The 57,671-nt window shown below is 43.6% G+C and carries 58 protein-coding genes and 3 pseudogenes (2 of these 61 running past the window's edge); 26 read left to right on the plus strand and 35 right to left on the minus strand.

Annotated elements, in window-relative coordinates:
- From dksA to panD, 7 genes are all read left to right on the plus strand, one after another.
- Positions 1–4 carry the final stretch of an RNA polymerase-binding protein DksA gene (dksA, locus tag ACGF49_RS03720; protein ID WP_011145244.1) on the plus strand. 452 nt of this gene lie to the left of the window's left edge, so only the last 4 of its 456 coding nucleotides appear in the window; its start codon lies off the left edge, out of view; the stop codon is at positions 2–4.
- A 63-nt stretch (positions 5–67) separates the two neighbouring features.
- Entirely contained in the window at positions 68–1,018 is a 951-nt protein-coding gene (gene gluQRS / locus ACGF49_RS03725; protein ID WP_113042294.1) for a tRNA glutamyl-Q(34) synthetase GluQRS, read from the plus strand.
- Between the two features lie 90 nt (positions 1,019–1,108).
- Positions 1,109–2,611, plus strand: coding sequence for a polynucleotide adenylyltransferase PcnB (pcnB, locus tag ACGF49_RS03730; protein ID WP_262405145.1), 1,503 nt, complete (start codon positions 1,109–1,111; stop codon positions 2,609–2,611).
- A 6-nt stretch (positions 2,612–2,617) separates the two neighbouring features.
- A complete protein-coding gene (gene folK, locus ACGF49_RS03735) occupies positions 2,618–3,133 on the plus strand; it encodes a 2-amino-4-hydroxy-6-hydroxymethyldihydropteridine diphosphokinase (RefSeq protein WP_262977745.1) in 516 nt (171 codons plus the stop codon).
- A gap of 70 nt (positions 3,134–3,203) precedes the next feature.
- Positions 3,204–3,995 carry a 3-methyl-2-oxobutanoate hydroxymethyltransferase gene (gene panB / locus ACGF49_RS03740; protein WP_113042298.1) on the plus strand — a complete coding sequence of 264 codons (792 nt, stop codon included), beginning with the start codon at positions 3,204–3,206 and terminating at the stop codon, positions 3,993–3,995.
- 53 nt (positions 3,996–4,048) lie between these two features.
- Positions 4,049–4,903, plus strand: coding sequence for a pantoate--beta-alanine ligase (gene panC, locus ACGF49_RS03745; RefSeq protein ID WP_113042299.1), 855 nt, complete (start codon positions 4,049–4,051; stop codon positions 4,901–4,903).
- Between the two features lie 67 nt (positions 4,904–4,970).
- Positions 4,971–5,351, plus strand: coding sequence for an aspartate 1-decarboxylase (gene panD, locus ACGF49_RS03750; protein WP_262977747.1), 381 nt, complete (start codon positions 4,971–4,973; stop codon positions 5,349–5,351).
- Positions 5,352–5,450: 99 nt separating this feature from the next.
- Here panD and ACGF49_RS03755 read toward each other — a convergent pair whose 3' ends face one another.
- Both ACGF49_RS03755 and ACGF49_RS03760 read right to left on the minus strand, forming a co-directional pair.
- The gene (locus ACGF49_RS03755; protein ID WP_011145237.1) at positions 5,451–6,221 is read right to left on the minus strand and encodes an ABC transporter permease; all 771 of its coding nucleotides are present in this window, start codon (positions 6,219–6,221) and stop codon (positions 5,451–5,453) included.
- 11 nt (positions 6,222–6,232) lie between these two features.
- Positions 6,233–7,144, minus strand: a complete 912-nt coding sequence (locus tag ACGF49_RS03760; RefSeq protein ID WP_011145236.1) for an ABC transporter ATP-binding protein — start codon at positions 7,142–7,144, stop codon at positions 6,233–6,235.
- A gap of 187 nt (positions 7,145–7,331) precedes the next feature.
- On the opposite strand from ACGF49_RS03760, the gene can reads away from it, so the two are divergent.
- Complete coding sequence (can, locus tag ACGF49_RS03765) at positions 7,332–7,985, plus strand: carbonate dehydratase (protein ID WP_011145235.1); 654 nt, start codon at positions 7,332–7,334, stop codon at positions 7,983–7,985.
- A 450-nt stretch (positions 7,986–8,435) separates the two neighbouring features.
- Here can and ACGF49_RS03770 read toward each other — a convergent pair whose 3' ends face one another.
- Positions 8,436–8,714 (minus strand): DUF1778 domain-containing protein, encoded by a 279-nt coding sequence (locus ACGF49_RS03770; RefSeq protein ID WP_113042301.1) that lies wholly within the window; start codon positions 8,712–8,714, stop codon positions 8,436–8,438.
- 489 nt (positions 8,715–9,203) lie between these two features.
- Between ACGF49_RS03770 and ACGF49_RS03775 the strand changes: the two genes are divergently transcribed.
- Both ACGF49_RS03775 and ACGF49_RS03780 read left to right on the plus strand, forming a co-directional pair.
- Positions 9,204–9,458, plus strand: coding sequence for an AbrB/MazE/SpoVT family DNA-binding domain-containing protein (locus tag ACGF49_RS03775; protein ID WP_036782605.1), 255 nt, complete (start codon positions 9,204–9,206; stop codon positions 9,456–9,458).
- Positions 9,458–9,799 (plus strand): type II toxin-antitoxin system ChpB family toxin, encoded by a 342-nt coding sequence (locus tag ACGF49_RS03780; RefSeq protein ID WP_036782608.1) that lies wholly within the window; start codon positions 9,458–9,460, stop codon positions 9,797–9,799. Before ACGF49_RS03775 ends, ACGF49_RS03780 begins: the two co-directional genes overlap by 1 nt.
- Before the next feature lie 145 nt (positions 9,800–9,944).
- Here ACGF49_RS03780 and hpt (ACGF49_RS03785) read toward each other — a convergent pair whose 3' ends face one another.
- The 6 genes from hpt (ACGF49_RS03785) to ACGF49_RS03810 form a co-directional block, all read right to left on the minus strand.
- Positions 9,945–10,481, minus strand: coding sequence for a hypoxanthine phosphoribosyltransferase (hpt, locus tag ACGF49_RS03785; protein WP_011145232.1), 537 nt, complete (start codon positions 10,479–10,481; stop codon positions 9,945–9,947).
- Between the two features lie 334 nt (positions 10,482–10,815).
- The gene (locus ACGF49_RS03790) at positions 10,816–11,355 is read right to left on the minus strand and encodes a Panacea domain-containing protein (protein ID WP_229015775.1); all 540 of its coding nucleotides are present in this window, start codon (positions 11,353–11,355) and stop codon (positions 10,816–10,818) included.
- Positions 11,356–11,509: 154 nt separating this feature from the next.
- Entirely contained in the window at positions 11,510–12,010 is a 501-nt protein-coding gene (locus tag ACGF49_RS03795; RefSeq protein WP_011145230.1) for a GNAT family N-acetyltransferase, read from the minus strand.
- 4 nt (positions 12,011–12,014) lie between these two features.
- Positions 12,015–12,293, minus strand: coding sequence for a DUF1778 domain-containing protein (locus ACGF49_RS03800; RefSeq protein ID WP_011145229.1), 279 nt, complete (start codon positions 12,291–12,293; stop codon positions 12,015–12,017).
- 221 nt (positions 12,294–12,514) lie between these two features.
- The gene (gene hpt, locus ACGF49_RS03805; RefSeq protein ID WP_113042305.1) at positions 12,515–13,060 is read right to left on the minus strand and encodes a hypoxanthine phosphoribosyltransferase; all 546 of its coding nucleotides are present in this window, start codon (positions 13,058–13,060) and stop codon (positions 12,515–12,517) included.
- Between the two features lie 369 nt (positions 13,061–13,429).
- On the minus strand, positions 13,430–13,693 hold the full coding sequence (locus tag ACGF49_RS03810) for a helix-turn-helix transcriptional regulator (RefSeq protein WP_058588659.1): 264 nt from the start codon (positions 13,691–13,693) through the stop codon (positions 13,430–13,432).
- A gap of 1,582 nt (positions 13,694–15,275) precedes the next feature.
- Between ACGF49_RS03810 and ACGF49_RS03815 the strand changes: the two genes are divergently transcribed.
- Both ACGF49_RS03815 and ACGF49_RS03820 read left to right on the plus strand, forming a co-directional pair.
- Positions 15,276–15,650, plus strand: coding sequence for a hypothetical protein (locus ACGF49_RS03815; RefSeq protein WP_011145225.1), 375 nt, complete (start codon positions 15,276–15,278; stop codon positions 15,648–15,650).
- Between the two features lie 159 nt (positions 15,651–15,809).
- A complete protein-coding gene (locus ACGF49_RS03820) occupies positions 15,810–16,136 on the plus strand; it encodes a cupin domain-containing protein (protein WP_113042309.1) in 327 nt (108 codons plus the stop codon).
- Here ACGF49_RS03820 and ACGF49_RS03825 read toward each other — a convergent pair.
- The 5 genes and pseudogenes from ACGF49_RS03825 to cueO all read right to left on the minus strand — a co-directional run bounded on the left by ACGF49_RS03825 (position 16,113) and on the right by cueO (position 20,392).
- A protein-coding gene (locus tag ACGF49_RS03825; RefSeq protein WP_262977748.1) for an IS5 family transposase occupies positions 16,113–16,951 on the minus strand; the annotation gives its coding sequence in 2 pieces (ribosomal slippage) (positions 16,113–16,609 and positions 16,609–16,951; 840 coding nt in all). The genes ACGF49_RS03820 and ACGF49_RS03825 overlap by 24 nt on opposite strands.
- A gap of 440 nt (positions 16,952–17,391) precedes the next feature.
- Positions 17,392–17,529: pseudogene (locus tag ACGF49_RS03830) on the minus strand (ClpX C4-type zinc finger protein); the annotation flags it as partial.
- A gap of 285 nt (positions 17,530–17,814) precedes the next feature.
- A complete protein-coding gene (locus tag ACGF49_RS03835; protein ID WP_387489722.1) occupies positions 17,815–18,318 on the minus strand; it encodes a hypothetical protein in 504 nt (167 codons plus the stop codon).
- A 40-nt stretch (positions 18,319–18,358) separates the two neighbouring features.
- Complete coding sequence (locus ACGF49_RS03840) at positions 18,359–18,583, minus strand: hypothetical protein (protein WP_011145218.1); 225 nt, start codon at positions 18,581–18,583, stop codon at positions 18,359–18,361.
- 264 nt (positions 18,584–18,847) lie between these two features.
- Positions 18,848–20,392 carry a multicopper oxidase CueO gene (gene cueO / locus ACGF49_RS03845; protein WP_228900605.1) on the minus strand — a complete coding sequence of 515 codons (1,545 nt, stop codon included), beginning with the start codon at positions 20,390–20,392 and terminating at the stop codon, positions 18,848–18,850.
- 329 nt (positions 20,393–20,721) lie between these two features.
- Here cueO and ACGF49_RS03850 point away from each other — a divergent pair, with 329 nt between their 5' ends.
- The 3 genes from ACGF49_RS03850 to speD all read left to right on the plus strand — a co-directional run bounded on the left by ACGF49_RS03850 (position 20,722) and on the right by speD (position 22,868).
- Complete coding sequence (locus ACGF49_RS03850; protein WP_011145216.1) at positions 20,722–21,069, plus strand: YacC family pilotin-like protein; 348 nt, start codon at positions 20,722–20,724, stop codon at positions 21,067–21,069.
- A 112-nt stretch (positions 21,070–21,181) separates the two neighbouring features.
- On the plus strand, positions 21,182–22,045 hold the full coding sequence (gene speE / locus ACGF49_RS03855; protein ID WP_113042716.1) for a polyamine aminopropyltransferase: 864 nt from the start codon (positions 21,182–21,184) through the stop codon (positions 22,043–22,045).
- 28 nt (positions 22,046–22,073) lie between these two features.
- Positions 22,074–22,868 carry an adenosylmethionine decarboxylase gene (speD, locus tag ACGF49_RS03860; protein WP_113042715.1) on the plus strand — a complete coding sequence of 265 codons (795 nt, stop codon included), beginning with the start codon at positions 22,074–22,076 and terminating at the stop codon, positions 22,866–22,868.
- Between the two features lie 80 nt (positions 22,869–22,948).
- Here speD and ACGF49_RS03865 read toward each other — a convergent pair whose 3' ends face one another.
- Entirely contained in the window at positions 22,949–23,488 is a 540-nt protein-coding gene (locus tag ACGF49_RS03865) for a cysteine hydrolase family protein (RefSeq protein WP_113042713.1), read from the minus strand.
- A gap of 236 nt (positions 23,489–23,724) precedes the next feature.
- Here ACGF49_RS03865 and ACGF49_RS03870 point away from each other — a divergent pair.
- Together ACGF49_RS03870 and ACGF49_RS03875 are read left to right on the plus strand one after the other, a co-directional pair.
- Positions 23,725–23,905, plus strand: a pseudogene (locus tag ACGF49_RS03870) (type II toxin-antitoxin system HicA family toxin).
- A gap of 21 nt (positions 23,906–23,926) precedes the next feature.
- A complete protein-coding gene (locus tag ACGF49_RS03875) occupies positions 23,927–24,337 on the plus strand; it encodes a type II toxin-antitoxin system HicB family antitoxin (protein WP_113042712.1) in 411 nt (136 codons plus the stop codon).
- 130 nt (positions 24,338–24,467) lie between these two features.
- Here ACGF49_RS03875 and ACGF49_RS03880 read toward each other — a convergent pair whose 3' ends face one another.
- From ACGF49_RS03880 to ACGF49_RS03935, 12 genes are all read right to left on the minus strand, one after another.
- The gene (locus ACGF49_RS03880) at positions 24,468–26,372 is read right to left on the minus strand and encodes an enterotoxin (RefSeq protein WP_113042710.1); all 1,905 of its coding nucleotides are present in this window, start codon (positions 26,370–26,372) and stop codon (positions 24,468–24,470) included.
- A gap of 39 nt (positions 26,373–26,411) precedes the next feature.
- Positions 26,412–27,272: a tagatose bisphosphate family class II aldolase gene (locus ACGF49_RS03885; RefSeq protein WP_113042709.1), complete on the minus strand. Its 861-nt coding sequence runs from the start codon at positions 27,270–27,272 to the stop codon at positions 26,412–26,414.
- 9 nt (positions 27,273–27,281) lie between these two features.
- On the minus strand, positions 27,282–27,716 hold the full coding sequence (gene agaF / locus ACGF49_RS03890; protein WP_112877043.1) for a PTS galactosamine/N-acetylgalactosamine transporter subunit IIA: 435 nt from the start codon (positions 27,714–27,716) through the stop codon (positions 27,282–27,284).
- Positions 27,717–27,738: 22 nt separating this feature from the next.
- Positions 27,739–28,632, minus strand: coding sequence for a PTS system mannose/fructose/sorbose family transporter subunit IID (locus ACGF49_RS03895; protein ID WP_113042707.1), 894 nt, complete (start codon positions 28,630–28,632; stop codon positions 27,739–27,741).
- Positions 28,622–29,407, minus strand: coding sequence for a PTS N-acetylgalactosamine transporter subunit IIC (gene agaW / locus ACGF49_RS03900; RefSeq protein WP_113042706.1), 786 nt, complete (start codon positions 29,405–29,407; stop codon positions 28,622–28,624). The genes ACGF49_RS03895 and agaW overlap by 11 nt, the downstream gene beginning before the upstream one ends.
- Before the next feature lie 10 nt (positions 29,408–29,417).
- Complete coding sequence (gene agaV / locus ACGF49_RS03905; RefSeq protein WP_011145207.1) at positions 29,418–29,900, minus strand: PTS N-acetylgalactosamine transporter subunit IIB; 483 nt, start codon at positions 29,898–29,900, stop codon at positions 29,418–29,420.
- Positions 29,866–31,083 (minus strand): AgaS family sugar isomerase, encoded by a 1,218-nt coding sequence (locus ACGF49_RS03910; RefSeq protein ID WP_387489730.1) that lies wholly within the window; start codon positions 31,081–31,083, stop codon positions 29,866–29,868. The genes agaV and ACGF49_RS03910 overlap by 35 nt, the downstream gene beginning before the upstream one ends.
- Complete coding sequence (locus ACGF49_RS03915; protein WP_262977752.1) at positions 31,080–32,375, minus strand: D-tagatose-bisphosphate aldolase, class II, non-catalytic subunit; 1,296 nt, start codon at positions 32,373–32,375, stop codon at positions 31,080–31,082. Before ACGF49_RS03915 ends, ACGF49_RS03910 begins: the two co-directional genes overlap by 4 nt.
- 35 nt (positions 32,376–32,410) lie before the next feature.
- Positions 32,411–33,184 carry a transcriptional repressor AgaR gene (gene agaR / locus ACGF49_RS03920; RefSeq protein WP_113042701.1) on the minus strand — a complete coding sequence of 258 codons (774 nt, stop codon included), beginning with the start codon at positions 33,182–33,184 and terminating at the stop codon, positions 32,411–32,413.
- A 527-nt stretch (positions 33,185–33,711) separates the two neighbouring features.
- Positions 33,712–36,192, minus strand: a complete 2,481-nt coding sequence (locus ACGF49_RS03925; protein ID WP_387489735.1) for a T6SS phospholipase effector Tle1-like catalytic domain-containing protein — start codon at positions 36,190–36,192, stop codon at positions 33,712–33,714.
- Complete coding sequence (locus ACGF49_RS03930; RefSeq protein WP_387489738.1) at positions 36,180–36,695, minus strand: DUF3304 domain-containing protein; 516 nt, start codon at positions 36,693–36,695, stop codon at positions 36,180–36,182. The genes ACGF49_RS03925 and ACGF49_RS03930 overlap by 13 nt, the downstream gene beginning before the upstream one ends.
- A 50-nt stretch (positions 36,696–36,745) precedes the next feature.
- Positions 36,746–37,261, minus strand: a complete 516-nt coding sequence (locus ACGF49_RS03935; protein WP_387489741.1) for a DUF3304 domain-containing protein — start codon at positions 37,259–37,261, stop codon at positions 36,746–36,748.
- A gap of 794 nt (positions 37,262–38,055) precedes the next feature.
- Between ACGF49_RS03935 and ampC the strand changes: the two genes are divergently transcribed.
- A complete protein-coding gene (gene ampC / locus ACGF49_RS03940; protein ID WP_387489744.1) occupies positions 38,056–39,213 on the plus strand; it encodes a class C beta-lactamase in 1,158 nt (385 codons plus the stop codon).
- A gap of 81 nt (positions 39,214–39,294) precedes the next feature.
- On the opposite strand, the gene ACGF49_RS03945 is transcribed toward ampC, so the two are convergent.
- The 3 genes from ACGF49_RS03945 to ACGF49_RS03955 form a co-directional block, all read right to left on the minus strand.
- Complete coding sequence (locus ACGF49_RS03945) at positions 39,295–40,593, minus strand: phospholipase (RefSeq protein WP_262977756.1); 1,299 nt, start codon at positions 40,591–40,593, stop codon at positions 39,295–39,297.
- A gap of 36 nt (positions 40,594–40,629) precedes the next feature.
- Positions 40,630–41,109, minus strand: a complete 480-nt coding sequence (locus tag ACGF49_RS03950) for a CesT family type III secretion system chaperone (RefSeq protein WP_191214863.1) — start codon at positions 41,107–41,109, stop codon at positions 40,630–40,632.
- A gap of 224 nt (positions 41,110–41,333) precedes the next feature.
- Complete coding sequence (locus ACGF49_RS03955; RefSeq protein ID WP_271859525.1) at positions 41,334–42,428, minus strand: terpene synthase; 1,095 nt, start codon at positions 42,426–42,428, stop codon at positions 41,334–41,336.
- Positions 42,429–42,761: 333 nt separating this feature from the next.
- On the opposite strand from ACGF49_RS03955, the gene ACGF49_RS03960 reads away from it, so the two are divergent.
- From ACGF49_RS03960 to fbpC, 8 genes and pseudogenes are all read left to right on the plus strand, one after another.
- Positions 42,762–43,079, plus strand: a complete 318-nt coding sequence (locus ACGF49_RS03960) for a type II toxin-antitoxin system RelE/ParE family toxin (protein ID WP_113042689.1) — start codon at positions 42,762–42,764, stop codon at positions 43,077–43,079.
- 85 nt (positions 43,080–43,164) lie between these two features.
- A complete protein-coding gene (gene nadS / locus ACGF49_RS03965; protein ID WP_113042687.1) occupies positions 43,165–43,461 on the plus strand; it encodes a NadS family protein in 297 nt (98 codons plus the stop codon).
- A gap of 212 nt (positions 43,462–43,673) precedes the next feature.
- On the plus strand, positions 43,674–44,306 hold the full coding sequence (locus ACGF49_RS03970) for a response regulator transcription factor (RefSeq protein WP_228900582.1): 633 nt from the start codon (positions 43,674–43,676) through the stop codon (positions 44,304–44,306).
- Positions 44,303–45,375, plus strand: a pseudogene (locus tag ACGF49_RS03975) (MASE1 domain-containing protein). Before ACGF49_RS03970 ends, ACGF49_RS03975 begins: the two are co-directional and overlap by 4 nt.
- Before the next feature lie 73 nt (positions 45,376–45,448).
- Positions 45,449–46,795, plus strand: coding sequence for an MFS transporter family glucose-6-phosphate receptor UhpC (gene uhpC / locus ACGF49_RS03980; RefSeq protein WP_146748099.1), 1,347 nt, complete (start codon positions 45,449–45,451; stop codon positions 46,793–46,795).
- Between the two features lie 20 nt (positions 46,796–46,815).
- A complete protein-coding gene (locus ACGF49_RS03985) occupies positions 46,816–47,847 on the plus strand; it encodes an ABC transporter substrate-binding protein (protein WP_387489752.1) in 1,032 nt (343 codons plus the stop codon).
- A gap of 131 nt (positions 47,848–47,978) precedes the next feature.
- Positions 47,979–50,057, plus strand: coding sequence for an ABC transporter permease (locus tag ACGF49_RS03990; RefSeq protein ID WP_387489755.1), 2,079 nt, complete (start codon positions 47,979–47,981; stop codon positions 50,055–50,057).
- Positions 50,058–50,072: 15 nt separating this feature from the next.
- Positions 50,073–51,128 (plus strand): ferric ABC transporter ATP-binding protein, encoded by a 1,056-nt coding sequence (fbpC, locus tag ACGF49_RS03995; RefSeq protein ID WP_271867097.1) that lies wholly within the window; start codon positions 50,073–50,075, stop codon positions 51,126–51,128.
- 66 nt (positions 51,129–51,194) lie between these two features.
- Here the strand turns inward: fbpC and ACGF49_RS04000 are convergent, their stop codons facing one another.
- From ACGF49_RS04000 to ACGF49_RS04020, 5 genes are all read right to left on the minus strand, one after another.
- Positions 51,195–51,539: a type II toxin-antitoxin system HicB family antitoxin gene (locus ACGF49_RS04000; RefSeq protein ID WP_236548230.1), complete on the minus strand. Its 345-nt coding sequence runs from the start codon at positions 51,537–51,539 to the stop codon at positions 51,195–51,197.
- Positions 51,536–51,790, minus strand: coding sequence for a type II toxin-antitoxin system HicA family toxin (locus ACGF49_RS04005; protein WP_046395863.1), 255 nt, complete (start codon positions 51,788–51,790; stop codon positions 51,536–51,538). Before ACGF49_RS04005 ends, ACGF49_RS04000 begins: the two co-directional genes overlap by 4 nt.
- Positions 51,791–51,829: 39 nt before the next feature.
- The gene (locus ACGF49_RS04010; protein WP_278249242.1) at positions 51,830–51,958 is read right to left on the minus strand and encodes a hypothetical protein; all 129 of its coding nucleotides are present in this window, start codon (positions 51,956–51,958) and stop codon (positions 51,830–51,832) included.
- Between the two features lie 48 nt (positions 51,959–52,006).
- Positions 52,007–56,422: a neuraminidase-like domain-containing protein gene (locus tag ACGF49_RS04015; RefSeq protein WP_387489760.1), complete on the minus strand. Its 4,416-nt coding sequence runs from the start codon at positions 56,420–56,422 to the stop codon at positions 52,007–52,009.
- Between the two features lie 172 nt (positions 56,423–56,594).
- Positions 56,595–57,671, minus strand: the 3' portion of a protein-coding gene (locus ACGF49_RS04020) for a Tc toxin subunit A (protein ID WP_228902988.1). 1,812 nt of this gene lie beyond the right edge of the window; only the last 1,077 of its 2,889 coding nucleotides appear in the window; its start codon lies beyond the right edge, outside the window; the stop codon is at positions 56,595–56,597.

Here is a 57,671-nt window from a genome sequence, read left to right on the forward strand (position 1 = left end):
CTAATTAATGGTGTTCCGAATACGGCGTCTTTATGACGCCGTATAAACAACCCCACTGATCTCCACTATGATAAAATCTGAACGTCCCCAGGCTTATATTGGGCGTTTCGCCCCATCACCTTCTGGTGACCTGCATTTTGGTTCATTAATCACTGCCATTGGCAGCTATTTGCAAGCCCGTGCTTGTCAGGGAAAGTGGCTGATACGTATTGATGATATTGATCCGCCCAGAGAAGTTCCCGGTGCTGCCAGCCGGATTCTTCACGCACTTGAACATTACGGTTTACATTGGGATGGTGAAATTCTTTATCAATCTCAGCGCCATGAGGCTTACTGTCATGTCCTTAATCAATTGCAACAACAAGGTTTAAGTTATTACTGCACCTGTACCCGTCAACGCATTCACCAGATTAATGGTTTTTATGATAGAAACTGCCGTGAATTAAATTTGCCCATTGATCATGCAGCAATTCGATTCAAGCAGCGTCATCCGGTTTACGGTTTTGAAGATAAATTACAAGGATATCTGAACGCCGATCCGGTCATGGCTGAAGAGGATTTTATTATTCACCGTCGTGACGGTTTATTTGCCTATAATTTAGTGGTTGTTATTGATGATGATTACCAAGGGGTGACTGAGGTGGTAAGAGGGGCAGATTTGATTGAACCAACTGTCCGCCAAATTGCGCTTTATCAGCAGTTAAATCTCAAAATACCTGACTATATTCATTTACCACTCGCTCTGAATAAGGACGGCAATAAACTTTCCAAACAGAATCATGCTCAGCCGATCCCATTGGATGATCCCCGGCCATTACTGATTGAAGCATTATCTTTCCTTAATCAATCTGTTATAGAAAACTGGCAAGATCTTTCTCGTGATCAATTGTTGCAAAAAGCAACAGCACGTTGGGATCTGGATCGAATTCCACGACAAGGTAAAATGCACGTAGATAACATGAATAAAGTTACGGTTAGTCATAACAACCATTCTCAAAAAATACACAGTAGGCTATGATTAGCCGCTGTTTTTTATTTGTTTTATATGATTAGTTACTTATCGAGGTGTACCATTTTTAACCGAGTAGCAAATTTCTGCCGTAACTTATTGATCCGCGAAGGGAAAAATAACCGCGAACTACAGGCAGCCAGTGAAAGGCCAGTCACCGGATCTGACCGTTCTGCTCAGGAAGAGTACATAACTCTTCACTCTAATCGCCAAAACCCTTATCAACCCTTATCCAATGTGGAGACACCAAGGAAGGTTGAACAGGAGAATCCTCATTCGGATTTATCGATAACGATAATTCCACGGGAACAACATTGTATTTCCCGCAGAGATATCAGTGAAAATGCACTGAAAGTCCTTTACCGTTTGAATAAATCCGGTTTTGAAGCCTATCTGGTTGGCGGTGGTGTCCGTGACTTATTACTCGGTACGAAGCCGAAAGATTTTGATATTGCCACCAATGCCACTCCAGAACAGGTGCGTAAATTATTCCGCAACTGCCGTCTGGTTGGACGCCGCTTTCGCTTAGCTCATATTATGTTTGGTCAGGAAGTGATTGAAGTCGCAACATTCCGTGGTCCACATGAACAAACGGGTTCTGATGATAAAAATCAGTCACAACAAGCACAAAGCGGCATGCTACTGCGGGATAACATCTTCGGCTCAATTGAAGAAGATGCTATGCGCCGCGATTTCACCATAAACAGCCTCTATTATGGTATCAATGATTTCTCTCTGCGTGATTATGCCGGTGGCCTTCATGATCTGGAAACCGGTGTTATCCGCTTGATTGGCGATCCTGAAACCCGCTATCGGGAAGATCCAGTAAGAATGCTGCGCGCGATCCGTTTCGCTAGCAAACTGAATATGACCATCAGCGAAGGTACCGCCGAACCTATTTCTCGTTTGGCTTTTCTGCTGAGTAATATTCCACCTGCCCGTCTGTTTGAAGAATCTTTAAAACTTTTACAAACCGGTCAAGGTTACAGCACTTATAAACTTCTGCGCGAATACCGCCTATTTCAACCACTTTTCCCATTGGTTCAACGCTATTTCACCGAAAATAACGATTCGCCAATGGAACGTATACTCAATCAGGTTTTGAAGAATACCGATTACCGGTTACAAAATGATAAACGGGTTAACCCGGCGTTTTTGTTCGCCGCAATGCTCTGGTATCCACTGGTTGAACATGCGGAAAAGCTGTCTCAAGAAGGTGGCCTGGCTTACTACGATGCTTTTGCATTGGCGATGAATGACATTCTGGATGAGCAATGCCACTCCATTGCCATTCCTAAGCGCCTGACAACCATCATGCGTGATATCTGGCAATTACAGTTACGTCTGCCACGCCGTCATGGTAAGCGGGCGAATAAACTGATGGAACACCCTAAATTCCGTGCTGCCTATGACTTACTGGAACTGAGAGCCAATGTTGAAAATCGCAATGAGCTAAAAGATCTTGTCGATTGGTGGGGAGAATTTCAGCAAGTCAATGCATCACAGCAACGGAGTATGATTTCTGAACTGGGCAGTGAGATTGTTCGTCGTCGTACACGGCCTCGCCGTCACTATAAACCAAGACTGAGCAGGAACAGCTAATAAATTATGGCTCGTGTTTATATCGCTGTTGGTAGCAATCTGGCAGAACCTATGCAGCAAGTAAAAAATGCACTTGCTGCATTAAACGATTTACCGGAAACAGAATGTATTGCCTGCTCCTCACTGTATCGTACTAAACCGATGGGGCCGCAGAATCAACCTGATTTTCTGAATGCGGCAGTCGCACTGGAAACCTCGCTAACACCGGAAGAATTACTCAATCACACTCAGGCGATTGAACTGGCCCAAGGACGGGTAAGAAAAGATGAACGCTGGGGGCCAAGAACACTCGATCTGGATATCATGCTATTTGGCGATCAGGTGATTACTACCGAACGATTGACTGTTCCTCACTACGGACTAAAACAGCGCGAATTTATGCTCTACCCGTTAGCTGAAATTGCCCCTGATCTTATATTTCCTGATGGGGAAGCTTTATCTGAAAGACTGAAACACATCCCAGAAAACGGCCTGACACTCTGGCTGCAACCGCAGTCCTCTGATTCTAATCACTACATATAGGGATCTCAGTTCAGTCCGTGGCCGATTTCTGTACATAACAAGAAAAATTGCAGGAGAAGGAAGATAAATAATGAAACCAATAACCATGACTGATCTGAATCAGCTCAAAAAAGAAAAACGTAAATTCGCGACTATTACCGCTTATGACGCCAGCTTTGCTCACGTGTTTGCCGAGCAAGGTATCAATGTCATGCTGGTTGGCGACTCACTGGGTATGACTGTGCAAGGGGCTGATACCACCATTCCAGTGACGGTTGAAGATATTGTCTATCATACTCGTTGCGTCCGTGCCGGAGCACCTTATACTTTTATCATTGCCGATATGCCTTTCATGAGTTATGCCACACCAGAGCAAAGTTGTGAAAACGCAGCCAAGCTTATGCGTGCTGGCGCTAACATGGTGAAACTTGAAGGCGGTAGCTGGTTATACGATACCATTAGCATGCTTACCGAGCGTTCTGTACCTGTTTGCGCTCATTTAGGGCTAACTCCTCAATCAGTCCATATTCTTGGCGGTTATAAAGTTCAAGGACGTGATGAAGTATCAGCGAATCAATTGATAAAAGATGCAATTACCTTAGAAAAAGCAGGCATACAACTGCTGGTGCTAGAATGCGTACCCGTTGATTTAGCTAAACGTATCACCGATGAATTACAGATCCCGGTAATTGGTATTGGCGCTGGTAATGTGACTGATGGGCAAGTTTTAGTGATGCATGACGCACTAGGCATTACCGTAAGCCCCCCTAAATTTGTGAAAAACTTCCTTGAAGAAGCAGGAAATATACGTGATGCCATCCGCTTATATAAAGAACAAGTGGAAAGCGGCGCCTACCCAAGTAAAGAACACTCATTTTATTAATAAATTACCCTTGTTAGCCCGAAGGCTGTATACATTCTAAGGAGTATTAAGCAATGCTGATTGTCGAAACTGTACCGATTCTACGCCGTGAAATCCGCCGCTGGCGTCAGGAAGGAAAACGCATTGCACTGGTGCCAACAATGGGTAACTTGCACGACGGCCATATGACGTTAGTCGATACAGCCAAAGGGCAAGCAGATATTGTGATCGTCTCTATTTTCGTCAACCCGATGCAGTTTAATCGTCAGGATGATCTGGCAAGATATCCCCGCACTTTACAGGAAGATTGCGAAAAACTTCATCAACACGGTGTCGATCTGGTATTTGCTCCTGCTGATAAGGAAATATACCCTGATGGTATGGAACATCAGACTTATGTTGAAGTTCCTGGGCTTTCTACCATGCTGGAAGGGGCCAGTCGTCCCGGTCATTTCCGTGGTGTTTCAACCGTGGTGAGCAAACTATTCAATCTAGTGCAACCAGATTTAACCTACTTTGGCGAAAAAGATTTTCAACAATTACAACTTATTCGCAAAATGATCGCCGACCTGGCTTATGACATTACGCTGGTTTCAGTACCTACTGTGCGCGACAAAAATGGCCTGGCTCTCAGTTCGCGTAATAACAATTTAACAGCCGATGAACGTCGAATCGCCCCAGAACTCAGCAAGATCATGCGATCTATCGCTGAAAAAATGGCACAGGGTGAATGCCACACAGAACAATTGCTCATTCAAGCTTCCGTACAACTACACGAAATGGGTTTTGTACCTGATGAGTTGTTTATCCGTGACGCCGAAACATTGGCGCCGTTAAATACCGAAAGTAAAAAAGCCGTTATTCTAATAGCTGCCTGGTTAGGGCAAACCCGTTTGATCGATAATCAGCAAGTAGATTTAACGCAATAATCGCCGTTGTATCAGGCGTTATTGATGCAAAAAGGTTCTAAGTTGTCATCGAATCAGGAGAAAAACCATGTTGCGTACGATGCTACAGGGGAAATTGCACCGGGTGAAAGTCACTCAGGCAGATTTGCATTATGAAGGTTCTTGTGCAATTGATCAGAATTTCATGGATGCAGCTGGTATTCTGGAATATGAAGCTATTGATATCTATAACGTGGATAACGGCGAGCGTTTTTCCACTTATGCTATCGCCGCTGAACGTGGTTCTAGAATAATTTCAGTTAACGGAGCAGCAGCACGCCGTGCTGCGGTAGGTGATAAGCTAATTATTTGCTCATATGTACAAATCCCTAACGAAGATGCCCGTCATCATAAGCCTAATATCGCTTACTTCGACAGTGATAATATTATGAGCCGTATAACTAAAGCCGTGCCAGTTCAGGTAGCGTAAATATTAATTTAAGCGCCCAATAATGGGTAGGTTGTGAAGACATCGCAAATGAATTCCCCCTACCCATTCATCACCACTTAATAACAAAAAAATCTACAATTAAGTCCTCAATCCCCGCCCTGTTTCAATTAAATACCAGGCAACAAGATAAAAAGCCACAATAAATGCAGTCAAAACACTCAACGTAATTATCAAAGAAACATCAGTAATCCCCAGGAAACCATAACGGAAACCACTAATCATATAAACGATCGGATTCAACTTGGAAACCGCTTGCCAAAATGGGGGTAATAATGTCAATGAATAAAACACCCCACCAAGATAAGTCAGTGGCGTTAATACGAAAGTCGGAATAATGCTGATATCATCAAACGTTTTAGCAAAAATCGAATTCAGCAACCCCCCTAGTGAGAACAAAATGGAGGTCATCAACAACGTGACAACAATCATCCACCACGCATGAATATGAAGCGGCACAAAAAATAGAGAAACCAATGTCACCAGAATACCGACGCAGACACCACGGGCAACACCACCACCAACAAACCCCACAATAACTATGTGTGTCGGAACCGGCGCTACTAATAATTCCTCAATACTGCGCTGGAATTTCGCACCAAAGAAGGAGGAAGAAACATTGGCATAAGAGTTAGTAATCACCGACATCATAATAAGGCCAGGGACAATAAACTGCATATAATCGACACCGCCCATTTCCCCAATACGCGAACCAATCAAGCTACCGAAGATAATAAAATAGAGCGACATGGTAATAACCGGTGGTAATAAAGTCTGTACCCAGATACGACCAAAACGGGTAATTTCTTTAATCCAGATAGTTTTTAGCGCCACCCAGTACAACTGAATCATTTACTATCTCCTTACTTATTGTTCACCAAGCTGACAAATAACTCTTCCAGACGGTTCGCTTTATTACGCATACTTAAAATATGAATACCCTGAGCACTTAATTGGGTAAATACGCTATTTATTCCCTGACCACGCTGAACATCCACTTCCAAAGTAGAGGCATCCAGCAGTCGATAATCATATCCTACTAGTTCAAGAATTGGGTTTTGTGTCGCCAGATCGAAGAAGAATGTTTCAGACTCCACCCGACTGAGTAAATTTTTCATACTGGTGTTTTCCACCAATTCACCATGCTGAATAATGCCAATATTACGGCACAGCATTTCTGCTTCTTCCAGATAGTGAGTCGTTAGAATAATTGTCGTTCCTTGGGCATTCAGCTCTTGCAAAAAATTCCACATAGAGCGACGAAGTTCAATATCAACACCAGCAGTCGGTTCATCAAGGATCAATAACTTAGGCTGATGCATCAACGCTCGTACAATCATCAAGCGTCGTTTCATCCCACCAGACAGACGAATCGCCCGTTGGTTGCGTTTTTCCCACAGATCTAACTGCAACAGATAAGTTTTCGCTCTGGCTTGCGCTACTTTTCGCGGTACACCATAGTAACCGGCCTGATTGAGAACAATCTGCAACACCGTCTCAAACGGGTTAAAGTTAAATTCCTGCGGAACAAGACCTAACTGGCGTTTAGCATTGACAATATCAGTATCAATATCATAGCCAAACACCTTAACCTTACCGCTGCTTTTGTTTACCAGAGAGCTAATAATGCCGATTGTGGTGGATTTCCCTGCACCATTCGGACCTAATAATGCGTAGAAGTCTCCAACTTCCACATTCAGATCTATCCCACGCAGTGCCTTAACACCATCAGTGTAAGTCTTAGTAAGCTGCGTTAACTCCAATGCATAAGTCATAAATTACAAAACACCTTTATTATCTGGTCGCTTTTGCGTGTAATGTGGAAACATAATGCTGTTTTTCTGCCTGACTTGCTTTACAAAAACAGTAGAAAGATTAAAAACAAACAGCAATAAAATATTAAAATTTCAATTGATGTTGTATATGATTCTATCTTAAAGAAACACTACCAGGCTATGAATCATGATGAAAAAAATAGAAGAGCTGCTTGCCAATAACAAGCAGTGGTCAGAATCGGTTAACGAAGAAAATCCAATTTTTTTCAAAGAATTAGCAAAATCACAAAAACCTCATTTCTTATGGATTGGTTGTTCAGACAGCCGGGTACCAGCAGAAAAACTAATTGATGCCGCCCCCGGTGACTTATTTGTTCACAGAAACGTTGCAAACCTGGTTATTCATACTGACTTAAATTGTCTTTCAGTTATTCAATATGCAGTAGATGTACTGGAAGTTGAACATATCATTATCTGCGGACACTACGGTTGTGGTGGTATCGAAGCTGCAATTGATGGCACCGAACTGGGATTGATTAACAACTGGCTGCTACATATTCGTGATCTTTGGTATAAACACAGTTCTATGCTAGGTGAATTACCCCCTAATGAGCGTCTGAACCGTCTGTGCGAAATTAACGTTGTTGAGCAAGTATATAACCTTGGTCACTCAACCATTATGCAAGCAGCATGGAAACGAGGCCAAAAAGTGATGATCCACGGTTGGGTTTACGGTATCCATAATGGTCAATTGCAAGATCTGGAAGTCACGGCTGACAGCCGTGAAAAACTGGAGCTTGCCTATCGCCAGACAATATCCAAACTGACGCATAAGAAGTGATTTTTTAGATCATTCATAAAATACGCTGTAGAAAAGGTTATATTTAACTTTTTCTATAGTGTAATTAAACGAAGATTTTCAATTTATAGATTATAGATTATAGATTATAGATTATAGATTATAGATTATAGATTATAGATTATAGATTATAGATTATAGATTATAGATTATAGATTATAGATTATAGATTATAGATTATATTAAAAATATATTTTAATTTTTTCTCAGACTTAAAAATTATATTTTACCCTTTAAACTCATGATAATATTTTTCTCCAGAGATATTATCTAAACTAGAGTGGAAAGTTTACAACATAGGTTCGCGAAGCATTCTCTTTTTGATTTTTTAATGCTCTGTCTGTTAACCAGTTGTCCAGGGTGTCAATTCCTGAAGTAAAACTATTTAAATTGTGATCATCTGTTAACAAGGTTGGATCATTAATCATTCTATCACCACGGTTTTTTCATATTTTCCGTTTTGATAAGACGCTCATTTGGAGCAGCCGGAGCATCAAGTTTAGCAATAAAAACATTAAAAATTTCTGGATATACAACCATAAAGGAGTGTTCCAATAAAGTATTTTCAGCATCACGTTTGATTGTATCAAGGACATATTCAGTAACGGTTTTTCCCTTCACTTTTGCCGCTCTATCTATTAAATCCCGATCCTCTTGCCTAATCCTCAAGTTGAGTGTCTTATTTTTACGATTCTCACTTATTACGTTCATTTCAAATCTCCTTATGCTATAGGTGAGCTAAATAATACACAAACGTAACGCCATTATCATCACATTTCTAGAGGAGAGAATTCCCATTAGGCATAGAGGCTTACATCGGCTTTCGCTAATAAAAATGCAATATACCCGTTATCTTTCAAGTTGCCTCTTTGCTGGCTGCACCTATTCACCCCAGTCATATAGTTCGCTACGCTCCCGGGGATTTGCTCCCTTGCCGTCACGATGCATCTTGAAATCCTAGGGTATATAGCGTAATTAAACGAAAGTTTATGCAAATTTTTATTTTATTAAATCGCTACCTATTTGAATATCAACTATCTATTTTAATTTCTTTATTTTACGAATGTACGAATACGGTAATAAAAAGAAGATTTTTATGAGCGATCAAATCTCATTACCTGTAATAACAATGTTGACACTTAGGCAGAACCACTCTAAAGTGTTAACAATGTGATAACCGTTACTTGCGAGGAAAGTTCTATGCTTACTCATGTCAGAAAAATTGGAAACTCTGTTGGTACTATTATTCCAGCTCAACTATTGAAATCCCTCCACCTGAAAGAAGGTGACCAATTATCAATTGTCGAAGAACAAGGGAAAATCGTAATCTCCGCAGTAAACCATCGTCCCAAGTACAAATTAGCCGATCTACTAGCTCTATGTGACTCAGAAGCACCAATGCCTGAAATCTTAAAAGAATGGGATACCAGTAAACCTGTAGGGAATGAAGTGTAATGGCAACATTTCAACGAGGGGATATTGTTGAGGCGTGCTTAAACCCAGTCGCGGGTCAAGAACTGCAAGGTGACAAAAGGCCATGCTTAGTAATAAGTCCATACAATTTTAACAAATTAGGTTTAACAATTATTATTCCTATAACACAAGGAGGAAATTATGCCAGGTTTGCGGGTTTTGCCGTGACATTGATGGGCACTGGAACACAGACTCAAGGAGTTCTATTAGCGAATGGCATTCGTTCCATCGATCTAAATGTAAGACAAGCAAGAAAAATTGAAGAGGCCCCGACGTCTGTAGTTAATGAAATTTTAGCCGTAGTGTCCAGCATATTGGAATAAATTCTGCTGCTAAGTATGGTTCCACGACTGTAAGCCATATTAAGCACCGTGCCAAAATGTAGATAGGAGCGCAGCTCTATATATCATACCTGAATCACAAAGCAAAAACGGCAACCGAAAGTTGCCGTTTTCAAATACGAGAAAACTACTCTTCTAGCAAAACCACATGGCCGATATAAGGTAGATGACGGTAAAGTTGCGCATAATCGATACCATAACCCACCACAAATTTATCCTCAATTGAGTAACCAATCCACTCAACCGGAACATCAACTTCACGGCGGGAAGGTTTATCCAGCAAGGTACAGATTGCCAGTGATTTTGGCTCACGCAACGCCAAAATTTCACGCACTTTATTCAGGGTATTACCTGAATCAATAATATCTTCCACAATCAGTACATGCTTACCACGAATATCCTCGTCCAGATCTTTCAGGATTTTCACATCACGAGTGGAATTCATACCGCTACCGTAACTGGAAGCCGTCATAAAGTCGACTTGATGAGGGATCTGAATTTCACGGCATAAATCAGCCATAAAAATAAATGAACCTCTCAGCAACCCGACCAATACCAGCCCACTACCACTGTCACAATAGTGTTCAGTAATCTGTTTTCCCAGTTCAGCAATACGTTGTTTAACCTCCTGTTCGGAGATCATAACTTCTACAGTGTGTTTCATTATAAAGTTAACCAATTGTTTTTAATGAATAAATATATAAAAATCAATAAAAGATTATAACCAGTTGATATGCCAATTAATACGCCATTCTTCTAGCAATATTATTGAACAGTTCCTTTCCCTTAGGATATCTCAAGGCAAGTATGGCATAAGATAAGGATATTCATGGGAAACCAATCTATAGATCATACACCAAAACTATTATTCAGTAATAATAGCTCACAGCAGCAAACCAACAGATATTTTAACTTTGGCGGCGTTGTAAAAGGTCAGTGAAGATAAAAAAATCCGCCCTAAAAGATGCGGAAAATCTGTCACCAAAATTAGTCATCAGCTACTCAGTAGAAATCAGATAAGCAACTAACTTGTCACCATCCTTACAACTGGCAGCTATCACATCCAATGGAATCTCTCTATTCTGGTTAGCCGTCATCCAAACACTATCGTGGCTGATATCACGTATTTCTTTAAACGAGAGATTCCCATATTTTTCGATTGCTTCATTTATGCAATCAATATCCGAATCACTAAATACATCTTCATCGAAATCACGCAAAGCACGTATTTGATGATTTCCATGACGTCCCTCTACTGACAACAATGACCGAATGACATCAACATCACACTTATTTGGAATAAAGCGCCCGTCTCCCCTGGCTACTTTTATAATATCATAGGCATTCACTGCAACAGGGCCATCTTTCATTGCAAGATAGTTATCACCCGTAATTAACCGACCATAACGCTCCAAATGCAGCCGGTCAGCAAAATACAGAATTTTACCCACATGATAAACGTCAGAAATTGGCGCTATAGAGGCAACGTACAGAATAGCCTCTATAGCCTTTTCTGAGTCAAATCTTGCACTAATCATCTCAATTACCTTCATTTAAATATACCCGTTATCTTTCAAGTTTCCTCTTTGTTGGCTGCACTCACTCACCCCGGTCACATCGTTATCTATGCTCCCGGGGATTCGCTCCCTTGCCGTCGCGATCCATCTTGAAATCCATTGGGTATAAATAGTATTAATCTGTTATTTTAAAAACCGTTTTTAAATCCTTTAGCGTGATCATTAACGTCATTGGATTTAAAAGCGAATCACTAAAACCCACAGACTTATAAAATGCCTTAGCATTCTCCGAGATAGCATGGACAATCAACCCCCTAACACCCACCAAATCTGCCGCTTGAGCGACACGTATGGAAGCATCTCTAACTAAATAGCGACCAAACCCTCTTCCTTGATAACGCTTATCAACAGCTAAGCGACCCAAAATAATCGTCGGAATAGGATTTGGCATATTACGCTTAAACTTGCTTATCGCCTCTTCTGACATAATTGAGCCGGTCGCTAACGAATAATAAGCAATAACATCTCTGTCTTCGCTTACAACATAGGTTCGTGAAGCATTCTCTTTTTGATTTTTTAATGCTCTGTCTGTTAACCAGTTGTCTAGGGTATCAATTCCTGAAGTAAAACTATTTAAATTGTGATCATCTGTTAACAAGGTTGGATCATTAATCATTTTATCACCACGGTTTTTTCATATTTGCCGTTTTGATAAGACGCTCATTTGGAACAGCCGGAGCATCAAGTTTAGCAATAAAAGCATTAAAAATTTCTGGAGATACAATCATAAATGAATGTTCCAATAACGTGTTTTCAGCATCACGTTTGATTGTATCAAGGACATATTCAGTAACGGTTTTTCCCTTCACTTTTGCTGCTCTATCTATTAAATCCCGATCCTCTTGCCTAATCCTCAAGTTGAGTGTCTTATTTTTACGATTCTCACTTATTACGTTCATTTCAAATCCCCTTATGCTATATATGGTCTAAATAATACACAAATGTAACGCCATTGTCATCACATTTATGGGGGGGAGAGAACTCCCATTAGGCATAGAGGCTTACATCGGCTTTCGCTAATAAAATGCAGTGGTAATATTTCAACAAGGGAACATTGTTGAAGCCCGCTTAAGGCCAAAACGGCAACCCAAAAGTTGCCGTTTCCAAAATATGATAAAAACTACTCTTCCAGCAAAATTACATGGCCGATATAAGGCAGATGACGGTAAAGTTGCGCATAATCGATACCATAACCCACCACAAATTTATCCTCAATTGAGTAACCAATCCACTCCACCGGAACACCAACTTCACGGCGGGAAGGTTTATCCAGCAAGGTACAAATTGCCAGTGATTTTGGCTCACGCAGCGCCAAAATTTCACGTACTTTATTCAGGGTATTACCTGAATCAATAATATCTTCCACAATCAGCACATGCTTACCACGAATATCCTCGTCCAGATCTTTTAGGATTTTCACATCACGAGTGGAATTCATACCGCTACCGTAACTGGAAGCCGTCATAAAGTCGACTTGATGAGGGATCTGAATTTCACGGCATAAATCAGCTATAAAAATAAATGAACCTCTCAGCAACCCGACCAACACCAAATCACTACCACTGTCACGATAATGTTCAGTAATCTGTTTTCCCAGTTCAGCAATACGCTGTTTAACCTCCAGTTCGGAGATCATAACTTCTACAATATGTTTTGGTTTACTCATAACTATATATTTTTAAACGATAACTAAAATAAAATCATGTGTCTTTTTACAAAAAGTGATACACCGATTGATATACCGTTCACCACACAAAGACGCACACACAAAAACATGAGAACAAAATATTTTGCAAAGCATATCAGAATTCACCGCCTACAGTAAAAGAAGGATATATGACTCGTTGCCAGTGAGTAGATAAGTACACTAAACGTTCTGGCCTCGTGATAGAAAGTTGCGACGCATTTCGTCGAAAGGTATTAAAGATTACGGTGATGGATAACCAATTATTCTACCTCATCAATCAAACAACACAGTAGGTAATGAGATGAAGTGAGGTGACTATTTCCCTGATATTTTACGGTATTAGAATAATTATTCTGCTGATTTCTCGCGAACTTTGCTCTCAATAAGATTACTGTCCATATCAAAATAACGACTAGGCCAGATTTCAGATAAATGAATGTTGAGATAATTAGCGATAATCCATTCGCCTTTAGGCCAAGGACGTGACAGCGTGTTGGCTAATGTGGAAGAACTCAGTCCCGCTTCACGGGATACCGCAGCTAAGGTTGGACCACGCTTACGTAGTGCAGCAATAATATCGGCTTGATGCCAGTCATTTCTAACATTATTCATTCCTGCTACCCCTTCCATTAATTGAGAAAATTGATGATGGTGATTCAGACAGGGTTCACAGTACCGGTAGCTACCTTCCGGCAAGGCCGAAGCCTCCCCCGCCTGAACCACCATTACTCTTTCAATCTATAAAATGCCGTGTCAGATTCACTGCGCTGCTAGCAGGCATGAGCCTGTAATCGTCGTACTGCCCTTTTGCTGCAGCGTCAAGTCCGCAAACAGTCAGCAAAAGTGGTGCAAACGTTGAAATACCAACAAGCACAGCAAAACGCCGCAACGTTAAGGATCAAACGGTAGCAATGAGCTAATTATTTAGGTGTAGAGAAGCCGCCCGCTAAATATTTTAAGCAAACATAGCTAGGCATGAGCGAGATGCGCAAAAGCAATCCTGCTCATTGAAGTGAAATGAGATCGAGACGTAGCTCAATCCCATTGTGCGAAAGGCTATCACCTAACGCTAATGTGAAAAGTAAGCGAGCGCATGTTTCATGCCCACTTGAAATCAGATAAAAGTAAAGTGGATCTTCCCCACCTTAAATCCAGCTACGAAAGGCAATGAAAACCATAACCTCACACGCCGAAGTACCGTTGGTACTCTATTAGCTAAAAAGACCGTCATCACCAAACTAGCTAGGATTGTTCATACTAGCAATATATGCTTCCAAAGGTGTGCAGATGTACCGCAATTCTTGCTTTCACTTTCAGGCTACAGAAGTTTTTCTAGTCGTTTAAGCGCTTCCTCTCAGACCTACGGAAACATTGATGACCATCTGTGATGGTAATTAAACAGATTTAGACTAACGAATGCTTTTACTGACAATAAGAGAAAGTAATGACTAAATAAATATATCAATAAGTTTTTATTTATATCATCCAATAGATTTAGCGCATTATCATGATAACTTTAATTATAGTTTCTCTTGAAAAGATTAGAGGTTTAATATTTTCTTTTAAAATTTAATTCATCCCTATATTTTCAAGATGTTAGGATAATTACCACATTTGGTTATTTTATTTATTTAAAAAAAAGACATTGACATAAAAAAAACAAAAAAATATAATCAAGACAAATCAAAAACCCTATAAAAATAATAAATAAGAATTTATGAAAATAAAAAACCATAAAAACACCTTATTGTACAGAGCCAAAGAAATATCAAAATTATCTAAAAAAACCTTTAAAAAAGAGGCTTTATTTTTTAATTTTTTTATAGTTTATATTGTCTCGGTATTTATACTTAGATTAGACACCCCTATTCTTGAGTATATAGATTACAGTATGTCAATAATTTTATTGATTATCATGTTCAGCACTGCAAATAAAATATCCAATGAATTTTCTTTATTGAAAAAAAGGTTCAAAAAAGAATACTCACATGATAAAAAACCAAATTTTTTTATAAGATATTTACTCTATCTATTATAACTATTTTACTGATATTAGTATCGATTCCTTTTTTGTATATATTAAATCATATCCATTATGATTTTTCGTTAAAATTATTTTTGAATACAATCATAAGTTCTTATATATATTTGATTGTTATTATTTTTAGTAAACCTGAATGAAGGTAAATTTATTATGCGTGAGCTTACCATTCAAGAGTTTGATTTAGTTGCAGGTGCAGGAGCAGGAGAAACCGCTGGTGAAATAGCAGGAGCAGCCGCAGGGGGAGCTGCTGGAAGAGTAGCTGGTAGTGTAGCTGGAGGATATGCTGGAGCCGCAGCTGGTGCAGCAATAGGCTCTGTAATAGCACCGGGCCCAGGTACTGCAGCTGGTGCAGTAATTGGTGTTGTTGTTGGTCGATTTGCAGGTGGTGGTGCTGGAGCTGCCGGAGGAGCTGCAGCTGGCCGCTACATCGGAGGAGAGATAGGAGGTAGAATTGATTCTGGAGGCAATAGCAATGGTGCTGGGACCAATTATTGTAATTCAAGTGGATCTAACTATTGCCACTAATAAACCGTGATATTTTTAGATAAAAATGGGTGTAATTATACACCCATCAACCAAAAAAAAGAGGCTACGTAAACAAAAACCTTTTATTTTAATAACCTCTTAATAAGATAACTTATTACTCACTTATAGAGCCATAATCAACAATCATTAACATTAAATATGAATCCAATTAATTTTCCCATTGATAAAAAAGACTTCCTAGAAAATTTCTTCGAAAAGAAACCGTGTGTTTTTAAACAAATATATGATGATGATTTTATAAAACATAGTGAAATAGAAAATATATTTAATCGTTCCAACCTGCCTTCATTTGAAGGTATTAAATTAATGTACAATGGTATTATTGATAAAGCAGAATATATTGAATCCTATAATGATTTAGGCACCAAACGGTATAGATATATATACTCTAAGTTATATGACTATCTAAACTCAGGTGCAACACTAGGTTGTGTCCCTCAATTAAATAATGACCTTAAGAAATAAGCGGATACAACCTAATTTCACCATAGCGATATAATTTCTTGCTGTCTTTTCATAACGGGTGGCGATGCGACGATGCTCTTTGAGTCGACCAAAACATCTTTCTACAACATTTCTTCTTCGATACGTTTTATGGTCGAATTTAACCCGTCCATCTGACCGCGCTTTTTCGTTTGATTTATAGGGAATTATCACTTTTATTCCCTGACTTTTTAACCGGTTACGTAATATGTGGCTGGAGTAACCTTTATCAGCAATCACCGCTTTTGAACGACGTTTCATAAAACCATTTTTACGCTGAATACCCAGACCATCCAGCAGGCGTACTGCATATTGACTTTCGTGACATTGACCTGCACTGAGTACCACATTCAGTGGATGGCCTTTTCCATCGACAGCCAGATGGATTTTGGAACCATAACCACCCTGAGAGCGACCCAGGCCATGGTCTGCGGTGACATCAGGATGTTTTTTGGGGCGCCAGCCGCACAATGTGCCGCACGAATGTTACTGCCATCCAGTGATATGGCTGACCAATCAACCAAATCTTGTTCATCCAGTATTGACAATAACTTATTGAAAATGAGATTAATGATCCCCGATTTTGACCACCGATTAAAGCGGTTATAGACGGTTTTCCAGGAACCATAACGTTCGGGTAAATCCCGCCAGGGGGCACCGGAACAGAGTACCCAAAACATGCCGTTGATAACCCGGCGGTGTTCAACATAAGGATGTCCCGGCCGTTGAGAATGTTCAGGGGGCAATAAGGGGAGCAGTAACTCCCATGCTTCATCAGGAAGGTCGTAACGAGCCATAACAGGTTTTTTCCGAAAGTCAGAGCCAGGGGATTATTCTATCTCAATCTATTGCGGGACACAGCCTAACAATATTGTTGCACAATTCCTTTCCCTTAGGATATCTCAAGGTAAGTACGGCATAAGAATAAGGATGTTTATAGTATCCAGAAGAGAAACCAATCTATATACTCATTATCTTTCAAGTTGCCTCTTTGTTGGCTGCACTCTCTCACCCCAGTCACATCGTTATCTATGCTCCCGGGGATTCGCTCCCTTGCCGTCGCGATCCATCTTGAAATCCATAGGGTATAATCGAATGGTAATTATCAAAAGTTCTTCGAAAATATGGGGTATCTCAAACAAAGATTAAAGATGGTTTCTGATGATCACTATGTCTATGGCAACATCTTTAATTTGGGATTAGGTTGTAACAAAACATTAGCGGCAACTCTGTAAAGCTTAGTTTCTTCATCAATGATTCCCTGACTCAAAGCAACACATTCATTGCAGATGTAAACGCTTGGACCAGCAATTAATTTAGCTACTTCATCTTGCTTTTTCCCACAAAAGGAGCAGTACAAACATTTTTCAGTCATGATGCCTCCACCATTCAATAACTCATGACAAACTGAAATACTCCAGGTAGCGCCAGTTGTTACTGCTATTCTTTACTCATAGAAAACGCAAAGTTTCTATATTCTATCTGCCATGTATTGAACAACATTAAAAAAAGAGACTACCAAGTCTATCTTGTTAAATTTCTTCGGACTGATGAACTACAAAACCTATTTGAGACGTTTTACCTCAATTAGATTTATACCCGTCATCTTTCAAGTTGCCTCTTTGTTGGCTGCACTCACTCACCCCGGTCACATAGTTCTCTATGCTCCCGGGGATTCGCTCCCTTGCCGTCGCGATCCATCTTGAAATCCATAGGGTATATCTTTAATAACTTCCTGGAACTTATCATAGGTTTCAGGATTAAAAAGCGATAGAGACTCTATCTGCTCAAGCGGAAGAACATGACGAAACTGATACACACTCAAAGGCTTTGAAGTTAGTGTAATACCTTCATTCCTGTAATGATCAGCATAATTATGCTCGGCACAAAATGTCAGCGTATCTTTATCTCTGTAACCACTCATAAAAGGAATGATAACGATAGTATCGGTATCCAAATGATGAAATCTCGCTTCATCAACCATTCCAACATAAACTTTTCTCGACTTTAAAGTAATTAACAGCAACAGGCCACTTTCAATTGATTCCAAAAGAAGGCTTTCAATAGCACTATTAGATGCAATTTCTTTAAAAATACCATTGCGCTTTTCAGGATTTCTAAAATCTTTCTCTGCGTTATAGGATGCACTGATACTGATCAACACGGTAAAACTTAACAATAACCACAGCTGCCCACATTGATAGTTATCCCTCTTTTTTAGTACTCAACCACTCAACGTTTAAAGCGAAAGCCCGCTGAACATCAGGATTACAACGATTCAGAGTAACCGTTCCAGAACGATTAATGATGAACTTTTCATCTTTCTGATCAGCATCAGAACAAGTTTCTTTATGTGCGCCAACGAGGCGTGCCATCACCCTTTCCGGAGAAACAAGAGCATATCCCATATTCTTGAAAAAACTAGACATTTCACCGCTCCTTCACTGAGTAACAAACAACTGTATCATAGTCTAATACCTGCGGTAATCACTGACAATACTTTGTTGTGTCCATTTACTGCTGATTAAGCATCTATCAACACCAGTTCATAGTAGAAGCAATTGCGTATAACCTTTGTTCTATAATGTACATCCTATAACAATAATTCATTGAAAAGACTACATAACTACGGACTATAAGGCACAGTGAGGCCGACTCTGATAAGCCAAACCAGAGTCAATCTGTTAACAAAATTATTTACTAACAGTAAAACCTAGCATCATACCGGTATCTTCATGTTCTAGTAGATGACAATGCGCCATAAATGGGTGTTTCGCTCCCGCAGTATGCTTGAACTGGACCAGCACTTCGCTCTCCTTACCTTCCACATGAACAATGTCTTTCCAACCACTACGATGAGCAGCAGGCTTGCGGCCATTTTCACTCAAAATACGAAAACGGGCACCGTGGATATGGAACGGATGCAGCATCATATCGCCAACGCCCGAAATCACCCAACGCTCATATTGCCCCTGTTTCACATCAAAAGCGGGTTCTGTTATGGAAAAAGCCTGTCCATTAATGGTATTCGCATGATGGAAATTTAATTCACTACCATGATGCATATCTCCGTGGTTCATATTCTCATGATGCATTCCCATACCCGCCATAGCCCGCTCACCGTAGCGCTGAGACAACATCATCATTCCCTGCATATCCAGACGACTATCCATCGCCAGATGTAAACGACGCCGATTCAAACCGGTAAAAGAGGGTAATGCAGGAAGCGTGGCAAGCTGCTCCGACAGTATTGTGCGGCTAGAAAAAAGCTGAGGTTGAATACGTAAAACCGGCAACGGTTGATCAAATGGCGGTAATGTCATTCCTATCTGAACCACAGGTAACGTCACCAGATCGAAAGATTTGCCATCCGAAGCATCTATCACTACCTCAAAACGTTCTCCCGCCAGAATCGGTAACTCATTAACCGCAACCGGTTCTGCTAACAAACCACCATCACTGGCAACAACATACAATTGACGGCCATCACTGGTCGCAATATTGAGGCTGCGAGCATTACAGCCATTTAGCAAACGCAAACGTAACCAGCCGCGTGGTGCAGTATGTTGGGGTAAAACAATACCGTTGGTCAGCATCATATCGCCAAACCAACCAACAGCAGCACTCATTACATCCAACTGATAATCAATCTGCCCCTCGTTATTCAAGCGCTTATCCTGCAATATCACAGGAATATCATCCACACCCCATCGGTTTGGTAAACCCGTATTGATGCTGTTCTCATCTTCAATCAATACTAATCCACCAAGCCCCATTGCAACCTGATAACCCGTCTTGCCATGCGTATGCGGATGGAACCAACAAGTCGCTTCCGGTTGTTCAGGCGTAAAACTGACCGTCCGGCTCCCGCCTGGCGCAATCATCGCATGCGGGCCACCATCGGCTTCCCCAGTAATTTCCAAGCCATGCCAATGAACAGTGGTCTCTTCTGGTAGATGATTACGAATATCAATAGTGACAGGTTTACCTGACGTCAATTTCAGTGCCGGACCGAGTAAATCACCGTTATAACCCCAAGTTTTAGTCACCACTCCTGCTTTAAAACTGGATTTTCCCGCTTTGATTTCAATAGCAATTTTACCTGCCGCATCTGGCTCTAGTTGTGGAGGAATAGGTAATACCGGATAAAATTCAGCAAAGGAGAAACGACTCCATACAGGCAACATACTGGATAGGCCCATAACGGCACTTAATCTGATAAAATCACGTCGTTGCATATTCACCTCCTAGTCAAATCAACCAAAAAATCGCTATACCCTATGGATTTCAAGATGCATCGCGACGGCAAGGGAGCGAATCCCCGGGAGCATAGAGAACTATGTGACCGGGGTGAGTGAGTGCAGCCAACAAAGAGGCAACTTGAAAGATGACGGGTATAACAAAAAACATCTCATAAAGAAAACATAAGGGCTACCCTTACAGGAAGGTCAAGCGAAGGGAATGTGATTTAAGTCGATCTTTACAGTAATTTTAAAAAATAAATTTTCCCTAACAAAGATATTAATATGTTAACGTAATATGACACTGAATGATTATAATAATACAAATGCGAAAATTAGCTCTCTTGACTTACATACTCGTTCTTTTCGGTCTTTCCCACCCCGCAAAAGCGCTGACAGAAAATGAAGCTGAAGATCTGGCCGATCTGACAGCAGTGTTTATCTACCTGAAATATGACTGTGGTTACAGCCAAATTCCTGACCGGGAAATTAAACGAGCCATTATTTATTTTGCTCAACGCAATAAGTGGGATTTAACTAATTACAACAGCCAATTGATGGACAAGCTCAATGAAGAAAGCTACCAAGACCTCAAAGGAATTTACCTGTCCAATGCGATAAAGTGCCATGCTCTCGCCAGAGATTCGCTGAGTTTATTCGCCTACGTTAAATAGTCCTTTTCCTCATCCCTCTAAAGGGGTAAATTTCACCGTGCAACTATGAGAATTGTTGGCTATTATGTGCACCCAATTTTCATGACTGTCACAGTGGAGGAAAAGCCGGGATATGTCACAAAAAGAAATTTGGTACGAAACCCTGCACGCCAACTTTGGTCAGTATTTTTCCGTCGATAAAGTGCTTTATCACGATAAAACTGAGCATCAGGATTTGATCATCTTTGAAAACGCGGCATTAGGCCGCATTATGGCGCTGGATGGCACAATACAAACAACTGAACGTGATGAATTTATCTACCACGAAATGATGTCTCATGTTCCTTTGTTCGCCCACGGGAACGCCAAACGAGTACTGATTATCGGCGGCGGTGATGGCGGTATGTTACGTGAGGTCTGCCGTCATCAATACCTTGAAAGCATCACTATGGTTGAAATCGATGCTGGGGTAGTTGAATTCTGCCGTCAGTATCTGCCTAACCATAATGCCGGTGCTTATGATGATCCACGCTTTAATCTGATCATTGACGATGGTGTTAATTTCGTTAATACCACCGATCAGAAATTCGATGTCATTATCTCTGACTGCACGGACCCGATCGGGCCCGGTGAAGGATTATTTACATCTGAATTCTATCAAGGTTGCCAACGTTGTCTGAATGAAGGTGGCATCTTTGTTGCTCAGAATGGTGTTTGTTTCTTACAACAGGACGAAGCAGTCACCAGTCATAAAAAATTGAGCAACTATTTTGCTGACAGCGGCTTCTATCAAGCTGCCATTCCAACCTATTATGGCGGAATGATGACCTTTGCCTGGGCAAGCCAGAACCCGGCACTACGCCATGTGGATCTGGCAACATTGCAACCGCGCTTTGACAACGCAGGTTTTACCTGCCGTTACTACAATCCAGCCGTTCATGTAGGTAGCTTTGCTCTACCACAATATCTGCTGGATGCACTATCTGAGAACCCATAATCACCCATTAGCCAGGAGGTGAAATAAATTGCACAAGCTGAAATTGCACGGTTTTAATAACCTGACAAAAAGCCTGAGTTTTTGTATTTACGATATCTGTTATGCCAAAAGCCAAGCTGATCGGGATAGTTATATCGCTTACATTGACGAACAATATAACGCTAACCGTTTAACGGAAATCCTCAGCGAAACCTGTTCGATCATTGGTGCAAATATTTTAAATATCGCCCGCCAGGACTATGACCCACAAGGGGCAAGCGTTACCATACTCGTCAGCGAAGAGCCGATGGACCCGAAGGATGTAGACAACACGGAAAACCCAGGTCCGTTACCTGATTCTGTCGTTGCCCATTTGGATAAGAGCCATATCTGTGTTCACACTTATCCAGAGAGCCATCCGGGCGGCGGCATATGCACTTTCAGAGCTGATATTGAAGTATCAACCTGCGGTGTTATTTCACCTCTCAAAGCGCTGAACTATCTGATCCACAAATTAGAATCAGATATTGTCACAATGGATTACCGCGTCCGTGGTTTCACCAGAGATGTGAATGGCATGAAACACTATATCGATCATGAAATCAGTTCTATTCAGAATTATATGACTGAAGAAGTGCAATCGCAGTATTACATGATGGATGTTAATATTTATCAGGAAAATCTATTTCATACAAAAATGATGCTAAAAAGATTTGACCTGAATGATTATCTATTTAATGCCACACCAGAGCAACTGAGTGAAACTGAAAAGCAGAAAATTACCCATCTTTTGAAAAAAGAGATACAAGAAATTTATTATGGCCGTAATTTACCCGCTGCTTAGTTAATATTTAGCTGGCAGGTGCCAATATTCACCGGCATCTGCCAGATCAATTTCCAACTGTATTAACACATTATCCCAATTTACATGCCTAACGCGGTACTCATTATAATTTCAGCACCATAAATGGTTTTAAGATAATTAAGGGCATCTTCCTGATCGACACCGGGAAACACACACACAGCATCTGACAAGACTTTGATTCGATAACCGCGTATAAACGCGCCATAGGCCGTATGCCTAACACAACAATGGGTATGTTGGCCGGTTAACACAACTTCCGTCACACCATATGCTTTCAAAACCTCTTCCAGATCGGTTCCATCGAAAGCCCCATAAAATCGCTTAGGCAAAACAATTTCACGATCTGCTCCAACAGGAGCCAATGCTTCAATGACATTAGCACCTAGCGTTCCAGCCATTGCATGCCTGCCCCAAATACTCATTTCCCGATCACCGGATCGATGAGCATCATTAGCATAAACCACCAGCCAATCACGATGGCCCCGAGCATGATCAATCAGCCGTTTAATTACTGGTACGATCTTCATCGCATCCGCCTCATTGGCGAGCGCTCCTGTGACAAAATCATTCAGCATGTCAATTATGATCAACGCTTTCATTAATTTTTCCCTTTAAGTGGATTCTTAAAAAAACAATTACTGTGACTTACTTCCACCACTAAGTTACAGGCAATTCTGACAAGATCTTCTTATGATTCATACTAGCTCATAAAACCGAGCTGGTCGGCTTTTTAGCTATTCCATTAGCTAATAACAACGTCAATACCCGCTAGCCTTGACGCATAACATTGTAGGGTTACTATAACCCCATCAAGACAAAACAAGAGAACCGGAGGATGGATAGTAGAAACGCGATAGCAATGATCGAAGCTGAAGGATGGTATCTCGTGAGGGTTTAAAGGTAGTCACCATCAATTCAAACATCCAACCAAGCAAGGATTGGTAACGGTAAAACACCCACAAAAGGATATACCTTTACCAACATTGAAAAGTATCAAGAAACAGGCGGGACTTTAAGTCCACTTCTCGGAGGTGTAAATGTTATATCCAGTTGCGATTGATAAAGGCCATTCATCCTTTGGCGTCCGTGTCCCTGATATCCCGGGTTGCTTTTCTGGAGGGGATAATTTTACAGACGCACTAGAAAGCGTCCGCGAAGCAATTGAAGCGCATATCGAATTGCTGATTGATGATAATGAATCAGTACCAGAAGCGACAAGCGTAGAAAACCACCTTGCCGACCCTGAATATATAGGAGCAATATGGGCATTAATTGATGTGGATATTACACGATTAATGGGAAAGTCAGAGAAAATCAACGTAACTCTTCCATCATTGCTAATCCGCCGTATCGATCAATTCGTCGCAAATCATCCAGAATACGGGAGTCGTTCAGGTTTTCTATCACACATAGCGGCAGAAAAAGTTATTAGCAGAACCAAAATCTAATATGTCTGAAATGTTAATTTATTGACAATATGCTGATTTTTTTCTGATAAGACACCATCACAATAATTTCCCAAAATAATCACTGCCCCGAATAAAGTCGTTTATTCAGGGCAGTTTAATAACACTGTGATTATTTCGATGGGGTCAAAGAAAAGGTCAGTGTCTCTAACGGTTGAAGGGTAATCAACGCCGTTTTATTAATAAACTTCGGCAACGAGTTGTTCTCGCCATAATCGATATTAACGTCATATACCGAAGGTTGATTATCCGGTAACTCAAGATCACTTTGCAGATCCAGATAATATTGTTTCACTTCATCAGCAGGATTGCGCAAAGTAATAATCGACTTTTTCGGACTCCAGGCTCCCCAACCGTACACCGCTAGATCGGTAGGATCTTTACCAATCCAATGGGTATCAAACAGCACATCTTTATTTTTCTCTGACCATTTCGCCGCGTTTGCCAGCATATCCCAATCCTCGGTGGTCAACAGTTCAGGAGTAACATACATCTCTTGTAACTGAGTGCCGCTGCCAAAATAGCTCCAAACCTGATCGGCAAAATCTTTAGGTGACTGTTTATCCAGATGCTTAGCCTGTTTAGCATAAACAATGCCATGCAGCATCAACGAATTCAGTGGGAACAGCGGCCCCTTTCTGACGACATTACGATAAGTTTCTGCATCACGATAGGTAAGCCACTGCTGCACTTTGGAACCTGTACCGTGAAACTCCACATCATAGCCGCCACGCCAAATAGAGTCGGCGAAAAATAGCCAAGAAGGCGTGGCTTTGGTGCCTGTGGTCAAGTTGATAAACAGCTCATTGCCTGTACTGCGCATATCTTCAATCAGATGGATAGCGGCATCAAAATCACTGGTGAATGAACTCCCCTTAATCACACGATCAGCATTGCCGGTGCCATCCAGCTTAAACATGGATACATTTTGTTGTTGAATCAGGTTGAGTACCCGGTTATGGAAATTGGCGTAGTAATTAGGGCCTGAGAGCGCAAATCTGCCATCTATCACTTCATAACCAAACTCCTCCGCATGAGAAACACGCTGCTCACCCGGTTTACCATAACCGCCCCAAGGAGAAAGCCAAATACCTAAACGAGCACGATATTGATCTGCTTCCTGTTTGAGATTTTTGAACTCATGGGGAAATGCCTGACTAAAACCCCAATCGCCTTTAAGATTATCCCAACCATCATCAAACAGATAACCACCCAACTTCACACTGCGCTTAGTCACCAGCTCCTGCCCAAACTGCTTGATACGGGTCAACGCCTCTTGTTCGGTATAAGGCGTGAAATAACCAATATCGTACCAAGAGTTGTAATGTAGGTAAGGACTATATTTTCGCGGACGCGCATTGTTCAAAAACTCATTGACGTTGCGCCGCAATTGCCCTTCCTGATAAACACCAATATACGTCTTATAACTTAACGTTTTCCCCGGCTCTAACGGGATAGAGAGCGCAATTTTTTGCGAAGCGCTCCCTTTATAAGCCTCAGTAGTAATCAATGGATTACCGGGAACAATAAAGAAGTTATCGCTGACAATCGGTGAACTGACGATAGAGCCGTGAACAAAAGGGGTTTTAGTGCGAAATGGCATCAACGAGACAGAGCTGAGCTCCAACGGGTTTTCCTGCGGTGTAATAGTGATTTCAAACGAGCCGTACTTATCTTTATCCTCCACAGTAATGATATTTTTTACCTGAATGTCGCCATGTTTCAGGGAGACAACAATACGATTGCGCTTTTTGCTAATGTCAGTAATCTGAAAATCTTTAGCCGTGAGCTTTTCTCCCGATTTCAACGTGATTTCAAACAGATTGTCAATGATGATTTGATCGTGGTTTGTTGGATTTTCAAATTTTAATTGCGTCACTTTACCGTGTTCGTCGCTAACCGTTGCATGGTAATTGTTACCGTCCAACAGCCAGCTATCTGCCCAGACTGGGGTGTTATACAACATGGAACTCGCTAATAAACTTAACGTGATTTTATTTAACGTTCTTATTTTCACAGCAGTTTCCTTAATAGTCAGGATGAAAAAATAGAACCTTCACGAATACAGCTTACCTGCACTGCCACAAATCCGGATTTTTTCTTCTACTACTGCCTGCATAGCCTGTTTTCCTGGCGCGATATATTTACGTGGATCATTCGCATCTGGATGCTGAATGAAATAACGCTTTACCGCATCAGAAAAAGCAATTTTCAGATCGGTCGCCACATTGACTTTGCATACACCAAGACCAATCGCCTGCTGTATCATCACTTCAGGAATACCCGATGCACCATGTAGCACCAACGGAATATCCACCTGTTCACAGATTGCCGCTAGCCGATCAAAATCCAAATGCGGTTCACCATGATACAAACCATGCGCAGAACCAATCGCTACCGCCAGAGAATCAATACCGGTACGGGCAACAAAGGCTTTTGCTGCCAGCGGATCGGTAAAAAAACTATCGGCACTGGAGACCTGCAAATCATCTTCCTGCCCGCCTAGCCGCCCCAATTCCGCCTCAACGCTAACATCGTAACGATGGCAAAATCGTACCACCTCAGCCACCTTACGAATATTCTCTTCAAAGGGTAAATGCGAGCCATCAATCATTACCGAGCGCACACCTGCGGTCACTTTATGACTGATATCCTCCAGTTCCTCATGATGATCGAGATGCAACGCTAGCGGCAGATTGTGGCGACGAGCAGCATCCTGACAGATTGACACTAGGTAGTTAGTCCCCGCATAACTGAAAGTACTCGGCGTACCTGCCAGAATAACCGGTGATGACAAGCGTGCAGCGGTTTCCGCTACCACCTGGACAGTTTCCAGATTATGGACGTTAAAAGCAGGAACCGCATAGCCTTCACGCAGGGCTTTTTTCAACATTTGACGACTGGAAATCAGATACATATAAGCTCCTCAAATGCCATCCAGATTCGGGCTGTCATACCCTCGTTTCTGCTGTTCATGCCACAAGCTGGTTAATCCCCGCCGCCCGCACTCCAGCGCCGTATCACGAAATGTTTCCAGCGTCATACCTTCACGATCTAGCACCATCTCTACCGCCAATTGCATATTCGTACCGGCAATAACTTCATAACATGGATTAGCTATTGCCAGTTGCGCCGCCTGTCGAAATGGTGATCCACCCAGTAAATCACTGAGAATAATGATACCCTCACCACTATCACAGGCTGTGCAGGCCGCCTCCAACAACACCAATAATTGTTGCGTACTGATTCCCTCAGGAAAATCGACAGCACAGCACTGCGGTTGTCGTCCGACAACTTGTTCCACTGCCTGCAACAACCCACTGGCGAAATGTCCATGACCGGTGATTACAATACCTAACATTCCCTCTCCTCGGTGCCGTTTATTAAAGAAAACCCACAAACTTCCCTACAATACCGATCACAACCGTCAAACCAATTAACTTGACCGGGGAAAATCCTTTTTTCATCAACCAAAACACTAGCAGGGTGAAACACAACGGCAACAAATTAGGCATTAGTTTGTCCAGCACATCCTTCTGCAACGCCACACTGGCCTTACCGGCGTTTATCACCACCGGCGTCGAGAGATGAACATAGGAAGCCACTAACGCCCCGATTACCGTCATTCCTACTATCGAAGCGGCATGGGAGATCTTTTTGGTATGCTTTTTCAACAATGCCAACGCACTGGTTCCTGCACGATAGCCATAATGCGCCAGACCAAAACGCAAGCCAAAATGCACAATGTTGAACAACAACAGGAATATGATGGGACCAAACAGACTGCCCTGTAGCGCCAGAGAAGCCCCAATACCTGCACAGATAGGTAACAGAGTCAACCAGAACAATGCATCGCCAATCCCACCTAGCGGCCCCATTAGCGCCACTTTCACGGCGCGAATAGTGGAAATTTTCTCCTTATTTCGCTCCATTGCCAGCACCAAACCAGACAGGAAGGTGGCATCAAACGGATGCACATTAATAAACTCCATATGCATCTTCATAGAATTCGCCAGATCTTGCGGATGCTTGTGGATCTTACGCAGACCCGGGATCAAGGTGTACAACCAGCCCCCCGCCTGCATACGCTCATAGTTAAATGACGCCTGTAGCAACAAAGAGCGCCACGCCATACGATTCAAATCGCCTTTGGTCAGATCCTCACTCGGTATCGTGTCCTGATAGTCATCCTGCTCAACCTGGCTGGTTGCCAGCGCCTGCGCCATCCTGTTCTCAGCTTTAGCAGCCATCGCCGCATCGGTGCCGTTAAATGCCATCTTCCATCTCCTGAGATTGAGTGGTAGGCACGCTGCGTTCAGCGGCCTCCTCCATACGGGAACGGTTAAAGAAATCGATCAATGCAATCGCAAAAGCGCCAAGAGCTACAGCAATAATCGGCATATTGAGGAATGTGACTGAAATGAAACCTAAAATGAAATAAGCGATATAAGTCTTTTTCATCATGATTTTCATCAGCATAGAAAAACCGATAGCAGGCATCATGCCGCCCGCAACCGCCAGACCATCCAACAACCATTGCGGCGCCTTTTGTACCATGACGCTGGCAGCATCGGCACCGAAATAGACCGGTAGAAATGCCACGATAAAGTAGAAACAAAACAGAATGGTGATACCCAGATAGTTCACACGCTCCACGCCGCGCCAGTTCAACGCTTTCACCATTTGATCGCACTTATGCATCATGGGTGAAAACAGGGTAAACAGCAGGGTGATGCAGCCTTGCACCGCAATGGAAAATGGCACCGCGATACCAATCGCTACCTTAGGATCAGCATGAGTCAAAATAGCAAATGCCGTACCAATCACGCCACCAATCACCACATTTGGCGGCTGAGCACCTGCCAGTGGCACCATTCCCATCCAGACCAGCTCCAGTGTCCCCCCGACCAGCAAACCCGTCTGCACATCCCCTAAAATCAGCCCGACCAACGGCCCAATCACCACTGGACGATGAAAATGAGTCAACCCGTCGAACAGATCCACCCCGGCCAATCCAGCCAGTAACCCAATCAATATCGCATCAATCAGCATAACTCCCCCCTCAAACCAGCAATTTGGCGATAGGTTCTCCCGCTTCATCCGGCACTCGCCGAATTTCGCAAGTGACGCCCAGTTGTTCCAACTCACGAAACACCACCACGTCGCTATCATCAACCGAAACCGTCTTATGGATTTGACGCTTTCCCTCAGCAAAATGCATATTACCCACGTTAACGAAGCGGATCGGTACACCGCCTTTTACTAACGTCAATACATCCTGCGGCGTTTTACAGACGATAAAAATTTTCTGGCGCTCAGCCGCTTTATGAATCACATCAATGGTTTTTTGCAGGGTGAAATAACGCGTCTGAACCCCATCAGAAACCACCATATCCATCAGATTTTGCTGCATCAAATCACCGGCAACGTGATCATTAGCCACCAATACCAAATTGGCCCCCAGTGAATTGGTCCAGGTCACACCGACTTGACCATGCACCAACCGGTTATCAATTCGAGTCATTAAAATGTTCGGTATCGACATAATCACTCCTGATACATTTTATTCTTGGTGAATACGATGGATGATAAGGATAAATTTCCACCCCCTTCACCACGCGGTTGACTTCCCCTGTCGGACATGGATTGTCTGGCGTTATGCCCAGTGCCAGCGAGGTTTCAAACGCCAGCATCTGCAAAAATATCAAATAGGGGAACAACAGCCAGATATCGTCTTGTTCACTGTTAACCACCGTGAACCCTTTCCCCTGTGTGCCACTCAGTGCAACAATTTGACACGCCAATCCGTCATGATTCAGCTCATGCCACAGATCGAGATCATAACGACGACGATACTGATCAGCCGAAAGCATCATGACCACCAACGTATCGCGTTCGATCATAAACTTCGGCCCATGACGCACCCCCATTGACGAATCGTAACGCGTCGTGACGTGCCCGGCAGTCAACTCCAGCATCTTGAGCGCTCCCTCCTCTGCTACCCCAGTAAAACAACTGGAACCCAAACACATCATGCGTTTAAAACCACAACGGGCCAGCCGCTTAATTTGTGCCTGCCACTGCCCCCTTTCCCGCTCACACAACGCGGTCATCGCCATCAACGACGACCTACTCTGTTCCAACGTCAATGGCCCTAGCAGCAGCACTGTTGCTAACGTCATGCAGCTAAAACTGGACGTCATAGCAAAACTTTGGTCATGAGAACCCTGTGGCATATTCAACGAACAGACGTGAGAGCACCCTTCGGCATAACACGCTAACGCACCGCCGGGATTACAGGTCAGCATCAGGTGATAACAGCGTGACAGGAGCTGATCCGCCAGTTTTACCGCCGCCACGCTCTCTGGACTATTGCCCGATCGCCCATAGGAAATCAGCAATGTCAGACGCGTTGGATCGAGATATTGCAAAGGAGAAGGCACAATGTCTGTGGTGCTGTACGCGACCACATTCAGTCCACACTGCTCACGCAACCAAGGCGCCAATGCGCGCCCGATAAACGCGGAGGAACCTGCGCCACACAGCACTATCTGTAACTCTGGATCAGACAATAAAGGCTGCAAAAAGGGTCGCCACAACGCTTCCTCACGTTGCAGATTTTGATATAACTGACGCCAAAGCTCAGGCTGTTGATGAATCTCTCTGGCAGTATGCAACGCATGGTGCTCACGCAACCAGACTTCGGCATAGGAAAACAGCTCATTCATGCTAAAACTCCTTGTACCCCAAGCTCACAAGCCTGCGCATAGCTCAAGAGCACAGAACGAATTTTATCCAACACCCAGGCATGTGGGTCATTATCCAACCTTCCGGCATTAACGGCCTGCGCCTGCTCCGGCAGGTACTGACTCAACAGTGAAAGGGAAACCGGACGACAACGCAGATTATCCATCAAGGTATTCACTGCCTGTTGTACCTGCGGATGCGGCCAGTAGTAACGAATGCGATCACTCAAACTGTATTGACGATCAATAAACTGTTGATGCGATGTACCGTGGTAATAGCGATTCCAGTGCTCCGGCTGCTCAAGCATGACCTGTTCTAACGTAGCACACAGATGAGCCGCGTCTTGTTCCCCATTCCATTCACCATCGATTTTATCGAGTGCGAAAAGCGCCTCACGTAAAGCAAAAGTCAAAGCTGGGCCGACTTTCAAAATGGCAAAGTGATCACGTACCAATTCACGGTAAGCTTGCGCCGTTTGATAATCAGTAGAATGAGCTTCATAGACTAAATAGGGTTGAGATTCGATATATTGACTCAGTGCCGCTGCACGTTTAGGTTGATAATGTTCAATATAATGGTGATCGAACTCCACACCCGGTTGCACCACCAGCGCAATCACCCGCGGCCATACCGGTTCCAGTCCAGCCAATCGCCACGCTTGTTGATGTACACTCAACGTTGTCGCCGCGGCCTGAGGCGTCGTGACTTGCACTCCTGCCAATGCTTCCTTCGCTCCGCCCGGTACCGGCACTTCGGTACCTATCACATAAACAGGCGGGTCTCCCCCCACCTGTTGCCAACAACGTTCCGCCACCTGACACAAACGAGCCGCACGTGCCGCAACCTCCTTGTCGCCAAGCGGCGTTGGATCATCCAAACAGGACATTGAGCAATCGAGATGTATCTTACGAAACCCCGCCGCCACATAATCGTGTATCAACGTTTCAGCCAGTTTCATTGCCTGTTCAGCGGGAAGATCCTGCCAGACATTGGGTCCAAGATGATCGCCACCTAACCAGACACGATCACGCGATAAACCAATGCGATCGGCCTGTTGCCAAACTGCATCCCGGAATTGAGCAGGTTGCATCCCAGTATAACCACCAAACTGATTGACCTGATTAGAGGTTGCTTCAATCAATACCGAGGTCTTACGCTCTTTAGCGACGCGCAAAGCACTTTCCAATACCCAAGGATGAGCGGAACAGATCGAATAGATCCCCACTGCTTCACCTGATTTGTGACGACGGATAAGTTGTAATAGTGACTGCATGGTGTCTCCCATGCGGGCAAGAATCTCGGTAAGAACTATTCGTCGGCAATAACCACATCCACGCCGAGTTCAATTAATGCCCGCCTGTAGTTATCAGGGATCCGACTGTCAGTAATCAGCCGATGAATCTGCCCGGCCTGACGGATCAGGCAAAAGCTTCTGCGCCCAAATTTACTGGCATCCGCCACCGCGATAATTTCATGCGCCACCTCACACATTACGCGATTAAGGTGGGCTTCACCGGGATGTGGCGTGGTTATCCCTGCTTCCAGATCAAAACCATCGACGCCAAGAAATAGGATGTCAAAGCGATATTGGCGCAATTGCTGTTCCGCCGCCGGGCCATAGAGCGAGTAGGAGTTCTGACGCACACTCCCGCCAAGCACCATCACCTCCATCCGGTCAAATCCCGCCAGTTCATAGGCGATATTCAACGCGTTAGTCATGACGACCAGATCACGTCGCTCTTTAAGAAATGGTACGATTTGCGTGGTAGTCGAACCGGAGTCAAGGATCAAGGCATCACCATCCTGAACAAACTGTGCCGCCCTAGCCGCAATGCGCGATTTCACATCACGATTCATCCGGCCTTTATCTTGCAAAGGGCGATCAAAGGCGAATTGCTGATTTAACATGGCACCGCCATAAGAACGCAGTGCGCAGCCTTTTTGTTCCAGATAACGCAGGTCATTACGGATAGTGACGCTGGAAACCCCAAAACGGGTGCTCAAATGTTCAACACGTACGCTGCCCTCATGGCACAGCAAGTCGATAATCTGTTCACGTCTTTTTACGGTATCCACAGCCATTCCGTTATACTCCTCAGATTTTCAGCGACAAATTTATACCGCCTGTGATGAATTGCTTTCCCTCTCTTTCGATTTAATTACAGCAAAAGCAACCAAACGAAATTGTGATCGCTATTACAGTCTATTATATAACCAAAAACTGGCATAAAAGGTTTCGATTAGAAACAAAGCGAAAGAAAATATTAAATTCTCTGGTTACTGACTATTTACCCAAAAAATCAGTTTTCATCCACATTTTGGGTAACAATTGACATAAAGAAACGAAAGCCCTTGGTTTTCAATCAGCAACCGCAAAGTTTTATTTTGTCAGGTGATAGCGATCACAAATTTTGTGATTGGGTGTCTATTGGCTGAAACCTCTTTCATTCAAATTAAAGAGATAATTAGCGGAGAAAACAGATCTATAGTGGCTGGATGATATTAGCCTGAGTCAGTACTCAGGCAACAACATTAACGACTTACTTGCCATTCTGGAGACTTAGAATAACCGTACTCATGCAGGCTATCGCCCTGACGGATAACGTTTTTCATTTCTCCGGCTCCCCTAGCGGAGTCGGTTCCAGCGTCTTTCCTGCCCAACGCGCTTTGAGATTCTCTTTGCCGATTTGCAATCGCCGCGCTTCAATAAACTGCCTCTGCTGACCGGTCACCTCGCCTACATGATGGGTGAACGCTTTCGTCCGCTCTGCGTCCGGTAACATGGGGATCAGTTCCCGGGTGGATAAATCGTGGGCGCTCACTTCCAGCTGAGTACAGTGAGCTTCGTCGATGGCATCCGCCACCATGTTGCCGACTTTTTTCCGTTTGAAGATAAACAAGGCACTGCCAACCGGTGACACAGCCCCCACCACATTGCCGCTCACCGTCAAAAGCGACAGGGGTTTATTACACATTTTGCCGAAGTAAATCACCCGGTAACGGAAATAACCGCCCTCCGGCTCGCGCGTATCCAGCGTAGAGTACATAAACCAGGCGCGGGAATCATGCACCTGATTGTCATACAGGTCGACCAGCAATGACTCCGGTGATTCTGGTTGACCGGTTTTTCCCGCCGGGATTGACCGAAAAAGCCGTTTGACCAATACCTCTCCCGCCGCTTTCATTTGCTGATATTCCTTATCCTCATCATCACTGTTCAACAGATAAAGGGCATTGCCCAGAATGTCATCAACAACAAATTGCTTCACACTGTGTATTTCACGCCGTTCTCCCCGGTAGTCACGGCTAAATTCCGCGGCTGCTTCCCGCAACTGATTCTGTGCAGTTTCCGGGTCAAAATCCGGCACTCCCGGGGACAACACCGGTGGCTCTCCCCGTCCACCGTTAGAAGCGAAAGCCGTCCGCTGGGCTTTCCGTTGCTTTAACACCGCCTGTTGCTTTTCTTCCTGCGCCTGCTGACTTTGCTCATAGTGGGCTTTTTTCGCATCACGGTTAGGAGCTTCATGAAAAAACGGCGTACTGAGCAGTGTACCGCCGGCGTAACGGTTGATACGCCAGGCTGTCAGCCAGTCCAGCTGGTTTTTCATGGCCTGCTCCAGCGCCACAGCTGACCGTACCGGTTCAAAGCGGGCAGCTTCCTCTTCCGACAAGGGTTGTTTGGGCATCTCTAGGCCCAGGGTGACTTCACGCCAGGCATTGAAGCGGTTAGCTAAATCTGGAGCGATTGCAAATTCCTTTGCTAATTCCAAAGACATCACTCGCCAAATATCCTTTCTTAAATCTTGCGGAAGAGATGCAGCATCTACTTTCAGCGGTGCTCCAACTTCAAACGCTGCCGCATACATTTCATGCAAAGCAATTTGTGATAAAAGGAGACCATCTGTTTTACCTATTGACTTGCCCTGCTCTCCCGGTGGATAACCGCCGCCCAAATCAGAATGCACCCCAGGATAAATTACCTCAGTACTGCCTGTCGGATAAGTGCCGTCCGAACGGCGAATGGAGTCCATCGGGAAACTCAACCGCTGTTCATGGGTCGAGACCAGATGCACACAACGTTTCACCAACCCGCCGTAAGTATCCTCCGATGGCAGCTCCTGCGTGCCGTCTGCCCAGGCCATATGGCCTTCAACGACAGGAACCACATGGCTCACCCCGACCGACGCCACCGTGTCAAACAGCCCGAGAAACTCCACACTGATGGGCAAGTTACACTCCGGGTCGGTTTCGTTTTTCGCTTGCAGACACTGCGACGGCTTCGAGTTATCCTCTTTGGGGGGCGGCAACAGTTCAGCCAGCCAGTTGACAAAGGCCCGTGCCTCTGCTGCCCCACGGGAAAAACCATACACATACAACTTCATCCCCAGCAGTTTGGATTTGCCCCGTCCCGGCTGGCTGCGGGCTATGACTAGCTCACGTTTCAAGCCAGAAAATTGCTTATAAAACTCGGCATAACGGTTATGTGCGCCACCCAAACCCAGCGTGTGCCATGTCGTGGCCATCGCCTCAAGGGATTTTTGACAAGCAGTATCATCAATTTTGTCGTTTGCTAATACGCGTTTTAATACATCAATCAGCCGCAGCAACGCCCAATTGATCCGGTCCTCACCCCGGTCGGCACCAGCCAGTCCTAATGTGGTGTAATCCAGATCATTAATTTCCGGGAAGGGGGTACCCACACCGGGAATATAATACTTAAAGAACTTTCCGCCAGTGCTGTCGACATCATCCAGCAACGGCTTACCTGCCGCACCACCGGCATAACCGGCCCCAATCGTCGCCTGGAAAAGACGGGCAATATTGGTCGGGTGGTTAGGAACAGCCTGATAAAGGTCGTTATATAAATTATTGCCGGTCCCGTCAAAAAACAGGCTGACATGCAGGGTCTTACAGCAGGGCGGTGCCACCCGACGATCCGCAGCCAGACAGAGCTCCTGATGGTAAGCTCTCTCTTGACTAATTTGTTGGCGGCAATTTTGTCCGACCAGATAGCTTTTGGCTGGCAACCGTCCCTGAGCCGGGAAAGGTGCCGGCAACCAGACAGTATCGTTATGATTTATTTCGGACATACTTTAGGCTCCGTCATTTTCAAAGGTTCTTTAATTGGGTAGTTTGGACTACCGTAGGCGTAACAAGAAGTGGTGACCTTGACCTGATCACAGGGTAAAAAATGCACAGTAATCCCGCAGGTATCACCGCCATTTTGATAATAGGGTATCGGTACTACCCGGCTATGTTGGCGTGTATAAGCATCCATTTTTTTTACCCACGCTAAATATTCATCCCACTTGTCATAACCCGGGAACCCTTCTGTATTCCCTACTCCAGTCTCCCAATCCACCCGAACCGTCATACCCGGTTTCCATTTCGCTGGCACGCTATAGCAACAGCCTCCTCCTCCGCCCTGATACGGTCCGATAATATCGATACCCGGTGTATCATCCACGCTGAACCGATTAATCGCCCACTTGGTATGATTAATCGCAATAATCACGCCTGCCTGCGCCGGAAACTGGCTACAGACAGCCAATAACAGACACAAAACCGCCAGCCTAAGCTGTTGTTTTTTCATCTTCGACTCCTTCACATAGTGATAATCTGGACTTGAGATGCCTGTATGTATTACTTCGGACATACTTTCGGCTCCGTCATTTTCAAAGGTTCTTTAATTGGGTAGTTTGGACTACCGTAGGCGTAACAAGAAGTGGTGACCTTGACCTGATCACAGGGTAAAAAATGCACAGTAATACCGCAGGTATCACCGCCATTTTGATAATAGGGTATCGGTACTACCCGGTTATGCTGGCGTTTGTAAGTGTCCATTTTCTTTTGCCAAGCTAAATATTTCTCATCATCTCCAAAACCAGGAAAACCATCCATTTCCCCCACGCCAGTCTCCCAATCCACCCGGACCGTCATACCCGGTTTCCATTTCGCTGGTACGCTATAGCAGCAACCACCCCCACCACCCTGATACGGTCCGATAATATCGATACCCGGTGTATCATCCACACTGAACCGGTTAATCGCCCATTTGGTATGGTTAATCGCAATAATCACGCCTGCCTGCGCCGGAAACTGGCTACAAGCAGCCAGTAACAGACACAAAACCGCCAGCCTAAGCTGTTGTTTTTTCATCTTCGACTCCTTCACATGCGGGATAATTTGGACTTGAGATGCCTGTATGCATTACTTCGGACATACTTGAAGTTCTGTCATTTTCATTAGTTTCTTAATCGAATAATTGAGACTGCGCATAGCACAAGCTGATTAACCAGATCACCAACACTTAAATTTTCAGATAAATAAACTAAACTGTCTGGAGTGTAAAACGAACAGAAAGTGATATACAACTAAACTAGTGGTTAATAATTGTAAAAGTAGGTAAATCTTACCGAGCAGATCATATGGTTGATAACAAAGAATTTTGCTAAAATACCCATTCAAGTATTATGGCATTAATGTGTTGAAAATATCTACAAAAAAGAATAACAACCCCAAACAATCATAATTCAATCAATTTAGGATTATTCGTTATTTTGAACTAAAGCATGAGAATGAATTGATACTGGATAAAATACGCCTCAGACATGATGGGATACAGACAATCACTTTATTAACAAGCAATCCTTTTCATTCGTTATTCTTTAATTCATACGAGTTTTACGGGCGGATCGTATTCCCACCACTACTGTGCTCTTTGGGAACTCTCCCCCAAATAACGGGCAAAATGACAGCCATTTTTGAATTCAGAACCGTTACTCAGGGCTATCACTAGGTGAAGAAAGGAGGCTATTGTGCGATAAAGCGTTGAGCTTCCCACGGGGAATAATCTTAGGACACCTCTTTTTACCTTGTTACCTCCTGCTGGCGTGTAAATCCTGATAGAATCCAAGACTGAAAGCTCTCACTGTAATTGAAGGACACGCCACATGACAAAACGATTTTCGGTGCTGACTGGCAGTTTGCTGCTTGCCGCTTCTCTCGGCACTCAAGCCTCGAATACACCCGATCAGCCCCATCTGACAAATACCGTTGATAAGACCATACACTCCCTGATGCAGGAATATGACATTCCAGGAATGGCGATTGCGGTGACTTTCCGCGGTCAACATTTTTTCTATCAATACGGTGACGCATCAAAAGAGAGCAACACGCCGGTCACCAAAGAGACCCTCTTTGAAATAGGATCGGTCAGCAAAACCTTTACCGGCAGCCTGATTTCTTGGGCGCAGGTGACGGGAGCCATTTCCCTCTCCGATAAGGCCAGCCAGCATTTTCAACCGCTTGCAGGCAGCGCCTTTGACAACATAAACCTGCTGAATATTGCCACCTACACCGCGGGCGGCCTGCCGTTACAATTCCCTGATGAGATCGACAGCAATAGCAAAATGGTGGACTGGTTTCAGCACTGGCAGCCAAAGTACACGCCCGGAACCTACCGCCAGTACTCCAATCCCAGCATTGGCCTGGCGGGCTATATCGTTGCCCAACGCCTTGAAAAACCTTACTCAATACTGGTGAAAAACCAAATCCTTTCACCACTTGGTCTACACCATACCCGGTTTAACGTGCCCGAGCAGGAGATGAAAAATTATGCATTGGGTTATTCAAAAGAGAATAAACCGATTCGCATCACTCCCGGCGTGCTGGATGAGGAAGCCTATGGTCTGAAAACCAGTGCACAGGAGCTGATCGGCTTCGTAGATGCGAATATCGATCCTTCCCGCGTAGGTGACAGCAAACTGGCACAGGCCATTCGGGCAACCCATACCGGCTATTACCGGGTGGGAGAGATGACGCAAGGGCTGGGCTGGGAGCTTTATCACTGGCCCGTTACCCTTGAGCAGGTACTGAGCGGCAACTCGGCGCAGATCGCTTATCAGGCCAACAAAACCACGGAACTATCGCCGCCAGAGCCGCAAACGGATGCGCTTTTTATCAATAAAACCGGTTCCACCAATGGCTTCGGAGCGTATGTCGCGTTTGTGCCGCAAGAGCAAATGGGTATTGTGCTACTGGCCAACAAAAACTACCCCAACGAGGCACGCATCAAAGCAGCCTGGCAAATCCTCAAGGCACTGAAATAAGGTGCAATTGCGTTAAATACAGTTGTCTATTGGCAGCAACAGCGCCTCCCGCAGGAGGCGCTGTCCTAACATATCGAGTCATTAAGCCAGTAAGGCTTCCAAACCTGCGGTCACCGACTCCATACGGTGACCACCTGAATGCTCAATTACATAACGCTTACCTACCTGAGAAGAAGCATCCAGCCCCCAAATACCATGTTCGACCTTCTGACTCAGCGGATCGCTACTGGTATTGATGTGGGTGACGTTGGCACTATCCAACTTGTCGGCCAGCCGATCCCGTAATCCTACATGCAATCCCATGCTGTTGAATGCGGTGACCTTGATCCCATGTTTGATGCCCGCATATTGCGCCAGCCCGCCGCCCAAGGAGTGGCCTAGAACCTCAACCTTGCCGCCATATTGTTTAGTAAAAGCCTTGACCAAACGGTCAGCATCCTGAAACGCACTGTCCTTGATCCCCAAAGCAGCGCCGACATCACTCTTCACCGTACCAGGACGCTTAGTTGGCTGGGTGCCCACGAAGGAGAGCACCATAGTATCGTCACGTTTGTAAACAGCAACCTTGAGCGCAGACCAGCCGTCTCCCTCAAGGATTAAAGGATCATTCTCCCCCTTGCTGGGGCGAACATGCAGAGTTAACTCACTGCCAGTTCCGCCACTGCCATCCTCCCGGCGAGCCAGTATTGAGGACGGGATATCAGCTAAAGTGGCATGACTGTAACTCGCAGGCATATCCCGATAGCTACTGGAGCAACTAATTCTCGCCAATTGAGCCGCATCCATCACTGCCTTAGCTCCCACAGCATTCAACGGCTCTTGCTCCGCTTTAGCCACAAACGCAGGTTTGGCGATCACCTTGGCAGAATTCAGCAATTGCTCGGCACGCGTTCCAGCCTGCAAACGATCAGATGCGCCAAGCGGTAGGTGCGAGACCCCCTTCGCGCCCGCTCCAGCCAGCCCCAAGGCAGAAGATGCCAGCAAACGCCCTGTGGATTCCGCCAGGTTTTTAACGCCTGTAACACCGACTGAAATTGCACCACTCGTTACACTACTGGCACCGCCCGTGATATTAGCCAATCCCTTGATAATGGCCCCAGTCCAGTAACGCGCCTTACCTTTGGCACTCTGTGCATGGGAGTCATGTCCTCCCTGTATGGCAGTGCCAATCTTGCGAGCCGGGGCACTCAATGTCAGATATTTCAGTGTGGTGGTCATCACCTTGCCCGGCGACACCTGAGTACAAAGACCAGTACTGGTGTAATGAGAGGCAAGATGATGATGAACATTATTATTACGAGATGGTGTCTGTACTTCTCCGTTCGAAAGGGGCGCCAATGCCGTGGCGCTGGGAGTGTGCCCAATACCTTGAATAGACATCTTATTATTCTCCTTGGTTATTCAGATGACCGAAATTCAGCATACGATGGCTGAGCCGGGTAATGGATGCAGCACAGATGATGCGCCATTCTGCTGGGTGCTGATCACCTGAAACTGAGACTGTAAGCTGATCCCAAGATCGAGAAACTCTCCCAGAATCTGCATAAATGTCGTTTCGTCGAACATCTCGATCAATGCAGAGAAGCTCAACACCAGATAATTAGTACGACTGTCCAGACTGATCTGACTGCCGCCCGTGGTAAGACCGAACATATTCAACTCAAGGGCAGCCCGGGTCAACATCAACTGGCCCGGCTCATCTGCTGGCAATCGCAACAAAGGAATATAGAAATAAAATGCCTGAACGTCATCATTACCCGGCACTTCGATGATGCACTCACCACCTTGGCCGAAAGGTACTGTACAGTGACCATCGCTGCCAATGCTCAAAGCTACACCTTGGCGTTCACCAACAAGGCGCAACCATTCAGATACTGTCTGTTGATATGCTTTCACTATGATGTTCTCCGCTCGTTATCCCTTACAGACCAAGGGGTTGGCACGCAATAGAAAGTGTGAGCATGTTAACAATCACTGACAAGCCGTGATTTATCTCTAGGGCGAAGTTTTTTATATCGACGTCGAAGTAGCGCCTTATCGGCAGTTGGGTTGCACCGTGCAAATGCGGTTCGAATCCACCGTACCCAACTTGGCCGACAGGTGTTGTCCAGTAGCACGGGTTAATTCATATGAGTTTTACGAGCTGGATCGTATTCCCACCACCACTCAAAAGAGGGAAGCCCCAGTGATTCGAAACTTTCCGAGGGCAGAATATCGGTGCACAATCCTCCTTCAAATAGATTGTCGTAGGAAAGACCACTGATGGAACAATAACGCTTAGAAGTCTGACCCCAGAACAAACCACCACTGTAATAGGCAGTCAATCCATTAATGTAATCACGAACTTCAGGAGATGCGGTAATCAATACCTCTTTTTGTAACCGCAAGAACAAGCTAACTACCCGCCAACGGAGTTCCCAATAATGCTCCATGCTCTGTTCAACCGTATAACCATATTGTCGACATATGACACTAATAACATTATGTTCCTTATCATCTATCGCCCGTGCTTGTTCCTCCGCATAAGCATAGGCTTCACAATCCCATGCAGTCAGGCAGTCCATCATTTCTGATAATGCACGGATGCGGCGATCTTCAAACTCATCCTGACTAATATTAATACCTGCGATAATATGGCTTAACACAGGATATGCCCAAGCGCCACCACCATACATACGCATCACCAAATAATCATCAAACGAAGGTTTTGGCTCCACCGCCTTCCACATTTCAGTCATAATGTAAGTACGTATCACCTCAAAAAAACGACCTGCTAAAGCAGGAGATGAATAGCGTTCCAATCGAATACGTAAGTCACGCATTGCCATCGCGTAACGGTCGTTGTTTACCGGATTTTCAGGAGACTCAAGTGCGCGTTGTAATTGAGCCGCATTATGAATATAAGCGGTAGGATTCATGCTTAATGGCCCTTCATCGCAATATTCATCATCATAGGCAAAACCCCACATCACGAAATCTGAACCTACTTGCAACAATTCCTTACTCCCCTTTGGATAGAGTAACCCCGCCAACCGTGCACTCTCCATTTTCCATAAACGTTGCCGCTGTGTTTCGTTACTATATAGATGGAAACGATCCGCATATTCACGCGTAGCTATTTCAATCTCACAATTTTCCGGCTCTCCCGCATTGACTAACGGATGTAACATATATGGGAATGGATTGGGCAGAGGGGGAATTTTAATAATATTCACGAATAATTGGCTCCATAAAGTAATTTATTAACAAATGATGATTCGGTGGCAATTAAGTTATAGATGGGCATAAGATTTTTTACCAATCTTACTAACTCGTTTTCTGCCAACACTTACACTGCTACCGAAATTACCGGCACAGAGGCAACTATTACACAAGGAATCATTGAGATTTTGGCACAAAGAAGGAAGTAAATTGGTTTGTAAAAATGCGGATCACAAGTAAGTTTGTCGTTCCATAGGCAAAATATGTACTACGTACACCAATATACTTGCAAAAGTGTACATGGTACACATACAATCTACATAAACGATAATTGATCAGAGGACACCATGTTTACGTTCATTGAACTACAAGGTTTCAGTAAAAGACGACAAACGCTGCTAACTGATGATGAATATCGAAAGTTTCAAGAAGTTCTGATTAATGACCCCGAAGAAGGGGACACTATTTCTGATACTGGTGGATTTCGCAAAATACGCTGGGGCCGTCAGGGAACAGGAAAACGGGGTGGTATTAGAGTTATTTACTATAATGTCACCCGTAAAGGTCGTATTTATTTGGCATTAATCTACCTAAAAAGTGAACAAGATAATTTAACGGAAGAGCAGAAGAAAGCATTAAAGAAAGTATCTACTTTCTTGGATTAAATTAATTGGTGAAACAACAAGCAAGGCTAAACTGTATGATAAAAATATCATATGCAAGTTACTGAGAAAGCCAGCTGAGGTATTTATGAAAAATGAATTGTTTGCTGATCTTCTAGCTAGTGCAGAAGAAATGGTGAAAATTGAAAAAGGTGAATTGACGCCAAAACCGGAACATGTTCACACTTTTGCCGAAATTGATGTTAAAGCAATACGCGAAGCAACTGGCCTGAAACAACAGGAGTTTGCCATAGCAGTTGGCGTAAGCTATGACCTGGTAAAAAGCTGGGAAAGTAAACGCCGCTATCCCACTGGCGCAGCAAGAAAGCTACTTATCTTATTGCAGGTTAACCCTTTTATTATTAACCAAATTAAATCTACCTGATATTATTTCAACGCGCTAAAACGGGCGCGTTGTCATTGTGCCAGATATTTTAATCCCCATTTTTCTGGCTTTCGCCACGCCAGTACTCAGAGCATAAATTCATAGCTAAATTTGTTAGCTTTCTTGCAGATTTAGTTGATTAATTTGCACAACCTGCCTTTCCTGCACATCATGTAACTTATTGTATTTACTATTTATTCGTTAAAAAAATTATGATTAGAGTTGCACTTATTGACGACCACGTAGTTGTCCGTTCCGGTTTTGCCCAATTACTCACGCTTGAAAATGATCTTGAAATCGCCGGACAATACGCCAATGCCAAAGAAGCCTGGTTGGGTTTACTCAGAAACCCGATTGATGTTGCCGTGATGGATATCGCGATGCCGGATGAAAGTGGTTTGCACCTGCTCACTCGGTTACGGCAAAAACGACCTGATTTTCGTACCATTATTCTCAGTATTTATGACACCACCGCATTTGTCCAAAGTGCGCTGGATGCCGGCGCCTGCGGCTATCTCACCAAACGATGCGGCCCGGAAGAATTAGTTCAGGCAGTACGCTCCGTACATCAAGGCGGCTGCTATTTGTGCGCTGATGCACTAAAAGCACTGCGTCAAACATCACAGAAGGTTACAGCACTGCAAGTGCTAACCCCCAGAGAACGGGAAATATTTGATCTGCTGATCAATGGCATTAATGTCAAAACTATCGCAGAACAACTTTATCTCAGTCACAAAACAGTTCACGTGCATCGTGCCAATATTCTCTGCAAGCTCCAGTGCGATAGCACCATTGATCTGGTTCATTACGCTCTGCAACACCAGATTCTAATGGGGAATCCATGAACAGAGGATCACGATTTGGCCTGTTATCACTCTTTCTGATGATTTTTTATTCGCTGAGCTGGCTTGCTCTGTGGACCATCAGCTTTTACCTGAATGACAATGGACAACAAGCTACACTACTTCTGCCACAAGGGTTACGGCTGGCACTGTTTATCCTCCTGGGACGTCGTTACTTGCCCACCTTATTAGCCACTGAGATTATTATTCTGCTATGGCTCGGCAGCGAACAACTTATTACTCACAATATCATTCTGTTATCACCCTTTCTCAGCCTAATACCCACCCTTATCGTACAACAATTCTGGTGGCGCTATCCCCTGTATTGGCAACGGCTCTCGATTCTGCTGGCTGGCGTAGCCGCCAACAGCAGCTCGCTGAAAATTTACAACGTTACCATGAACTCTTAGAGCAGGAACTAACCGCCCGCCATACTCTGATGAAGAAGCTGGTTCACACAGAAGAAGATATTCGTAAAAGTATTGCCCGCGAGTTACATGATGAAATTGGTCAGAATATTACTGCCATTCAAATTCAGGCAACGCTGATAAAACGTACCGCCATCACCCCGGCAACAGAAATGATCGCGGAACAGATCAATAACCTGGCCCAACAGATCCACCAATCCACCCGTCAATTATTACGCCAATTGCGCCCACCGGTTTTGGAAGAGATGTCCTTAGAAAAAGCGCTTCACCATCTGATCCATGAATTTGCGTTTAAGGAACAACAGATTGATTGCCGGTTGGACTACCAACTTCCTCAAAATCCAACCAATGAAACAGTGGTTTTTACCCTTTACCGTCTGGTTCAAGAGTTACTGAACAACGTCAGCAAACATGCCAAAGCGACTCGAATCGCTATCATCCTGCGACAGCGCCGGGATGTGATCGAACTCAGAATCAGTGATAACGGCATCGGCATTACAGAAGATAAAAGAAAAGGTGGATTTGGCCTCCAAGGTATTGAAAAACGTATCCGCGCGTTAGGTGGAGATTGGCAGTTAAGCAATGATAACGGCACGCGTATAATTGTTAAGCTGCCCACAAATTCTGATGAAAATCAGGCATAACTAGGAATTATTCCTAGTTGCCTAAAACCTTATCCCATCCATTTTCATCAACCTTTCTTTATATTTCATTTTCATGGAGGAGCCGGGTATGCAAGCCACCAGCCAGAAACAGATTTCACAACACTATCGCCGCTGGCGCAGCCGTTTGCTGATTTCCATGATCATTGGCTATGCCGCATTTTATCTGACACGAAAAAGCTTCAACTTTGTTATGCCGGTTATGCAGTTGGAACTGGGATTGGATAAAGGGCATATTGGCTGGATAACCACTCTGTTCTATCTGGCTTACGGCAGCTCAAAATTTATTTCCGGCGTATTTCATGATCGCACTGGCTATCGCTGGTTTATGGGGGCCGGATTAGTGATGACAGGTGTGTTAAACATTATCTTCGCTTTCTGTTCATCATTTTCTGCACTGCTGATCATCTGGACACTGAACGGCTTCTTTCAGGGCTGGGGATGGCCCCCCTGCGCCAGATTGCTGACACACTGGTACTCCCGCAATGAGCGCGGCTTCTGGTGGGGATACTGGAATATCTCCATTAATATTGTTGGCATTACCGTGCCAATGTTGTCCGCTTTTCTGGCGACAACTTACGGCTGGCAAACAGCGCTGATGATGCCGGGGATTATCGGCATTTTATTAGGCATCTGGCTCTGCCATCAGTTATGCGACATACCACAACAGCACGGTTTGCCCAGTGTGGGGCAGTGGCGGCAGGATTTACTGGAGCTTCGACACGAACAGCTATCATCCCCCATGCCGATGATGCAGATATTGCGGGATACCATCTTAACTAACAAAACTATCTGGTTGCTAGGATGCTCCTACATTCTGGTCTATCTCATCAGAATGGCAATTAACGATTGGGGAAATCTGTGGTTGTCGGAAACACATGGCGCCAATCTGCTCAGTGCCAATGCGACACTTTCCCTGTTTGAACTCGGTGGTTTAACCGGCGCTCTGTTTTCTGGTTGGGGATCTGATTTACTGTTCCGCGGCCAACGCGCTCCAATGATTCTCCTGTTTGCGCTTGGGCTATTTATAGCTGTCACCGCATTGTGGCTGACTCCCATTCATCACTACGCGCTGTTGGCAGCTTGTTTTTTCAGTATCGGCTTTTTTGTATTTGGCCCGCAAATGCTGATTGGGCTGGCAGCAACGGAATATTGCCATAAACAAGCTGCCGGCACCGTCACGGGTTATCTGGGATTGTACGCCTACCTGGGCGCAGCAATCGCAGGCTGGCCACTAAGTCAGGTGGTTGCCCACTATGGCTGGTCAGGGATGTTTGCCCTGCTCACCGCCGCAGCCGCCATGATGGGTTTGCTGTTGATGCCACTGTTAATGGCAGACGTTGGTAAAAGGGAACATATGGCAGGGGTAACCTCGCTACTTTCTAATAATAAGCAGTTTTGAATACAAATAAGGACAAAATAATGAAACTGAAACCTTTCTCTACACTTATTGCAGCCGGTCTGGCCGTTGCTGCATTTACCAACAGTGCTCAGGCCGCCGGACGTTTGATCGTTTATTGCAGCGCCACTAACGCCCTGTGTGAAACTGAAACCAGAGCATTCGGTGAAAAATACAATGTAAAAACCACTTTTGTCCGTAACGGTTCAGGCAGTACTCTGGCAAAAATTGAAGCCGAAAAACGCAATCCACAAGCGGATGTCTGGTACGGCGGGACTCTGGACCCGCAATCTCAAGCGGGAGAGATGGATCTGCTAGAACCTTATAAATCCCCTAATCTGACGCAAATCATGCCGCAGTTCCGCGACCCGGCCAAACGTAAAGGCAACTACAGCTCCGCCGTTTATGTCGGTATTCTCGGCTATGGCGTCAACACTGAACGTCTAAAAGAGAAAAATCTGCCGATTCCAACCTGCTGGAAAGATCTCACCAAACCGATATATAAAGGCGAAATTCAGATTGCCGATCCTCAAAGTTCAGGTACCGCTTACACCGCGTTAGCAACCTTTGTTCAGTTATGGGGCAAAGATCAGGCATTTGATTACCTGAAAAAACTAAACGCCAATATTTCTCAGTACACTAAATCCGGCATTGCGCCAGCACGAAATGCCGCCCGTGGCGAATCTGCGATTGGTATCGGTTTCCTGCATGATTACTCATTGGAAGTAGAAAATGGCGCACCACTAAAACTTATCGCGCCATGTGAAAGTACCGGTTATGAAGTCGGCGGCGTAAGTATCATCAAAAATGCCCGCAATATGGACAACGCTAAACTGTTTGTTGACTGGGTGTTATCCAAAGAAGCACAAGAATTGAGCTGGAAGAAAGGGAAAGCTTATCAGATCCTGACCAATACCAAGGCGAAAGCTTCTCCTCTGGCGCTTAAATTATCCGATCTGAAACTGATCAATTACGACATGGATAAATATGGCGCCAATGATGTACGCAAAGAGTTAATTACCAAATGGGTGACAGAAGTGAAAATGGCTAAATAAAGCCAGTCAAGGGCGGCTCACCTCCGCCCTTAGAAGCTATCCATCAGGCTACCTTATGTTCCCGCATCAATAACGCCTTAGGAGGATAGCTGCTTACTGCTGCTACCACACAATAATAATGGAAGGAAATTATGTCTCACGCATTTACCCTGCCTATCAGACAGAAGCAGGATGCCGTGTTCTGGTGGATTGCTCTAATGTGGCTGGCCTTCGCGCTTTTGCCATCATGGAGCCTGGACTATGGCCTATTCGAATCTACTCAAGATGAACTGCTCGCCGCTTATGGCTGGAATGGATTAAACATCAGCTTACTATGGTTCCTGTTACCCTCAGTACTACTACTACGTCCACTCACACCAGCCAACCGCAATCAACATCGACGCCACTATTTTGACGCGGGTTATGCCTTACTATGCACGCTATTTGTCGTTATTAGCGCCGCCATTATTGGTCGTGGGCTGGGCTACTCGACGATTTTCCTGTTTATCTCACTGGGCGCGATGATTACTCTGGCCCTGTCTCGCCTTGAATGGCTGGGTGGTGACAGTTTTGTTATCGGTTCATTAGTCGCGGTTATTGCCCTAATCGGCATATTTATCCTTTATCCGAGTATTGCCATCTTTATTCCGATGTTTACGGATGATGCCGGTCAGTTTGCCCCATTTGCTTTTATATCGATCCTGGGGCAGGCACACATTATTCAGGTTATCATCAACTCCGTTTTGCTCTCTCTAGCCGTTGGTGTAGGTTGCACTTTCTTCGGGCTGGTGCTGGCAATTTATACCGCCAGAATCGCCCGCCGTTCCGCCATTATTGGCCGGGTATTATCTATCTTACCCATCGTAACGCCACCGTTTGTGGTCGGTTTAGGCGTCACCCTAATGATGGGCCGTTCCGGTTATATCACTGAATTTATGGCAACCTGGTTTGGCCTAACCAACACCAACTGGCTGTATGGCTTTACCGGCATCTGGCTGGCGCAAGTTCTAGCCTTTACGCCAATGGCATTTATGATCCTTGATGGCGCTATCAAAACCATCCATCCCTCATTGGAAGAAGCTGCTTATACTCTGCGAGCCAATCGCTATCAGACATTCTTCAATGTTTTTATTCCGCTGTTAAAACCAGCACTGGCGAACGCTTTCCTGATTGTCATTGTCCAGTCGCTGGCCGATTTCAGTAACCCATTGGTACTGGGCGGTAGCTTTGACGTACTGGCGACCCAGATCTATTTCTATATCACCGGTTCTCAACTCGACTATCAGGCCGCCAGTACTCTTGGCGCTTCACTGCTGGTTTTCTCGCTGCTGGTCTTCTGCGTGCAGTATCTGTGGATTGGTAAACGTTCCTACGTCACGGTTTCCGGCAAATCCTACCGTGGTGACGTACAACCGTTGCCAACGTCACTGGTTTGGGGGGTCTGTGCCATCCTATTTATCTGGGTTGTGTTCAACATTTTGTTATACGGCAGCATCTTCTACGGCAGTTTCACCGTCAACTGGGGAGTGGATTACACACTGACCTTAGATAACTTCATCAAACTGTTCGGTCAAGGTCTGCACGATGGCGCATGGCCATCATTACTGGATACCCTGCTTTACGCCGGTATCGCCGCCCCCATTACCGCGATCCTCGGTCTGCTGATTGCTTACATTGTTGTACGCCAGGAATTTCGCGGTAAAAAAACCATCGAATTCACCACCATGCTGTGCTTTGCTGTACCGGGTACCGTCGCCGGGGTTTCCTACATTCTGGCCTTCAACGATTCACCTTTTTATCTCACCGGAACCGCAGCCATCGTCATTATCTCCATGACCATGCGCAATGTACCAGTGGGTATCCGGGCAGGCATTGCCGGTCTTGGACAAATTGATAAATCACTGGATGAAGCTTCACTCAGCCTGCGTGCCGGATCGATGAAAACCATCTTCCATGTTCTGTTACCCTTACTGCGCCCGGCGATTTTATCTGCACTGATCTACAGCTTCGTGCGTGCGATTACCACCGTCAGCGCGATTGTCTTCCTGGTCACACCAGACACCCGCGTAGCAACCTCTTATATCCTGAATCGAGTGGAAGATGGTGAATACGGGGTTGCTATCGCTTATGGCTCGATCCTGATTGTAGTTATGCTGGCCATTATTTTCTTATTTGACTATCTGATTGGCGAAGCGCGGATCTCTCGTTCCAAAGCCAAAAATGCACAGTAATCACGGAGTGACAATATGACACAACACAATTTTGTCGAACTGAAAAATGTAACCAAACGGTTCGGTAGCAACACCGTGATCGATAATCTGGAACTATCTATTCCTCAGGGACATATGGTTACACTGTTAGGACCCTCCGGTTGCGGTAAAACCACCGTATTACGTCTGGTTGCCGGGCTGGAGAAACCGAGTGAAGGTAAGATGTTCATTGATGGTGAAGACGTTACAGATCGCTCTATCCAGCAACGTGACATCTGTATGGTGTTTCAGTCCTACGCCCTGTTTCCGCATATGTCGCTAGGGGAAAATATTGGCTACGGGCTGAAAATGCTAGGGCAGCCTAAAGCAGAAATACGCGAACGGGTTAAAGAGGCGCTGGAGCTGGTGGACTTAGGCGGCTTTGATGATCGTTATGTGGATCAAATCTCCGGTGGTCAGCAACAGCGTGTTGCTCTCGCTCGCGCACTGATCCTCAAACCTAAAGTGTTACTTTTCGATGAACCGCTGAGTAACCTTGATGCCAATCTGCGCCGCAGTATGCGCGAGAAAATCCGCGAATTACAGCAGCAATTTAATATCACCTCACTATACGTTACTCATGATCAAAGTGAGGCATTTGCAGTTTCCGATGCGGTGCTGGTGATGAACAAAGGTAAAATCATGCAAATTGGCACGCCACAAACACTCTATCGCCAGCCAGCATCTGAGTTTATGGCAAGTTTTATGGGAGATGCCAATATCTTCCCGGCGACTTTGGGTGCTGATTATGTCGAGATTTTTCAATATCGCCTGCCACGGCCAACAAACTTTACCACCAACTGGCAATCGGTAACGGTAGGCGTCAGACCGGAAGCTATCACCCTGAGCCGTAATGGAAATATTAGCCAACGCTGTACCATCAGCCATGTGGCTTACATGGGGCCACAATATGAAGTCACCGTAGATTGGCAAGGGCAAACTCTGCTATTACAGATTAACGCCACCCAATTGCAACCCGATGTTGGCGATCATTACTATCTGGAAATTCATCCGTTTGGGATGTTTATTTTGGCCGAGAAAAGCAGCGGTTAATTTGATGGCAAAAGATTCTGACTTTTAAATCAAGAGGCTAGGCCGCCAAATGGCGGCCTATAATCCTCAAGAATGCTTTTCAATGACCAAATCAACACCCTCATTAAGCAGTTCATTGATAGATTGATTAGTAGATTGTGCAGTGATAGCAAGCGTCCGATGACGCTCTGGTGACAAACGCGTGGTTACTTTGCCGCTATACAATTTGTAAGGTTCTATACCATCTTTTTGACACTCTTCAAAGAAGATCGCCAAAGATTTAGTTCCTTCTTTCTTCAACTCATCGACGCTATAGGCGTAAAAGTCTGCGCCACCATTCAACCCAACAAATTCACCACGAAACATCTCGATTTCTGGATCAAAAGTGATAACAGCCACATGGCCGTCAATTTTTAACGTATTGTTCATCATGGCCTAATTCCTAAGCTATCCAACCATATCCTAATAGAGTTAACAGCCCCTTTGTCAGTAGTTGGTCGTGGGTGAGGCCGGTGAAAAATCCGTTTTTGATTTTTCAATAGCACTGCAACCCTCGAACCTTCCCTTTCATGTATCTCCGCTCCTAATGCAATAAAAAGTGCCTCAATATCAGACCACTTTATAGAACTGTTGACAGGTCGGGTAAATACATCTGACAGCGTTTTGTAATGTCGTTTATTCATGAGTCTATAGTATCACTTTATGACACTACCACAAGATTTTTATGATTCTAGGAACAACAATTTCAAGTCACGACTAAGCTTTTCCATACCTGCCATAGCCGGTTGTTTAACATCAAGAGCCAAAACAACCTTCTCCCGGGGATTCGCTCCCTTGCCGCCGCGATGCATCTTGAAATCCATAGGGTATAGATACAAAAACAACAATAAATAAATGTATTATTTAAGCAATTCTCTTACCTGACCAGCAAATGCCTCACCACCATCCTTCGCGGTATAACGTACATGCAAAATAATATCTGACAAATTATCCAGAATATCTCGCTGTATACTGTCTGTTGCCGCTGATGGGAAAATGAGTTTCCAGTCAGAAACCGCCCCCGTTCCTTCAAAAGGTAAATAACGATCATCACCGAAATTAAGATTAAATGTACCGCTATCATTAATCCCTGATGAAAGTGCGATTTGTTGGCTCGCTCTCAAATTCGTGACAATTTGTTTATTATCGCCTTCCTTATTTGAAAGTAAATATTTCACACCATTAATATCCTGCATTTTCAACGTATAACTTTTAGTTTGAGTTAAAGTCGCTTTAATATCCTGATAAGGACCAATTAATGTTGGCAGCGTGACCGATACAGACGTGATCTGGCGTAAATAATGCCCGGCATAATCTTGATCAAATAATTTCTCATTCAGTATAAATGTAATTCCTTCACCAGTTTTAAGTTCAGATTGAATATCTTGCCATTTTTTCGTATCAGATAATAGATTTTTTAACGAGATCGTTTTAGTTAATTCTAAACGACGTTCATTACGATTCAAATAAGCCGATTCCATTTTCAGTAGATTCAGTTTAATCTTTTCTCCTACCAATAAACCATTATGATTATCGTCCCAACCATTTTGCACAATAAACTGTGTAGCAAAATCCCCCATTTCATATTGCCAACATGCTTGTGCATTTAAACATAGCGAAAGCACTGCATCGTAAGCCTGACGATATAATGACATCATCTGATCATTCAACCATTGATAAAGCGAAGATTTCGTTACCCTAGTCACAGTAAGAAACTGATACATATCCTGCTCTTTTTGCAGTTGTGTCTGAGATTGCTGTAATGTTGTATTCGCAGCGGAGATTTGTGCCTCTTGCTGCTCAATCTGTTTTTTCAACATTTCCAGTTCACTTTCCGCCTGTTTATATTGAATCTCCCACTCTTCACGTCGCCGGTTATAACCCGCTTTAATACTCAATGTATCACTCGCCATTTGCATAATTAACGATGCAGTACGTGTAATACCCGCAGAACAAATAAGCGGTATATGCCATCGTTGTCCACCAAATGATGTTCCCGCAATGCTAGGTATCAACGAAGCGGCACCGGCGGCGGTTAACATTCCTTCCTCAACAGAAGAAATAATTTTTGCCGTACCTTGTAAATTCAGCGCATTGGTTTCATCTGTAGAAATGTTTTCATCATAAAGCGCCTTATAATGATCAATCCGCTGTTGTAATGTCTGCTGACTTTTTAATAATGCCTCTTTCCCTTTTTCAGCGATTGCGACAGCATCTTTCTGCAATGAAATGGCGAAAATAGCTAAATCTTTCAAATGCAATTGATTCAACTCTTCCTGTTCCGCACGATCTTTACGTTCTTGCGCACTCAAGAGTAAATCACCAAAATGACTTAATGTATCTACCGCATGATAAACACTGGGTAATAATGCCCGGAAACGATAAGGTGGTATATTCAAAATACCCGTACTACCTGCTGCCAATAATGATCCACCATTTGCCAATAAAGCGAGCAAATTTTTTGGATCGACAGGTGTTGCATATAATGGTAACGACAAAGGTTTACCATCTAAAGTTAAATTATGGCGCAAATTATAAAATCTGCTGGATAAAATATCCCAATACCACAGTAAATCATTGTTCAAAGGCACTCTGAATATCGCATTATCGACCGCCGTATGAGCACTGACTTTAGCCGCTGGAAGATCAATTAATATATCAGGATCAATATTACTCTCAAATTCGCGTAATTTATTATTCTTTGAAGAGGTGACATCTGCCAATTCAATCGGCAGCCAATGACTAACTAAATCAAAATCAGGTCTGGGACCAAGTAATTGCTGTGCTTGAAGATAGCGTAATTTAGCATTATTAAGTCCGTCATTGGTCAGAAAGCGATAAAAACTATCACCAAAATCAATTAAGTTCTGCACATACATTTGAAATATGGCTTTTTTATAATGTACTGGCTCGGCATAAGCTATCGCATCTGGATCTTGTAATTCTTTTAATTGTACTGAGCTATCTTGAAAAACCTCTAACAGGCTGCAATGCCAATAACTTGGGCTACCATTAGCCTTATTTTTCACTGCTGGGTTGAAAATATAGTGCAACCAGTTTTGGGCATCCTGATATTGTTGTGAAGCATTGAGTTGATACGCAACTAAATAAGGTACATGGAAGAAAAGCTCCCAGAAATAAATACTATTTGCCCCGTTAAGCGCAGAATCATTATTTTCATCACTCCCCGGAATAGGCGGTTCATTAATATGTTGTGCCTCCCAACTCAGTACATCAGCAATAGAATGGTTAGCCCGTGCAATAAGCTCCCTGCCAAATAGGGTATTTAATCTGATAGATCGATATTTAAATTGCAATTCAGTAATATCCAGATACTGTGCTTGCGTTTTTTTATTATAGGCCAACAGCAAATTAGGATAGGGAATTTTACTTAGTTTAACTTCATAATGGTTATAACCTAAGTCCGCATCTTCGCCCTCTTTCTTATAACCTAATTTTAAAAATACACTCGAATCCTTACCCTTTATTTCATCGAGATCAAGTTCTACAGTAGGAATAATACTCTTTCCATTGAGTAATTGGCGTTTTGAATATAACAGACTATCGCTCCCCCCTTCAATATTCCATAAACAGAAATCAGCCTCCCTATGACCTGAATGATCAATATCTACTTTTGGCGTTCCATCTCCAGAAGCAACAAGCTTACCACCAGATTTATTGAGTTCTGAACTAAATACTTTAGCTTCTTTTAGTCCAGACAGTGGCACTTCCATTTCTTTGGTAAAATGATAGGCATTACCTTGCTTTTGTCCCCATTCAGAAAAATTAACTTTCAGCTCAGGATAGCCACTCTGACTAGAATTAAACATAATATAAAAATAGTCACCTGATTCATAACTATTATCATTGATAGTCACCACGACAGAAACTGTTACTTTTCCATTATTTTCTTTAGCGCCATCAGCGAGTGAAATATTAACCTTTCCTGCTTCACTAGATTTACGTTTAAGATCAATATCACATGCTACAGATTTAATAATCTCTTTCCCAATCGACAAACTATTATTACCATGGAGACGTAGTTTTCTACTACCCATTTCAGCAAATAGTGTCATTTTCCCTGTCGCAAGCCCAGGATAACTTTTTGACTCCAGATAAATAGGCTTGTCAACTAATTTATATGCATCCCCAAAATAGGCTGACAACATATTTGATTGTGTAAGATCTTTCGTAGAATTAGATTTAATTTGTTGATAAATATAGAGATCTAATGACTTATCACCAACCAGGGGCACAGGAACTTCGTTAAATAGTAAATTACAGGAGTACGGATAATTCTTTTCTCCTGATGTATTATTTTCTGTTTTTACTGGCTTACAAATAGCAGAAATAACTAATACCGGTTCAGCTCGCAAATCCATTAATGCAATGAGTTCAAAGTCATCATTAACTTTATTCTTATCACCAGTAAAAGTACGTAATTTATTTGGAAGACTCCATTCACCATTAAATTTTCGATATATTAAATTAATACTATAATAATTTTCTTCTTTATTATTATCAGCTTCATGTGCCAACCAAACGATATGAAGACGACCATTAATAACGACTGGGCGGATCTTAATCACTTCCCCAGTAGCAGGAATACCAATTTTTTCCCATTCTTGCCAAGCTGTAGGGTTAATGACATCTTGCATATTTCGATTAGCCATATTTAGCGATCGCCAGTAATATTGACCTGGCGTAATACTCATCTTACCAATGAAATAATATTCAGCTTGAGCGGGTGCTAATTCTTTAGTCGTATTGATATAGCCACTCATTAACTCTAAGTTACTTATTTCTTCAAATTTATTTAAATAATTCAATATAACTTCTTGAACAACTTCATCACTCAATTTCCCTTTATTTAAATTATCCTCCAACTCTTTAAAATCACTTGTTTTACCATGACGTAATATAGGGCTAATATAATTCTCTGGATAATTCCATAACTGTTGAAAACCAGCCCAAATATTATATTGGCTTAAAATATCATTCCATTTTTCTACTTTATCTTCATATTGATAATCATACCCTGGTTCCATGTTAAGCATAATGCCATTAATATATTGCTGAACACTGGAAATCGCTTGTGCAACAACACTAGTATTAACCTGACTCGATACCTGATTATCAATAAGTAAATATTGATACAAATCATCCGGCGTTTTTAAATCGGGTACATTAGCTGTTTTTGAAATATTCCCCAAATAATAACTAACCAATCCATCACGAACATTCTCAGCTAATTTTTTAGAAACAATATTTTTCATATTCTGAACCTCTATTAAAATTTTTTATTCCACCATGAAAATTATACCCTATGGATTTCAAGATGCATCGCGACGGCAAGGGAGTGAATCCCCGGGAGCATAGCAAACTATGTGACCGGGGTGAGCGAGTGCAGCCAACAAAGAGGCAACTTGAAAGATGACGGGTATATATTTACAGAGTTGCTACCATCGCTATACCAACCTGTTTATAATCCTCATAAGAGGAATGAGCATTGATATTTATCGTCGCTAATAATGAACGCATGGAAAGTGCCATTTCCTCGGACCAAACTTTAAGTCTCATCATGATATCTATTTCAGCTAATGTTTTTGCCGTATTATCTTCCTTGCCGATAATATATGAATTAGCTAATAGTACTTCATCACGCTGCCATGACAATAGTTCAGTTAATATTTTCACCCTATTAATTTTATCGTTATTTTGATTATTCGTATTGACTAGCTCCAAATAACGCAATATTTTGTCTTCCGCGTTATCTAAAGAAGCAACTAATTGCATCCAATCTCGGTAGCGACTGAAATAATAAATACCCGATAAAGAAAGTTGCGTGTTCTGGCAGCCAAACCGTTCAGGATGTTCAGAAAAATGGTTCAACATCACAGTACTCAGTCGGAAAGTTTTAATCACTGAAATATATCGCGACAAATCATACATCAGTATCAAATAATCCTGACTGATCATCTCTGGCTGTAAATTTTTATTATCAAACAGTTCAAATGACTTCAATAAAAAATCATAACTACTTGAGCCGATCCAGTTTAAAATAAATAAAGGAAATGGTTGTGATAGCTGAAATGCATTTACTAACATACTGGCCGATATTGCATTTTGTGCAGATTGAGCTTGAGTAATAATTGCAGCCCATTGTTCAGTAATAGATACTTTGACTTTATCATCAAGTAATATACTTTTTATCGCTTTATTAATTTCATCAGTAATATTAACATCAGGCTTAACTAAACCATATTTTTGATGAGATACTGCATTTAAAACAGTATGACGTAGAGTTAACCAATCAATCAAATTACCATTATCATCTAATACTGGTAAGATATTTGATGATAAACTTTCCAGGGTTAAACTCTCTGAATTACGATGCAATCCAACTTGATTAATAAAGGCCACCTGCGCCGCATTGCCGGTCATAACAACTTCATTAGCTGGTAATAAGAATAGTTGAAGAGTACCAACAGATAATTTATTTATTCTTAACCATTCAGTGGTTTG

This window comes from Photorhabdus sp. RM96S (assembly GCF_042879335.1).
In the GTDB taxonomy this organism is placed as follows: domain Bacteria; phylum Pseudomonadota; class Gammaproteobacteria; order Enterobacterales; family Enterobacteriaceae; genus Photorhabdus; species Photorhabdus kayaii.

Coding starts and splice junctions, on each gene's coding strand:
- ACGF49_RS03795 (WP_011145230.1), bottom strand. CDS start 12,010: ATGATTAATGATCCAACCTTGTTAACAGATGATCACAATTTAAATAGT.
- ACGF49_RS03970 (WP_228900582.1), top strand. CDS start 43,674: ATGATTAGAGTTGCACTTATTGACGACCACGTAGTTGTCCGTTCCGGT.
- panC (WP_113042299.1), top strand. CDS start 4,049: ATGCTGATTGTCGAAACTGTACCGATTCTACGCCGTGAAATCCGCCGC.
- ACGF49_RS03875 (WP_113042712.1), top strand. CDS start 23,927: ATGTTATATCCAGTTGCGATTGATAAAGGCCATTCATCCTTTGGCGTC.
- ACGF49_RS03960 (WP_113042689.1), top strand. CDS start 42,762: ATGTTTACGTTCATTGAACTACAAGGTTTCAGTAAAAGACGACAAACG.
- fbpC (WP_271867097.1), top strand. CDS start 50,073: ATGACACAACACAATTTTGTCGAACTGAAAAATGTAACCAAACGGTTC.
- agaR (WP_113042701.1), bottom strand. CDS start 33,184: ATGGCTGTGGATACCGTAAAAAGACGTGAACAGATTATCGACTTGCTG.
- ACGF49_RS04015 (WP_387489760.1), bottom strand. CDS start 56,422: ATGAAAAATATTGTTTCTAAAAAATTAGCTGAGAATGTTCGTGATGGA.
- ACGF49_RS03925 (WP_387489735.1), bottom strand. CDS start 36,192: ATGTCCGAAATAAATCATAACGATACTGTCTGGTTGCCGGCACCTTTC.
- ACGF49_RS03935 (WP_387489741.1), bottom strand. CDS start 37,261: ATGAAAAAACAACAGCTTAGGCTGGCGGTTTTGTGTCTGTTACTGGCT.
- ACGF49_RS03865 (WP_113042713.1), bottom strand. CDS start 23,488: ATGAAAGCGTTGATCATAATTGACATGCTGAATGATTTTGTCACAGGA.
- agaF (WP_112877043.1), bottom strand. CDS start 27,716: ATGTTAGGTATTGTAATCACCGGTCATGGACATTTCGCCAGTGGGTTG.
- hpt (WP_011145232.1), bottom strand. CDS start 10,481: ATGAAACACACTGTAGAAGTTATGATCTCCGAACAGGAGGTTAAACAA.
- ACGF49_RS03790 (WP_229015775.1), bottom strand. CDS start 11,355: ATGATTAGTGCAAGATTTGACTCAGAAAAGGCTATAGAGGCTATTCTG.
- ACGF49_RS03985 (WP_387489752.1), top strand. CDS start 46,816: ATGAAACTGAAACCTTTCTCTACACTTATTGCAGCCGGTCTGGCCGTT.
- ACGF49_RS04010 (WP_278249242.1), bottom strand. CDS start 51,958: ATGCATCGCGGCGGCAAGGGAGCGAATCCCCGGGAGAAGGTTGTTTTG.
- ACGF49_RS03930 (WP_387489738.1), bottom strand. CDS start 36,695: ATGAAAAAACAACAGCTTAGGCTGGCGGTTTTGTGTCTGTTATTGGCT.
- ACGF49_RS03990 (WP_387489755.1), top strand. CDS start 47,979: ATGTCTCACGCATTTACCCTGCCTATCAGACAGAAGCAGGATGCCGTG.
- ACGF49_RS03815 (WP_011145225.1), top strand. CDS start 15,276: ATGCGTGAGCTTACCATTCAAGAGTTTGATTTAGTTGCAGGTGCAGGA.
- can (WP_011145235.1), top strand. CDS start 7,332: ATGATGAAAAAAATAGAAGAGCTGCTTGCCAATAACAAGCAGTGGTCA.
- ACGF49_RS03810 (WP_058588659.1), bottom strand. CDS start 13,693: ATGAATAATGTTAGAAATGACTGGCATCAAGCCGATATTATTGCTGCA.
- ACGF49_RS03895 (WP_113042707.1), bottom strand. CDS start 28,632: ATGGCATTTAACGGCACCGATGCGGCGATGGCTGCTAAAGCTGAGAAC.
- cueO (WP_228900605.1), bottom strand. CDS start 20,392: ATGCAACGACGTGATTTTATCAGATTAAGTGCCGTTATGGGCCTATCC.
- nadS (WP_113042687.1), top strand. CDS start 43,165: ATGAAAAATGAATTGTTTGCTGATCTTCTAGCTAGTGCAGAAGAAATG.
- ACGF49_RS04000 (WP_236548230.1), bottom strand. CDS start 51,539: ATGATGAACAATACGTTAAAAATTGACGGCCATGTGGCTGTTATCACT.
- ACGF49_RS03910 (WP_387489730.1), bottom strand. CDS start 31,083: ATGAATGAGCTGTTTTCCTATGCCGAAGTCTGGTTGCGTGAGCACCAT.
- ACGF49_RS03885 (WP_113042709.1), bottom strand. CDS start 27,272: ATGTATCTGATTTCCAGTCGTCAAATGTTGAAAAAAGCCCTGCGTGAA.
- uhpC (WP_146748099.1), top strand. CDS start 45,449: ATGGAGGAGCCGGGTATGCAAGCCACCAGCCAGAAACAGATTTCACAA.
- hpt (WP_113042305.1), bottom strand. CDS start 13,060: ATGAGTAAACCAAAACATATTGTAGAAGTTATGATCTCCGAACTGGAG.
- ampC (WP_387489744.1), top strand. CDS start 38,056: ATGACAAAACGATTTTCGGTGCTGACTGGCAGTTTGCTGCTTGCCGCT.
- ACGF49_RS04005 (WP_046395863.1), bottom strand. CDS start 51,790: ATGAATAAACGACATTACAAAACGCTGTCAGATGTATTTACCCGACCT.
- gluQRS (WP_113042294.1), top strand. CDS start 68: ATGATAAAATCTGAACGTCCCCAGGCTTATATTGGGCGTTTCGCCCCA.
- ACGF49_RS03800 (WP_011145229.1), bottom strand. CDS start 12,293: ATGAACGTAATAAGTGAGAATCGTAAAAATAAGACACTCAACTTGAGG.
- ACGF49_RS03775 (WP_036782605.1), top strand. CDS start 9,204: ATGCTTACTCATGTCAGAAAAATTGGAAACTCTGTTGGTACTATTATT.
- ACGF49_RS03820 (WP_113042309.1), top strand. CDS start 15,810: ATGAATCCAATTAATTTTCCCATTGATAAAAAAGACTTCCTAGAAAAT.
- ACGF49_RS03850 (WP_011145216.1), top strand. CDS start 20,722: ATGCGAAAATTAGCTCTCTTGACTTACATACTCGTTCTTTTCGGTCTT.
- ACGF49_RS03840 (WP_011145218.1), bottom strand. CDS start 18,583: ATGTCTAGTTTTTTCAAGAATATGGGATATGCTCTTGTTTCTCCGGAA.
- ACGF49_RS03755 (WP_011145237.1), bottom strand. CDS start 6,221: ATGATTCAGTTGTACTGGGTGGCGCTAAAAACTATCTGGATTAAAGAA.
- panD (WP_262977747.1), top strand. CDS start 4,971: ATGTTGCGTACGATGCTACAGGGGAAATTGCACCGGGTGAAAGTCACT.
- ACGF49_RS03760 (WP_011145236.1), bottom strand. CDS start 7,144: ATGACTTATGCATTGGAGTTAACGCAGCTTACTAAGACTTACACTGAT.
- ACGF49_RS03915 (WP_262977752.1), bottom strand. CDS start 32,375: ATGCAGTCACTATTACAACTTATCCGTCGTCACAAATCAGGTGAAGCA.
- ACGF49_RS03780 (WP_036782608.1), top strand. CDS start 9,458: ATGGCAACATTTCAACGAGGGGATATTGTTGAGGCGTGCTTAAACCCA.
- agaV (WP_011145207.1), bottom strand. CDS start 29,900: ATGTCGATACCGAACATTTTAATGACTCGAATTGATAACCGGTTGGTG.
- panB (WP_113042298.1), top strand. CDS start 3,204: ATGAAACCAATAACCATGACTGATCTGAATCAGCTCAAAAAAGAAAAA.
- ACGF49_RS03945 (WP_262977756.1), bottom strand. CDS start 40,593: ATGTCTATTCAAGGTATTGGGCACACTCCCAGCGCCACGGCATTGGCG.
- ACGF49_RS03770 (WP_113042301.1), bottom strand. CDS start 8,714: ATGAACGTAATAAGTGAGAATCGTAAAAATAAGACACTCAACTTGAGG.
- speE (WP_113042716.1), top strand. CDS start 21,182: ATGTCACAAAAAGAAATTTGGTACGAAACCCTGCACGCCAACTTTGGT.
- folK (WP_262977745.1), top strand. CDS start 2,618: ATGGCTCGTGTTTATATCGCTGTTGGTAGCAATCTGGCAGAACCTATG.
- agaW (WP_113042706.1), bottom strand. CDS start 29,407: ATGCTGATTGATGCGATATTGATTGGGTTACTGGCTGGATTGGCCGGG.